The organism is Nonomuraea sp. NPDC051298 (genome assembly GCF_055586305.1).
On record NZ_JBVJIM010000001.1, the window covers coordinates 988,800 to 1,043,830 of the forward strand.

General features: G+C 71.4%; 58 protein-coding genes, 1 tRNA gene and 1 pseudogene (2 of these 60 cut by a window edge). 25 read left to right on the forward strand and 35 right to left on the reverse strand.

Annotated features, from left to right (window positions below; all coding sequences use genetic code 11):
- The 7 genes from ACZ6S0_RS04760 to ACZ6S0_RS04790 all read right to left on the reverse strand — a co-directional run.
- Positions 1-485: the 5' portion of a proton-conducting transporter transmembrane domain-containing protein gene (locus ACZ6S0_RS04760; RefSeq protein WP_465913219.1), read on the reverse strand. The gene continues 1,342 nt to the left of window position 1, outside the view; the window shows 485 of its 1,827 coding nt (coding positions 1-485); its start codon is at positions 483-485; its stop codon lies off the left edge, out of view.
- Positions 482-787, reverse strand: coding sequence for an NADH-quinone oxidoreductase subunit NuoK (nuoK, locus tag ACZ6S0_RS04765; RefSeq protein WP_344887318.1), 306 nt, complete (start codon positions 785-787; stop codon positions 482-484). Before nuoK ends, ACZ6S0_RS04760 begins: the two co-directional genes overlap by 4 nt.
- Positions 784-1,281: an NADH-quinone oxidoreductase subunit J gene (locus ACZ6S0_RS04770; RefSeq protein ID WP_344887320.1), complete on the reverse strand. Its 498-nt coding sequence runs from the start codon at positions 1,279-1,281 to the stop codon at positions 784-786. The genes nuoK and ACZ6S0_RS04770 overlap by 4 nt, the downstream gene beginning before the upstream one ends.
- Positions 1,278-2,261, reverse strand: a complete 984-nt coding sequence (locus ACZ6S0_RS04775) for an NADH-quinone oxidoreductase subunit H (protein WP_465913220.1) — start codon at positions 2,259-2,261, stop codon at positions 1,278-1,280. The genes ACZ6S0_RS04770 and ACZ6S0_RS04775 overlap by 4 nt, the downstream gene beginning before the upstream one ends.
- Complete coding sequence (locus tag ACZ6S0_RS04780) at positions 2,254-3,363, reverse strand: hypothetical protein (protein WP_465913221.1); 1,110 nt, start codon at positions 3,361-3,363, stop codon at positions 2,254-2,256. The genes ACZ6S0_RS04775 and ACZ6S0_RS04780 overlap by 8 nt, the downstream gene beginning before the upstream one ends.
- Positions 3,354-3,728 carry an NADH-quinone oxidoreductase subunit A gene (locus ACZ6S0_RS04785; RefSeq protein ID WP_465913222.1) on the reverse strand — a complete coding sequence of 125 codons (375 nt, stop codon included), beginning with the start codon at positions 3,726-3,728 and terminating at the stop codon, positions 3,354-3,356. The genes ACZ6S0_RS04780 and ACZ6S0_RS04785 overlap by 10 nt, the downstream gene beginning before the upstream one ends.
- Positions 3,729-3,930: 202 nt before the next feature.
- Positions 3,931-4,689, reverse strand: a complete 759-nt coding sequence (locus ACZ6S0_RS04790) for a hypothetical protein (RefSeq protein WP_465913223.1) — start codon at positions 4,687-4,689, stop codon at positions 3,931-3,933.
- A gap of 293 nt (positions 4,690-4,982) precedes the next feature.
- On the opposite strand from ACZ6S0_RS04790, the gene ACZ6S0_RS04795 reads away from it, so the two are divergent.
- A complete protein-coding gene (locus ACZ6S0_RS04795; RefSeq protein WP_465913224.1) occupies positions 4,983-5,195 on the forward strand; it encodes a hypothetical protein in 213 nt (70 codons plus the stop codon).
- Positions 5,196-5,355: 160 nt separating this feature from the next.
- Here the strand turns inward: ACZ6S0_RS04795 and ACZ6S0_RS04800 are convergent, their stop codons facing one another.
- Positions 5,356-5,877 carry a YybH family protein gene (locus ACZ6S0_RS04800; protein ID WP_465913225.1) on the reverse strand — a complete coding sequence of 174 codons (522 nt, stop codon included), beginning with the start codon at positions 5,875-5,877 and terminating at the stop codon, positions 5,356-5,358.
- Between the two features lie 183 nt (positions 5,878-6,060).
- Between ACZ6S0_RS04800 and ACZ6S0_RS04805 the strand changes: the two genes are divergently transcribed.
- Positions 6,061-6,222, forward strand: a complete 162-nt coding sequence (locus tag ACZ6S0_RS04805; protein WP_465913227.1) for a hypothetical protein — start codon at positions 6,061-6,063, stop codon at positions 6,220-6,222.
- 3 nt (positions 6,223-6,225) lie between these two features.
- On the opposite strand, the gene nirD is transcribed toward ACZ6S0_RS04805, so the two are convergent.
- The 6 genes from nirD to ACZ6S0_RS04835 all read right to left on the reverse strand — a co-directional run bounded on the left by nirD (position 6,226) and on the right by ACZ6S0_RS04835 (position 14,500).
- Entirely contained in the window at positions 6,226-6,657 is a 432-nt protein-coding gene (nirD, locus tag ACZ6S0_RS04810; protein WP_465913228.1) for a nitrite reductase small subunit NirD, read from the reverse strand.
- On the reverse strand, positions 6,654-9,083 hold the full coding sequence (gene nirB, locus ACZ6S0_RS04815; RefSeq protein WP_465913230.1) for a nitrite reductase large subunit NirB: 2,430 nt from the start codon (positions 9,081-9,083) through the stop codon (positions 6,654-6,656). The genes nirD and nirB overlap by 4 nt, the downstream gene beginning before the upstream one ends.
- Positions 9,080-10,474 (reverse strand): FAD-dependent oxidoreductase, encoded by a 1,395-nt coding sequence (locus ACZ6S0_RS04820; protein WP_465913232.1) that lies wholly within the window; start codon positions 10,472-10,474, stop codon positions 9,080-9,082. The genes nirB and ACZ6S0_RS04820 overlap by 4 nt, the downstream gene beginning before the upstream one ends.
- On the reverse strand, positions 10,471-12,498 hold the full coding sequence (locus ACZ6S0_RS04825; RefSeq protein ID WP_465913233.1) for a molybdopterin oxidoreductase family protein: 2,028 nt from the start codon (positions 12,496-12,498) through the stop codon (positions 10,471-10,473). The genes ACZ6S0_RS04820 and ACZ6S0_RS04825 overlap by 4 nt, the downstream gene beginning before the upstream one ends.
- The gene (locus ACZ6S0_RS04830) at positions 12,485-13,795 is read right to left on the reverse strand and encodes an MFS transporter (RefSeq protein WP_465913234.1); all 1,311 of its coding nucleotides are present in this window, start codon (positions 13,793-13,795) and stop codon (positions 12,485-12,487) included. Before ACZ6S0_RS04830 ends, ACZ6S0_RS04825 begins: the two co-directional genes overlap by 14 nt.
- A 228-nt stretch (positions 13,796-14,023) precedes the next feature.
- Positions 14,024-14,500 carry a GNAT family N-acetyltransferase gene (locus tag ACZ6S0_RS04835; RefSeq protein WP_465913235.1) on the reverse strand — a complete coding sequence of 159 codons (477 nt, stop codon included), beginning with the start codon at positions 14,498-14,500 and terminating at the stop codon, positions 14,024-14,026.
- A gap of 100 nt (positions 14,501-14,600) precedes the next feature.
- Here ACZ6S0_RS04835 and ACZ6S0_RS04840 point away from each other — a divergent pair, with 100 nt between their 5' ends.
- The 3 genes from ACZ6S0_RS04840 to ACZ6S0_RS04850 all read left to right on the forward strand — a co-directional run bounded on the left by ACZ6S0_RS04840 (position 14,601) and on the right by ACZ6S0_RS04850 (position 16,909).
- On the forward strand, positions 14,601-15,578 hold the full coding sequence (locus ACZ6S0_RS04840) for an aldo/keto reductase (RefSeq protein ID WP_465913238.1): 978 nt from the start codon (positions 14,601-14,603) through the stop codon (positions 15,576-15,578).
- Between the two features lie 322 nt (positions 15,579-15,900).
- Positions 15,901-16,194, forward strand: coding sequence for a hypothetical protein (locus ACZ6S0_RS04845; protein WP_465913240.1), 294 nt, complete (start codon positions 15,901-15,903; stop codon positions 16,192-16,194).
- A 157-nt stretch (positions 16,195-16,351) separates the two neighbouring features.
- The gene (locus tag ACZ6S0_RS04850; RefSeq protein WP_465913242.1) at positions 16,352-16,909 is read left to right on the forward strand and encodes a hypothetical protein; all 558 of its coding nucleotides are present in this window, start codon (positions 16,352-16,354) and stop codon (positions 16,907-16,909) included.
- Between the two features lie 63 nt (positions 16,910-16,972).
- On the opposite strand, the gene ACZ6S0_RS04855 is transcribed toward ACZ6S0_RS04850, so the two are convergent.
- On the reverse strand, positions 16,973-18,634 hold the full coding sequence (locus ACZ6S0_RS04855) for a TROVE domain-containing protein (RefSeq protein ID WP_465913244.1): 1,662 nt from the start codon (positions 18,632-18,634) through the stop codon (positions 16,973-16,975).
- Between the two features lie 861 nt (positions 18,635-19,495).
- Here ACZ6S0_RS04855 and ACZ6S0_RS04860 point away from each other — a divergent pair.
- The 3 genes from ACZ6S0_RS04860 to ACZ6S0_RS04870 all read left to right on the forward strand — a co-directional run bounded on the left by ACZ6S0_RS04860 (position 19,496) and on the right by ACZ6S0_RS04870 (position 21,959).
- Positions 19,496-20,086 (forward strand): DUF6461 domain-containing protein, encoded by a 591-nt coding sequence (locus ACZ6S0_RS04860; protein ID WP_465913246.1) that lies wholly within the window; start codon positions 19,496-19,498, stop codon positions 20,084-20,086.
- 147 nt (positions 20,087-20,233) lie between these two features.
- On the forward strand, positions 20,234-20,377 hold the full coding sequence (locus tag ACZ6S0_RS04865) for a hypothetical protein (RefSeq protein ID WP_465913248.1): 144 nt from the start codon (positions 20,234-20,236) through the stop codon (positions 20,375-20,377).
- Positions 20,378-20,831: 454 nt separating this feature from the next.
- Positions 20,832-21,959 carry an alpha/beta hydrolase family protein gene (locus tag ACZ6S0_RS04870; protein WP_465913249.1) on the forward strand — a complete coding sequence of 376 codons (1,128 nt, stop codon included), beginning with the start codon at positions 20,832-20,834 and terminating at the stop codon, positions 21,957-21,959.
- On the opposite strand, the gene ACZ6S0_RS04875 is transcribed toward ACZ6S0_RS04870, so the two are convergent.
- The 3 genes from ACZ6S0_RS04875 to ACZ6S0_RS04885 all read right to left on the reverse strand — a co-directional run bounded on the left by ACZ6S0_RS04875 (position 21,924) and on the right by ACZ6S0_RS04885 (position 24,307).
- Positions 21,924-22,640, reverse strand: coding sequence for a response regulator (locus tag ACZ6S0_RS04875; RefSeq protein ID WP_465913252.1), 717 nt, complete (start codon positions 22,638-22,640; stop codon positions 21,924-21,926). The genes ACZ6S0_RS04870 and ACZ6S0_RS04875 overlap by 36 nt on opposite strands.
- Complete coding sequence (locus tag ACZ6S0_RS04880) at positions 22,637-23,782, reverse strand: sensor histidine kinase (protein ID WP_465913253.1); 1,146 nt, start codon at positions 23,780-23,782, stop codon at positions 22,637-22,639. Before ACZ6S0_RS04880 ends, ACZ6S0_RS04875 begins: the two co-directional genes overlap by 4 nt.
- 153 nt (positions 23,783-23,935) lie before the next feature.
- Complete coding sequence (locus ACZ6S0_RS04885; protein WP_465913255.1) at positions 23,936-24,307, reverse strand: DUF5997 family protein; 372 nt, start codon at positions 24,305-24,307, stop codon at positions 23,936-23,938.
- Between the two features lie 55 nt (positions 24,308-24,362).
- Here ACZ6S0_RS04885 and ACZ6S0_RS04890 point away from each other — a divergent pair, with 55 nt between their 5' ends.
- Positions 24,363-25,094 (forward strand): LysR family substrate-binding domain-containing protein, encoded by a 732-nt coding sequence (locus tag ACZ6S0_RS04890; RefSeq protein WP_465913256.1) that lies wholly within the window; start codon positions 24,363-24,365, stop codon positions 25,092-25,094.
- A gap of 431 nt (positions 25,095-25,525) precedes the next feature.
- Here ACZ6S0_RS04890 and ACZ6S0_RS04895 read toward each other — a convergent pair whose 3' ends face one another.
- The 9 genes from ACZ6S0_RS04895 to ACZ6S0_RS04935 all read right to left on the reverse strand — a co-directional run bounded on the left by ACZ6S0_RS04895 (position 25,526) and on the right by ACZ6S0_RS04935 (position 30,268).
- Positions 25,526-26,167: a nucleotidyl transferase AbiEii/AbiGii toxin family protein gene (locus ACZ6S0_RS04895; protein WP_465913394.1), complete on the reverse strand. Its 642-nt coding sequence runs from the start codon at positions 26,165-26,167 to the stop codon at positions 25,526-25,528.
- Entirely contained in the window at positions 26,167-26,499 is a 333-nt protein-coding gene (locus ACZ6S0_RS04900) for a hypothetical protein (RefSeq protein WP_465913258.1), read from the reverse strand. Before ACZ6S0_RS04900 ends, ACZ6S0_RS04895 begins: the two co-directional genes overlap by 1 nt.
- A 350-nt stretch (positions 26,500-26,849) precedes the next feature.
- Positions 26,850-26,924: transfer RNA gene (locus ACZ6S0_RS04905), tRNA-Val, on the reverse strand.
- A 17-nt stretch (positions 26,925-26,941) separates the two neighbouring features.
- The gene (locus ACZ6S0_RS04910) at positions 26,942-27,883 is read right to left on the reverse strand and encodes an ROK family protein (RefSeq protein ID WP_465913260.1); all 942 of its coding nucleotides are present in this window, start codon (positions 27,881-27,883) and stop codon (positions 26,942-26,944) included.
- 388 nt (positions 27,884-28,271) lie between these two features.
- Complete coding sequence (locus ACZ6S0_RS04915; RefSeq protein ID WP_465913261.1) at positions 28,272-28,592, reverse strand: hypothetical protein; 321 nt, start codon at positions 28,590-28,592, stop codon at positions 28,272-28,274.
- A gap of 33 nt (positions 28,593-28,625) precedes the next feature.
- Positions 28,626-29,090: a peroxiredoxin gene (locus ACZ6S0_RS04920; RefSeq protein WP_465913263.1), complete on the reverse strand. Its 465-nt coding sequence runs from the start codon at positions 29,088-29,090 to the stop codon at positions 28,626-28,628.
- 28 nt (positions 29,091-29,118) lie between these two features.
- Positions 29,119-29,550: a DUF3052 domain-containing protein gene (locus tag ACZ6S0_RS04925; protein WP_465913265.1), complete on the reverse strand. Its 432-nt coding sequence runs from the start codon at positions 29,548-29,550 to the stop codon at positions 29,119-29,121.
- Positions 29,551-29,667: 117 nt separating this feature from the next.
- Positions 29,668-30,075, reverse strand: a complete 408-nt coding sequence (locus ACZ6S0_RS04930) for a YjbQ family protein (RefSeq protein ID WP_465913267.1) — start codon at positions 30,073-30,075, stop codon at positions 29,668-29,670.
- A gap of 10 nt (positions 30,076-30,085) precedes the next feature.
- Complete coding sequence (locus tag ACZ6S0_RS04935) at positions 30,086-30,268, reverse strand: DUF1918 domain-containing protein (protein ID WP_344887384.1); 183 nt, start codon at positions 30,266-30,268, stop codon at positions 30,086-30,088.
- Positions 30,269-30,904: 636 nt separating this feature from the next.
- Between ACZ6S0_RS04935 and aceE the strand changes: the two genes are divergently transcribed.
- From aceE to ACZ6S0_RS04950, 3 genes are all read left to right on the forward strand, one after another.
- A complete protein-coding gene (aceE, locus tag ACZ6S0_RS04940) occupies positions 30,905-33,652 on the forward strand; it encodes a pyruvate dehydrogenase (acetyl-transferring), homodimeric type (protein WP_465913270.1) in 2,748 nt (915 codons plus the stop codon).
- A gap of 185 nt (positions 33,653-33,837) precedes the next feature.
- On the forward strand, positions 33,838-35,349 hold the full coding sequence (locus ACZ6S0_RS04945; RefSeq protein WP_465913273.1) for an alpha/beta hydrolase: 1,512 nt from the start codon (positions 33,838-33,840) through the stop codon (positions 35,347-35,349).
- 9 nt (positions 35,350-35,358) lie between these two features.
- A complete protein-coding gene (locus tag ACZ6S0_RS04950) occupies positions 35,359-36,141 on the forward strand; it encodes a maleylpyruvate isomerase family mycothiol-dependent enzyme (RefSeq protein ID WP_465913275.1) in 783 nt (260 codons plus the stop codon).
- Between the two features lie 191 nt (positions 36,142-36,332).
- Here the strand turns inward: ACZ6S0_RS04950 and ACZ6S0_RS04955 are convergent, their stop codons facing one another.
- The 3 genes from ACZ6S0_RS04955 to ACZ6S0_RS04965 all read right to left on the reverse strand — a co-directional run bounded on the left by ACZ6S0_RS04955 (position 36,333) and on the right by ACZ6S0_RS04965 (position 38,810).
- A complete protein-coding gene (locus tag ACZ6S0_RS04955) occupies positions 36,333-36,689 on the reverse strand; it encodes a VOC family protein (RefSeq protein ID WP_465913276.1) in 357 nt (118 codons plus the stop codon).
- A gap of 88 nt (positions 36,690-36,777) precedes the next feature.
- Positions 36,778-37,506 carry a helix-turn-helix transcriptional regulator gene (locus ACZ6S0_RS04960; protein ID WP_465913278.1) on the reverse strand — a complete coding sequence of 243 codons (729 nt, stop codon included), beginning with the start codon at positions 37,504-37,506 and terminating at the stop codon, positions 36,778-36,780.
- Between the two features lie 281 nt (positions 37,507-37,787).
- Positions 37,788-38,810 carry a PHP domain-containing protein gene (locus ACZ6S0_RS04965; RefSeq protein ID WP_465913280.1) on the reverse strand — a complete coding sequence of 341 codons (1,023 nt, stop codon included), beginning with the start codon at positions 38,808-38,810 and terminating at the stop codon, positions 37,788-37,790.
- 102 nt (positions 38,811-38,912) lie between these two features.
- On the opposite strand from ACZ6S0_RS04965, the gene ACZ6S0_RS04970 reads away from it, so the two are divergent.
- The 9 genes and pseudogenes from ACZ6S0_RS04970 to ACZ6S0_RS05010 form a co-directional block, all read left to right on the forward strand.
- Positions 38,913-39,383, forward strand: a complete 471-nt coding sequence (locus ACZ6S0_RS04970) for a hypothetical protein (protein ID WP_465913282.1) — start codon at positions 38,913-38,915, stop codon at positions 39,381-39,383.
- 2 nt (positions 39,384-39,385) lie between these two features.
- Complete coding sequence (locus tag ACZ6S0_RS04975) at positions 39,386-40,531, forward strand: glutathionylspermidine synthase family protein (RefSeq protein WP_465913284.1); 1,146 nt, start codon at positions 39,386-39,388, stop codon at positions 40,529-40,531.
- Between the two features lie 41 nt (positions 40,532-40,572).
- On the forward strand, positions 40,573-41,004 hold the full coding sequence (locus ACZ6S0_RS04980) for a DUF350 domain-containing protein (protein ID WP_465913286.1): 432 nt from the start codon (positions 40,573-40,575) through the stop codon (positions 41,002-41,004).
- A gap of 143 nt (positions 41,005-41,147) precedes the next feature.
- Entirely contained in the window at positions 41,148-42,266 is a 1,119-nt protein-coding gene (locus ACZ6S0_RS04985) for a PucR family transcriptional regulator (RefSeq protein WP_465913396.1), read from the forward strand.
- A 108-nt stretch (positions 42,267-42,374) separates the two neighbouring features.
- Positions 42,375-43,271: an ACP S-malonyltransferase gene (locus ACZ6S0_RS04990; RefSeq protein WP_465913288.1), complete on the forward strand. Its 897-nt coding sequence runs from the start codon at positions 42,375-42,377 to the stop codon at positions 43,269-43,271.
- Complete coding sequence (locus ACZ6S0_RS04995) at positions 43,268-44,224, forward strand: beta-ketoacyl-ACP synthase III (protein WP_465913290.1); 957 nt, start codon at positions 43,268-43,270, stop codon at positions 44,222-44,224. The genes ACZ6S0_RS04990 and ACZ6S0_RS04995 overlap by 4 nt, the downstream gene beginning before the upstream one ends.
- 73 nt (positions 44,225-44,297) lie before the next feature.
- Positions 44,298-44,537 carry an acyl carrier protein gene (locus ACZ6S0_RS05000; RefSeq protein ID WP_465913291.1) on the forward strand — a complete coding sequence of 80 codons (240 nt, stop codon included), beginning with the start codon at positions 44,298-44,300 and terminating at the stop codon, positions 44,535-44,537.
- 41 nt (positions 44,538-44,578) lie between these two features.
- Positions 44,579-45,811 carry a beta-ketoacyl-ACP synthase II gene (gene fabF / locus ACZ6S0_RS05005; protein WP_465913293.1) on the forward strand — a complete coding sequence of 411 codons (1,233 nt, stop codon included), beginning with the start codon at positions 44,579-44,581 and terminating at the stop codon, positions 45,809-45,811.
- Positions 45,812-45,816: 5 nt separating this feature from the next.
- Positions 45,817-45,924 (forward strand): annotated as a pseudogene (locus ACZ6S0_RS05010) (carboxyl transferase domain-containing protein); the annotation flags it as partial.
- Positions 45,925-46,061: 137 nt separating this feature from the next.
- Here the strand turns inward: ACZ6S0_RS05010 and ACZ6S0_RS05015 are convergent.
- Positions 46,062-46,556 (reverse strand): DUF3145 domain-containing protein, encoded by a 495-nt coding sequence (locus tag ACZ6S0_RS05015; protein ID WP_465913295.1) that lies wholly within the window; start codon positions 46,554-46,556, stop codon positions 46,062-46,064.
- A gap of 176 nt (positions 46,557-46,732) precedes the next feature.
- Between ACZ6S0_RS05015 and ACZ6S0_RS05020 the strand changes: the two genes are divergently transcribed.
- The 4 genes from ACZ6S0_RS05020 (at position 46,733) to ACZ6S0_RS05035 (ending at position 51,552) form a co-directional block, all read left to right on the forward strand.
- Positions 46,733-47,746, forward strand: a complete 1,014-nt coding sequence (locus ACZ6S0_RS05020; protein WP_465913297.1) for a S8 family peptidase — start codon at positions 46,733-46,735, stop codon at positions 47,744-47,746.
- 73 nt (positions 47,747-47,819) lie between these two features.
- On the forward strand, positions 47,820-48,356 hold the full coding sequence (locus ACZ6S0_RS05025) for an RNA polymerase sigma factor (protein ID WP_465913299.1): 537 nt from the start codon (positions 47,820-47,822) through the stop codon (positions 48,354-48,356).
- Positions 48,353-48,799: a hypothetical protein gene (locus ACZ6S0_RS05030; protein ID WP_465913301.1), complete on the forward strand. Its 447-nt coding sequence runs from the start codon at positions 48,353-48,355 to the stop codon at positions 48,797-48,799. Before ACZ6S0_RS05025 ends, ACZ6S0_RS05030 begins: the two co-directional genes overlap by 4 nt.
- Positions 48,800-48,885: 86 nt before the next feature.
- A complete protein-coding gene (locus ACZ6S0_RS05035; protein WP_465913303.1) occupies positions 48,886-51,552 on the forward strand; it encodes a CHAT domain-containing protein in 2,667 nt (888 codons plus the stop codon).
- Here the strand turns inward: ACZ6S0_RS05035 and ACZ6S0_RS05040 are convergent.
- The 4 genes from ACZ6S0_RS05040 to ACZ6S0_RS05055 all read right to left on the reverse strand — a co-directional run.
- Entirely contained in the window at positions 51,486-52,307 is an 822-nt protein-coding gene (locus ACZ6S0_RS05040) for a sulfurtransferase (RefSeq protein WP_465913306.1), read from the reverse strand. The genes ACZ6S0_RS05035 and ACZ6S0_RS05040 overlap by 67 nt on opposite strands.
- A complete protein-coding gene (locus ACZ6S0_RS05045; RefSeq protein ID WP_465913308.1) occupies positions 52,304-53,413 on the reverse strand; it encodes an alkaline phosphatase family protein in 1,110 nt (369 codons plus the stop codon). Before ACZ6S0_RS05045 ends, ACZ6S0_RS05040 begins: the two co-directional genes overlap by 4 nt.
- A 277-nt stretch (positions 53,414-53,690) precedes the next feature.
- The gene (locus tag ACZ6S0_RS05050) at positions 53,691-54,281 is read right to left on the reverse strand and encodes a DUF5998 family protein (protein WP_344887289.1); all 591 of its coding nucleotides are present in this window, start codon (positions 54,279-54,281) and stop codon (positions 53,691-53,693) included.
- Between the two features lie 114 nt (positions 54,282-54,395).
- Positions 54,396-55,031, reverse strand: the final stretch of a protein-coding gene (locus ACZ6S0_RS05055; protein WP_465913311.1) for a bifunctional acetate--CoA ligase family protein/GNAT family N-acetyltransferase. 2,058 nt of this gene lie beyond the right edge of the window; the window shows 636 of its 2,694 coding nt (coding positions 2,059-2,694); its start codon lies beyond the right edge, outside the window — the gene reads right to left on this strand; it ends in the stop codon at positions 54,396-54,398.

The following is a 55,031-nucleotide window of genomic DNA, read 5'->3' on the forward strand; positions in this document are numbered from 1 at the left end:
GTGCGGGTGGTGAGGAAGGCGAGGGCCCCGGAGCGTACGCGGGCGGGGTCGCGCCACTGATAGCCGATGAGCGCGTACGACATCGCGCCCATGACCTCCCACCCCATCAGCAGCAGGACGAGATCCTGGGCCGTCACGGTCACCAGCATCGCGGCCACGAAGATCAACATGAGCCCGTGGAACCTGGCCCCGCGCGGCTCCCCCGCCGCGAACACCAGCACCGCCAGCCCGGCCGCCGCCACCGTGACCACCATGACGGCCGACAGCCCGTCCACGGCCAGCCCCGTACCCGTCCCGTCGGGCAAGCCTCCGGGGAAGAACAGCCGGGCGTGCGCGACGGGCCTGGTCACCGCCGCGTGCACGGCCAGCCCCAGGGTCAGCGCGGCGACCGCGATCGCCACGGGCGCGCCACCCCGGCGCAGGAGCAGCAGCAGGCCGCCCGCCCCGGCGGGCAGGGCGGGCAGCAGCCACAGCGAGGCGTTCACCCCTTGAGGTCTCCCGCCTCGTCGGTCAGGTCCACGTCCCTGGCGCGGAAGATCGCCGTGGTGACCGCGAAGCCCATGGCCATCTCCAGGGCCATGACGGTGACGGCGACCAGCACGAGGACCTGGCCGTCGGCGGTCTGGGGGGCGACGTGCCGCCAGAGGGCGCCACCTGCCGCGATCAGCCCGTTGATCATGAGTTCCAGGCCCATCATGAGCATGACGATGGACTGCTGGGACAGCGCGCCGTACAGGCCGACGGAGAACAGCGCGGCGGCCAGCAGCAGGAACGCCTGGAGCGTCATCGGTCGTACCGGCCCCGGTGGGTGGCGAGCACCACGGCGGAGATCATGGTCGCCAGGATCGCCACTCCGATGACGATCATCACGAGCATCTTCCCCTCCATGATCGCCAGGCCGAGCGCGTGCGTGGGGTCGGCGGGCGGGCGGCCCCGCGCCGGGGGCCACGGGGTCACGAACACCCCGGCCGCCAGCAGCACGAAGACGCCGCCCGCGATGAGGACCGCGGTCCGGTTGTCGTGCACCATCGTCATGGGCATGAGCCCGCCGGGGTTCATCATGTACATGATCATGAAGACGACCATGACCAGCATCTCCATGACCATCATGAGGATCACCAGCACGCCGACGTAGTGCAGGTCGATGAGCAGCAGCGTCCCGCCGACGGCCAGCAGCGAGACCAGCAGCGCGAACGTGGCCCGCGCCATCGAGTCGACCACGAAGACGGCCACGCCGCTCGCCACGGCCAGGACGGCGAGCGCCCAGAAGGCTCCGCTCACGGCAGCACCACGATTCCGACGACCAGCGTCTGGACGAGCGTGAGCGGGATGAGCACCACCCACGCGAACTGTGTGAACCGATCCATCCGTACGGCCGGAACCCGGTGCTTGACCAGCACCAACACGCCCAGGACCGCCACTGTCTTGATGGCCGTCCAGGCCCAGCCGGGCAGCAGCGGCCCCGCCCCGCCGCCCAGGAAGAGCGGCACCGCGGCGGCGGCCACGACGACGAGCAGCGCGTACCGTCCGGCGGTGAACACCAGCCGATCCGGCCCGGACAGCTCCCCCAGCACGCCACCGGCCACGTTCCGCCCGACCGGCTCTCCCATCGGGCCCCAGAACGCCATCGCCAGCGCGGAGACCAGATAGACCACGAACGCGACGGGCATCCAGACCGCGAACCACAGCCCGCGCTGCGCCGCCACCACGTCGCCGAACCGCAGCGACCCCGCGCCGAGCGCCACGGTGATCAGCGCGAACATGTGCGGCAGCTCGTAGCTCAGCCCCTGCACCAGGAACCGGTAGCCGCCGATCAGCGGGTTCACGGAGTTGACGCCCCAGCCGACGAGCCACAGGGCTCCCCAGACGCACACCTCCATGGCGTTGAACCAGACGATCCCGACGCCGGTGTCGAGCACGGGCCGCCCGCCCACGGGCAGCACGACCGCGGCGAGGAGGGCGGCCAGGGGCAGGGCGACGACACCGGCGCGGACGAGCAGGACGTCGGACGCGAGCGTACGCCGCCGTCCCTGCACGAGGAGCCGCGCCACCTCCCCTGCCGCCGCCCCGACGGCCGCCCCGACGGCCGCCGTGACGGCCGCCGTGACGGCCGCCGTGACCGCCCCCCGCACCCGGCCGCGCCCCGCCCGCCGCCCACGCCGCCCGTCTCGTCCCAGCCCCGCGTCCAGCCCCGCCGCCGCCCACGCGAGCAGGGCCATCGACACCGCCAGCGACACCGCCGTGCCCGCCGAGTCACCCATCGGTCGCCTGTCCTGCGGGCAGCCGTTCGAGGTCCGGGTCGAGGCTCGCCACGATCAACCGCGCCACCGCCAGCTCGGTTCCGGTCAGCAGCTCGGGCAGGAGCGACAGGGCGACGGCGGCCTCAGTACCCGGCGCGCCTTCGCCGCCCGCGGGTCCGCCGATGTCCGCCCACCTGTACGCCCGATCCAGCACGTCACCGCACATCCACCCCGGCGCTCCTGTCCCGTGCTCGACCGTCCCCAGCCCTCGGAGCATCCACCGCAGCACCCTCGACCCGCGCACCCGCCGCGCGAGCCGCTCGCAGTCAGCCGCCACCCCGCGCCCGCCATCCCCGGCGAGCAGCAGGTCCCGCAGCCGGCGGGCCTCCAGGGCCGCCCCTGGCCAGCCCGCCACGCCGAGCAGCCGCGTGAGGCCGTCCAGATGCCGCGCCGCCCACCGGCCCGCACCAGCACCCGCGCACGGGGTGGGAGAAAGGGCCGAGGGCCAGTGGGCCGCTCCGGTATCAGGCGAGCGGGCCGGGGGCCAGTGGGCCGCTCCCGTCTCAGGCGAGCGGGCCGGGGGCCAGAAGGCCGCTCCCGTCTCGCCTGCGGGCAACACCCGTACGGCGGCCTCCTGGATCACGTCCCCCTGCAGCACCGTCTCGACGACGAGACCGGCGGGCCAGTCGACCAGCACCGGCCCCAGCGGCACGTGCAGCCGGTCGAGCTTCAGCCCGTCCCGGTCCTGGCCGCGCCCCGCCATGGCCACCTCGCCGGACGCCGCGCGCCCGAACCCGCCGCCGCCCCCTTCCGCCAGCGTCTGGACAGCGTCGTCCAGGGCCAGGGCCACCTCCGCCGCGGACGCGCCCGGCGCGGCGGAGACCAGCGCCCGAGGCTCCGGCAGCTCGTCCCAGACCACCCGGACCGCCTCGGACAGCTCGTCCCCGGGGTTCCCGCACACGGCCAGCACCCCGGCCTGCGCGGGGGACAGCGCGAAGGCCCACCCCCGCGCGGCGACCTCGGCCTCGACGAGCAGCCGGGCCCGCGTCCCGTACGGGCAGGCGGCGACGAGCACTCGGGGCCGCAGGGCGGCACGGCGCAGCAGCCACCCCCTCATGCCCATCGGAACGCCCCTTCCCGCCACGCGTAGAGCACCCCCACCAGCAACAACCCGAGAAAGACGAACATCTCCACCACCGCCATGGCCCCCAGCTCGGCCACGACGAGCGCCCACGGGTACATGAAGATCATTTCCATGTCGAAGGCGAGGAAGACCAGCGTCACCGTGTACCACCGCACGTGGTAGCGCGACATCGCGTGCTCCCGTGGCCAGGCCCCCGACAGGAAGGGCCCGGTCTGCGCGACCGGACCGGGCGCGAGGAGGCGGGACACCGCGTACACCCCCGCGATCCCCACGGCGAGCAGCCCCACCAGTACCAGCACCGCGCCCACGAATCCGCACCGCCCGCCGTCATAGTCGAGAGTCACACAGTCGAGAATCACGCGGAGGAAAGCCGGGGTGGGCCCCGACGCGGGCCGCTCGGGAGAACGGCGTCGCGGGCCCACCCCGGCGGTCCGAGCCACCGCCTACCCCAGCGGTCCGAGCCACCGCCCACCCCGGCGGTCCTAGCCACTGCCGTGCAGGGAGATCACGATGACCTGGAGACCCCGGATCCGGAGATCACGGAGATCACGGAGATCCGGAGATCACGATCGTCTCCGCCGCGTCGTCCGCGGGCAGGTTCCGCTCCTCGTCTTTCCTGCGCCGTTCCTCCTCCTTCCCGCGCCGCGCCGCGGCCGTGAGCCGCACCGCCGCCAACGCCAGCAGCGCACCGCCGACGGCGGCGAGGAGCAACGCGTACGCGGGCACCCCGCCCGACTCCGACCGCGGTGGCGCGACCGGCGCCGAGACGGCCACGGGTGACGAGGACACCGCCGCCTGCCCGGCATCGGCAGGCGTCGCCTCGCCGGGCCCGAACCCGGGCGGCCGTACGGCGTCCCAGTGGGTGTCCGCGTCCGAGCGGCCCGCGGCCAGCAGATCCGGCGGCACAGGATTGATCCGCAGGGAGCCGGGGACGGTGAGCGTCCCGACCTCGTACGGCTCGAACGGCCCCTGGACGCCCTGCACCCTCCACACGCCCTCGGGCACCACCACGGACGCCACGTAGTGGGCCGCCTCGGGCAGCGCCGTCCCGTCGAACGTCACGCTCCTGCCGTCGGCCCGGGTGAGCCGGAGCCCCACGGGCCGCATCCGCCCTTCGAACGGATGGGTGCCGTGCTGCAGCACCCAGAAGCCCACCGCGTACGACCGCCCGGCCTCGAACCGGGACGGGTGCGGGTCCACGTACGTCATCGCCCACCCGCCGGCCGCGACGGCCGGGACCGCGGGTGCGACGCCACCGGTGACCAGAGCCAGCACCGAGGCCAGCACGATCAGGCCCTTCCTCATAGGACCACCTCCGGTGTTGGTACACCGTCCACCCGCCCGAGGTTCTCCACCCCGCGAACGCGCACCCCGAACGCCTCTCCCAACGCCGCCCCCGAACCCGCGCCCCGGCCCCGCCCCGGCCCTCGAAGTGCGAACTCCGAAGCGGAAAGTCCGGAATCGCGGCTCCGAATCGCAGCGAAGGGTGCGACATTTCCCGAAAGGGCGCGCACAATGGAGGGCCAGGGGCGAGAATTCGGCGAGGAGCGAGGAGGCTTACGCCGTTGTCCGCCGCCAGACACGAATATCTGACCGCAATGCTCGATGTGCTCGTTTACGAGAACATCCTGCTCGCCTGGCAGCGAATGCCGCTGGGCGATTACCTGATCGTCTCGCACGAGGGCGAGGAGATCAGGCTGACCTCCCAGCAGGCCGACCTGTGGACGCGGGGCGCCTTCGCGGTCTACCTCGCGCTGGTGGACCAGCGCCGCATCAGCCCCCGCATCCCCGGCGATTCCCCCCACAATTAATCCGCACCCTCGAAGGCCGATAATTCCGGATAACTTCAGCCCTAACCCTGCGGTATACGGCTAGTTACGCACCGGGTTTTCCTCCGGCGTTTCCCACTTCCTGGCGCCGTCCGGGCACACGTACCCGGACGACGCCAGAGCCCTCAGGACGCCCGGCCGGTCACGCCCGGTTGTTCATGAACTGCGAGATCTTCCAACTGCCGCCGTCCTTGGTGAGCAGGAACAGCTCGCGGAAGTTGTTGTCGCCCTGCTTGCTCGTGGAACGCACGACGGCGTCCTCGGTGCCGATCGGGCGCGACTCGTCGATGGTGTACGTGGCCGACTTCATGCCGTTGCCGCCCTGGAGCTGCTTCTGGAAGAGCGTCCGGATGGCCTGGGTGCCCTCGGCCGTGGGCTGGCCGTTCACGGCGGCCACCCCGTCGTCCGCGAACGAGCTGGCGACCTGGTCGGCGTTGCCCGCCTTGACGGCCTTGAAGAAGCCCTGGACCGCCGCCTCCGCCGCGCCCCCGGTCGGCGACGCCTCGCTCGTCTCGCCCGGACTCTCCCCCGGCCCCATGGAGTCCATGTCGGTGGGCGAGGACTTCATCGCCTGTGAGTTGTTCCCCGCGGAGCAGCCCGCGACGAGGAGGGCGGGAACGATCGCGGCCAGCAGGAGGGCCTTGTGCTGAAAAATCTTGCTCATGGCCGCTTTGATGCCCATGCCGGTCGACGGCGAATGCGCGGTTTAGGCACTCCGCACAACGCCTTTACCTGGTTCGGGTATTACTCACGGTAACGGTTAACGGGAACTGGCGAGACGGGTCAGAGCCGTGATCGTTGCCGTCCCGATACCAGCGGGCACGGGAGCGCCTATACCGTCCATCCAGTGCCGCGAATCCAGGCGAATCCCGAGCCACTCCCCCAGCGCGAGGACTCCGAGCGCTGCGACAACGTCGACTCCGGACGGCGTTGCGTGCTACCGGCGGCCCATCGCAGCCCGCACGTCTACCCACCGGCCGAGGTACACGCCGTGACGGCCGGAGCCTGACGCTCAGCCGCCCGCCGCCACCCGGCGCTCCGGCGCGACCTCCACGCGCCCCTCCGCCGTCACCCGCACCGGGTACACCGGCACCGACACGCCCTCCTCGTCCAGGCAGCGCCCGGTCACCAGGGAGAACACCTGTTTGTGCAGGGGCGAGGCGACCGTCGGCTCGCCCTTCCTGGTGCCGACGATGCCGCGCGAGAGCACGTACGCCCCGCTGAACGGGTCGAGGTTGCCCAGCGCGTACAGCTCGCCCTCGTGGGTACGGAAGACCGCCACCTGGACGCCCGCCACCAGCGCGCAGACGCCCCGCTCCGGCAGCAGCGCCTCGTAGGCGCAGACCGTCGCCCAGTCGGCACCCGTGGCCGAGTCGGTGGCCGTGCCCGAGTCAGTGGCCGTGGCCGTGGCCGAGTCGGTGGCCGTGGCCGGGGTGTGGCTCATCGGGCCATCACCGGCCTGATCTGGCCGCGCTCGCCGGCGAACACGATCGACGGGTCGGGCATGCCGGGCGCGTTGACGAAGCTGACGAACCTGCCCAGCTTCTCCGGATCCTCCAGGGTGGCCCGCCACTCGTCGGCGTACGTGGCGACGTGCCGCTCCATCTGCGCGTCGAGGTCGGCGCAGAGGCCGAGCGAGTCCTCCATGATCACCTCGCGAAGGTAGCCGAGCCCGCCGTCCAGGGACTCGATCCAGGCCGCGGTGCGTTGCAGCCGGTCGGCGGTGCGGATGTAGAACATCAGGAACCGGTCGATGGTCCTGATCAGCTCGCCGGTGGTCAGGTCGGTGGCCAGCAGGTCGGCGTGGCGGGGCCGGAAGCCGCCGTTGCCGCCGACGTACAGGTTCCAGCCCTGCTCGGTGGCGATGACGCCGAAGTCCTTCGACCGGGCCTCGGCGCACTCGCGGGCGCAGCCCGAGACGGCCGACTTGAGCTTGTGCGGCGAGCGCAGGCCGCGGTAGCGCAGCTCCAGCTCGATGGCCAGGCCCACCGAGTCCTGCACGCCGTAGCGGCACCAGGTCGAGCCCACGCACGACTTGACCGTGCGCAGCGCCTTGCCGTACGCGTGCCCCGACTCGAACCCGGCCGCCACCAGCCGTCGCCAGATCTCCGGGAGCTGCTCGACCCGGGCCCCGAACAGGTCGATGCGCTGCCCGCCGGTGATCTTGGTGTAGAGGCCGAAGTCGCGGGCCACCTCGCCGATCACGATCAGCTTGTCCGGCGTGATCTCGCCGCCCGGGATGCGCGGGACGACCGAGTACGTGCCGTTCTTCTGGATGTTGGCGAGGAAGTGGTCGTTGGTGTCCTGCAGGGCGGCCCGCTCGCCCTCCAGCACGTGCCCGTTGTGCAGCGAGGCCAGGATGGAGGCCACGACCGGCTTGCAGATGTCGCAGCCCCTGCCCTGCCCGTGCCGGGAGATCAGCTCGGAGAAGGTCGTGATGCCGCGCACCCGTACGATGTCGAACAGCTCGGCCCGCGAGTACGTGAAGTGCTCGCACAGCGCCTTGCCGACCTCGACGCCCGACCTCTCCAGCAGTTGCCTGAGCATGGGCACGCAGCTCCCGCACGTCGTGCCGGCCCGCGTGCACGCCTTGAGCCCGGGGACGTCGGTGACGCCCCGGTCGGCGATGGCCGAGCGGACGTCGCCCGCGCAGACGTTGTTGCACGAGCAGACCTGGGCCTCGTCCGGCAGGTCGAGACTCGCGCCCGCCCCGCTGAACAGCAGGTCCGACGGAGCGGCGGGCAGTTCCTTGCCCACGAACGGCCGCAGCGACGCGTACGGCGTGGCGTCGCCCACGCAGATGCCGCCGAGCAGCGTCCGCGCGTCGTCGCTGACGAACAGCTTCTTGTACACGCCGCCCACCGGGTCGAGGTAGGTGACGTCGAGCGCCCCCTCCATCGCCCCGAACTGCGCCACCTCGACCCCCAGTAGCTTGAGCCTGGTGGACAGGTCGGCGCCGTCGAAGGTGGCCGAGCCGCCCGTGATCCGGTCGGCGGCCACCTCGGCCATCGTGTTGCACGGCCCGACGAGCCCGTAGACCGTGCCTCCGGCCAGTGCGCACTCGCCGATGGCGTAGATCGAGGGGTCGGAGGTGAGCATCGAGGGGCCGACCACGACGCCGCCGCGCGGGCCCACCTCCAGCCCCGCCGACCTGGCCAGCTCGTCGCGCGGCCTGATGCCGGCCGAGAACACCACGACCTGCGCGCCGATCAGCGTCCCGTCGGGCCGGCGCAGCCCGGTGACCTCTCCCGCGGCGTCGGTGACGATCTCCCGTACGCCCGCCCCGGCGTGCACGCTCAGCCCGAGCCCCTCGATGTGCGACCTCAGCACCGAGCCGCCGCCCTCGTCCACCTGGCGGGGCATCAGCCAGGGGCTCATCTCGACGATGTGCGTCTTCAGCCCCAGCGACCGCAGCGCGTCGGCGGCCTCCAGGCCGAGCAGCCCGCCGCCGACCACGACGCCCTCCGCGGCGTCCTTGGCGGCGGTCCTGATCGCGTCCAGGTCCTCGATGGTGCGGTAGACGAAGGCGTGCTCGGCGCCGGGCACCGGCGGCACGAACGGGGCGGAGCCGGTGGCCAGCACGAGCACGTCGTACGGCTCGGCGCCGCCGTCGGCCAGCGTGACGAGCCGGGCCTCCCTGTCGATGCCGGTGACCCGGCTGCCCAGCCTCGTCACGACCCCGGCCGGCACGGCGTAGGTGAGGTCCTCGGCGCTCGCCCCCGACAGGTACGACGTGAGCGCCACCCGGTCGTACGCCGGACGCGGCTCCTCCCCGATCACGGTGACGGTGCCGTCGAAGCCCTTGCTCGCGAGGGTCTCGACGAGCCGGTGGGCCGCCGGGCCGTACCCGACGACGACGATCCTGTTCATACGGAGACTCCTTCTTGCTCGCACAGCCACCCGACGATGCCCTCCACGGCGTCGCGGCAGGTCCCGCAGCCGGTCGTGGCCCGGGTGGCGGCCACCACGGCGGCCACGTCCCGAGCGCCGGCCTCCCAGCACGCCCTGATCCGGCCCTTGGTCACGTTGTTGCACTGGCAGACCTTGGCCGCGTCGGGCATCAGCGTCGGGCTGTCGGTCACCGGCGCCGAGACCGTCCCGGGGAACAGCAGCCCCGCCCGGTCACCGGGGACCGGGGAGCCGCGGTCGAAGAGCTGGGTGAGCGTGCCGACGGCGTCGCTCTCGCCCAGCAGGATCGCGCCAACCAGCCGGCCGTCACGGATGACGAGCTTGCGGTAGGTGCCGCGGGCCCGGTGGCTGAAGCGCACCACCTCGGCGTGCTCCTCGCCGAGCTGCGTCTCACCCATCGCGGCCAGCTCCACGCTCTTGGCCTTGAGCCGGGTGACCAGCCGCGAGCCCCGGTAGAGCGCCTTGCCGCCGGTGATGACGTCGGCGGCCACGGCGGCCTGCTCCCAGGCGGGAGCCACGAGGCCGTAGACGGTGCCGTCGTGCTCGGCGCACTCCCCGATCGCGAAGATCGACGGGTCGTCCGTACGCAGTTCGTCGTCCACGACCACGCCCCGGCGCACCTCCAGGCCCGCCTCGGCGGCCAGCCCGGTCACCGGGCGCACCCCGCAGGCCAGCACCACGAGGTCGGCGGGGACCAGCTCGCCGCCGTCGAGCCGGACGCCGTCCGCCTCCACGCGGGAGGCGCTGACGCCGGTGCGGATCTCCACGCCGAGCCCGGCCAGCGTCTCGCCGAGCACCTGACCGGCCTCGGCGTCGAGTTGCCGCTCCATGAGGTGCCCGGCCAGGTGCAGCAGCGTGACGGGCAGGCCGCGCCCGGCCAGACCGCGGGCCGCCTCGATGCCCAGCAGCCCGCCGCCGACGACCACGGCCCGCCCGGCCCGTTCTGCGGCCTCGATGATGCGCTCGCAGTCGTCGAGCGTGCGGAACGGGATGGCCCGCTCCACCCCCGGGACCGGCGGCACCACGGCGTCGCTGCCGGTGGCCAGGACCAGCAGGTCGTACGGCTCGCGCCGCCCGTACTCGGTCACCACGTGCCGGGTCTCCCTGTCGACGTGGGCGACCGCGCTGCCGAAGACGGCGGTCACGCCGTGCGCGTCGTACCAGGCGGGGTCGAGCAGCCGTACCTGTTCGGGACGGGAGCTGCCGGCCAGCACGTTGGACAGCAGCACCCGGTTGTACGGCGCGCGCGCCTCCGCCCCGAAGACGGTGATCCTGATGTGCGGGTCGCGCGCGCGTACCTCGCTGACCAGCCGCGACCCGGCCATCCCGGTGCCCACGACGACGAGTCTCATGAGTCCCTCTCCACCCTGACCGCGCAGACCTTGAACTCCGGCATCCTCGACACCGGGTCGAGGGCCGGGTTGGTGAGCCGGTTGGCGCCCTCCCAGTGGAAGGGCATGAACACGGTGTCGCGCCTGATGGCATCGCTGATCCTGGCCACGGCCTTGCTCTCGCCCCGCCTGCTGCTCACCCTGACGACGTCCCCGGCGGCGATGCCGAGCTGTTCGGCCAGGTCGGGATGCAACTCGACGTACGGCTCCGGGGCGGCCCGCACGAGCGGCGCGATCCTGCGGGTCTGGGCGCCGCTCTGGTAGTGGGCCAGCACCCGGCCGGTGGTCAGGTGGACGGGGTAGTCCTCGTCGGTCTCCTCGGCGGGCGGCCGGTGCTCGACGGGCACGAACCTGGCCCGCCCGTCCGGGTGCGCGAACCGGTCGAGGAACGGGCGCGGCGTGCCGGGGTGTCCGGGCGCGGGGCAGGGCCAGAACACGCCGGTCTCGTTCGCGATGCGTTCGTAGGTGATGCCGGAGTAGTCGGCGGGGCCGCCCTGGCTGGCCCGGCGCAGCTCGTCGAAGACCCTGACCGGCTCGGTCTCGAAGCGGTGGCCGAGCCGCCCGGCCAGCCCGGCGATCACGTCGAGGTCGCTCCTGACGCCCGCGGGCGGCGCGTACGCCCGGCGGCGCAGCAGGACGCGGCCCTCCAGGTTCGTCATCGTGCCGTCCTCCTCGGCCCACTGGGTCACGGGGAAGACCACGTCGGCCAGCGCAGCCGTCTCGGACAGGACGAAGTCGCAGGCCACGAGCAGGTCGAGGCCCCCGATGCGCGAGGCCACGTGCTCGGCGGCCGGGGCGGACACCACCGGGTTGGAGCCGAACAGCAGCAGCGCCCGCGGCCCCTCCGGAGTGCCGAGCGCGTCGAGCAGCTCGTACGCCGACCGCCCGGGCCCGGGGATGTCCTCGGCCGCGATCCCCCAGACCCGCGCCAGGTGCTCGCGGGCCACCGGGTCGTCGATTCTGCGGTAGCCGGGGAGCTGGTCGGCCTTCTGCCCGTGCTCGCGCCCGCCCTGCCCGTTGCCCTGCCCGGTCACGCAGCCGTAGCCGGAGCCCAGGGTGCCGGGCAGGCCCAGCGCGAGCGCCAGGTTGACGAACGCGGTGACGGTGTCGGTGCCCTTGGCGTGCTGCTCGGCGCCGCGCCCGGTCAGCACGTACGCCCTGTCCGCCGCCGCCAGCGCCCTGACCGCCTGCCGCATCTGGTGCACGGGCACCCCGGTGATCCGCTCGACCCGCTCGGGCCACCAGGAGGACAGCGAGGTGCGTACCTCCTCGAACCCGGTGGTCCTGGCGGCCACGTACGCCTCGTCCACCAGCCCGTCGGCGACGGCCAGGTGCAGCAGCCCGAGCGCCAGCGCCAGGTCCGTGCCGGGGCTGGGCTGCAGGTGCAGCCAGGCCAGCTTCGCGGTCGGGGTGCGGCGCGGGTCGACGACGATCAGGCGCGGCCCGTCCAGGTGCCGCACGAACGGGGGCATGGTCTCAGCGACGTTCGCGCCGGCCAGCAGCACGACGTCGGCGCCGGCCAGGTCGGTGATGGGGAACGGCATGCCCCGGTCCAGGCCGAACGCCCTGATGGAGGCGGCGGCGGCCGACGACATGCAGAAGCGGCCGTTGTAGTCGATCTGGCTGGTGCCCAGCGCGACCCGGGCGAACTTGCCCAGCGAGTACGCCTTCTCGTTGGTCAGCCCGCCCCCGCCGAACACGGCCACGGCGTCGGGGCCGTACTCGGCGCGGATGGCGGACAGCCGGTGCGCCACGTGGTCCAGCGCGGCGTCCCACGCGACGGGCTCGCCGTACAGGAGGGGGGCGGTCAGGCGTTCGCCGCTGGTGAGCAGCTCACCGGCCGTCCAGCCCTTCTGGCACAGCGCCCCCGAGCCGTTGGCCGGGATGTCGGTCCGCGGGCTGATGGCCAGCTCGGGCCCGATCTCCATGCCGCACTGCAGGGCGCAGTACGGGCAGTGCGTCTTCGTCACCTCAGACCCGGGCATGGGCGAGGCTCGCCACGACCCGGACCCCGACCCTGCGGGTGTAGCACCACCAGGTCAGGGCGAAGCAGGACAGGTAGAACAGCCCGAAGGCCAGGAAGGCGGGGGCCGGGGTGCCGGCCGCGGCGAACGACATGCCGAACGCCCGGTTGATGAGGAACCCGCCGAGCGCTCCGACGGCCGAGATGATGCCGATGGCGGCGGCGGCCTGGCGCTTGCCGTACAGGAGGGCGTCCTCGCTCTCGCCGCGCTCGGCCACGGCCTTGGCCTGGAAGATGGCCGGGATCATGCGGTAGGTGGAGCCGTTGCCGATGCCGGCGGTCAGGAAGAGGAGCTGGAAGGCCAGGAAGAACGCCCAGAAGCCGCCCCCCTCGCCGGCCAGCCAGACCAGCAGCACCCCGCCGCCCATGGCCGCGAAGTTCCACAGCGTGACGGGCGCGCCGCCGAGCCTGTCGGCCAGCCAGCCGCCGACCGGCCTGATCAGCGACCCGACGAGCGGCCCGGCGAAGGCCACCGCGGCGTACGGCGCGTCGGGGAACAGGCTCTGGCTCAGCAGCGGGAACGCGGTGGAGTAGCCGATGAACGAGCCGAACGTGCCGATGTACAGGAACGACATGATCCACGTCTGCGCCCGCCCGGCCACCGCGAGCTGCTCGCGCGGGTCGGCCTTGGCGCTGGTCAGGTTGTCCATGAAGAGGAAGGCGCAGATCCCGGCCACGACGATGAACGGGATCCAGAACCACCCGGCGGCGGCCAGCCCGAGCGAGCCGATGACCAGCGGCATGACGAGCTGGACCGAGCTGACGCCGATGTTGCCGCCCGCCGCGTTCAGGCCGAGCGCGACGCCCTGCTTGTCGCGCGGGTAGAAGTAGGTGATGTTGGCCATGCTGGAGGCGAAGTTCCCGCCGCCGAGCCCGGCCAGCGCCGCGATCGCCAGGAAGAGCCAGTAGGGCGTGGCCGGGTTGTTCACCGCGACGCCGAGCGCCACGGCCGGGATGAGCAGCAGCAGGGCGCTGACCACGGTGAAGTTGCGCCCGCCGAACCTGGCCGGGCCGAAGGTGTAGGGCACCCGCAGCACCGAGCCGATCAGGTTCGGCAGGGCGACCAGCCAGAAGAGCTGGTCGGTGGTGAACTCGTACGACCCCATCCTGGTCGCCACGATGCTCCACAGGGTCCACACCGTGAAACCGAGGTGCTCGGCGGCGATCGAGAAGATCAGGTTGCGCCGTGCCACCCGCCTGCCTGAGCTCTCCCAGAAGGCGGGGTCATCGGGGTGCCACTCGGCGATCCAGCGCGCCATCGACCTCTCCTACGCTCGGCGTCCAGGATCCCCAAGGTAGGAAGCGCTCGTTACGCACGCTGACCGTGCGTGGCCGTGCGTTCGTTACGAGTGATTCACCGCGGTAACACGTCACGCACAAGCGTCACGCCGGAAACACGCTCGTAATGATCGGTTATCAGACACCGGGCAGGACCGGCGGCGGGTGTGCGGCGGCGCTGTCGCAGCCGCGCCGCTCGGCCCTGTCGCTCAGCCGCGCCGCTCGGCCAGGTCGCGCAGCGGCCCGTCGGTCAGCCGGTACCGGTACCAGTCGTCCTGGTTGACCGCGCCGAGCTTCTCGTAGAAGGCGATGCTCGGCTCGTTCCAGTCGAGGACCGCCCACTCCAGGCGCTGGTAGCCGCGCTCGGCGCAGATCTCGGCCAGCCTGCGCATGAGGGCCGCGCCGTGGCCGCCGCCGCGGTGCTGGGGGCGTACGTACAGGTCCTCCATGTAGATGCCGTGCACGCCGCGCCAGGTGGAGAAGGTCAGGAACCACAGCGTGAAACCCACCACCTCGCCGTCCTGCTCGGCGAGGTGCGCGAAGGCGGCGGGGTGTTCGCGGAAGAGCGTGTCGTGGAGCTGCTCCTCGGTCACGCGCACCTCGTGGGCGGCCTTCTCGTACGCGGCCAGCTCTTTGATCATGCTGACGATCGCGGGCACGTCAGCGGGTGTGGCGGGACGAATCATGGGATTCAGGGTACGTGCCCGCCGGAACCGCCCCAGGGCACGTTCCCCCGTCCGGGACACTGGTGGCTCCTATGCGTTCGAGAAAGGTTGGGCAGCACCCATGGAACAGCGCGTGTTGGGACGTACCGGACGCCAGGTCGGAGTGGTCGGCCTCGGGGCCTGGCAGCTCGGCGCCGACTGGGGCGAGGTGACCGAGGCCGAGGCCGCCGCCACCCTCCAGGCCGCGGTGGACGCGGGCGTCACGCTCATCGACACCGCCGACGTGTACGGCGACGGGCGCAGCGAGCAGATCGTCGGCCGTTTCGCCAAGGACCGCCCGGGGCTCACCGTGGCCACCAAGATGGGCCGCCGGATGGAGCAGATCCCCGCGAACTACGTCATGTCCAACTTCCGCGCCTGGAACGAGCGCTCCCGGCGGAACCTGGGCGTCGACACCGTCGACCTGGTCCAGCTCCACTGCCCGCCGACGCCCGTCTACTCGACGGACGCGGTGTTCGACGCGCTGGACACGCTGGTGTCGGAGAAGAAGATCGCCGCGTACGGGGTGAGCGTGGAGACGTGCGAGGAGGCGCTGACCGCGATCGCCCGGCCGGGCGTGGCCACGGTGCAGATCATCCTCAACGCGTTCCGGCTCAAGCCGCTCGAACGCGTCCTGCCGGCCGCCCGCGCCGCCGGGGTGGGCATCATCGCCCGGGTCCCGCTGGCCAGCGGGCTGCTGTCGGGCAGGTACGACGAGCACACGACGTTCGCGGCCGACGACCACCGGAGCTACAACCGGCAGGGGGAGGCGTTCGACGTCGGGGAGACGTTCTCGGGCGTGGACTTCGCCACCGGCCTGGCGGCGGTGCGCCGCCTGGGCCCGCTGGTGCCCTCGGGCGTCACGCTGGCCCAGTTCGCGCTGCGGTGGATCCTCGACCAGGAAGGGGTGTCGGTGGTGATCCCCGGCGCCAGGAACCCCGGCCAGGCCACGGCCAACGCGGGGGCCGCCGCCGTACCGCCGCTGGACGCCGCCGCCCTGGAGGCGGTTTACGGCGTCTACGACGAGCTGATCAGGCCACAGGTCCACGACCGCTGGTGACCGCGGCGCCGTAGCACCGCCCTCCGGCCTCCCCATCGGGAGGCCGGGGCCAGGACGTTTGGTGCTCCAGTTGGCCCCCGGCTGGAGCCCTGCCAGATTAATAGCCGACTGTCCGATTTGCATAGGTTTGCTGCGCAGGAACTTTCCGCCCGCCTTTTCCGCGGGTGAAGCCCGACGGCAGGTCTCACCCCAGGAGACCCACACGCCGAACACCCAGGATCGCCCCCTTCAAGACCCATCGCCACCCTTGTCATTGACTTTAAGTAGTCGTTCGATTACTAATCGTTGAGTCATGTTCGCGGCAGGAAGGACCACACACACCATGCGACGCGTTCTCACCGCCCTGACTCTGGCTTGCTGCGCCTTCGCCACGGCCGCCCCCGCCCAAGCAGCCGTCCCGGCCGGCAACGCCCCCTCCTGCGTGGTCGTCTGGCAGACCACGGGCACCGTCACCAAGACCGGCTACGCGCGCAACGACTGCTCCTCGACCCTGCGCCTGAAGATCATCTGGGCCCGCGGCACCGACGGCGAGTGCCGTACCGTCCGCCCCGGCGGGACCATCTGGTCCAAGGTCGCCCGAGGCGTCCGCACGTTCGACGGGGCCGACACCTGCTGATCCCCGGACGCCGGGCAACACAGCGGGCGCCCACGGCGTCCAGGAGGAGGGCGGACACCCGGCGGGAGATCCCGCCGGGTGTCCGGGCGAGCAAGGCCATATCTCCCTATCTGGGATTTTCGCGGAAAAGCACACCATTCACGCTATTGTCACGATCATGGTACGGAGTGCCCTCGGGGCCCTGCTGGTCGCCATGACCGCCACGGCGTGCTCGTCGTCCGTGACGACGGCGATCTATCCCGTACGGCCCGTGGACCCCGCCGAGACGGTCATCGCCGACCCGGCCGGTGGCGGGCCGGACGTGTGCGCGCTCATCTCCGCCGAACGAATGGGCGACGTCTACGGCGCCTCCGGCGTCACGGCGAAAGACGCCACGATCCCCGGCCACGGCAACCAACTGGGAGCATGCCGCTACGCCGTGAACCACTTCACGTTGACGCTGGCGGTGCACCTCTCTGACCCCACGAGCGACGCCTCCGACATGGTCGCGGCCGCCACCTACGGCAAGGGAGAGACCGTCGAAGGGTTGGGCGACGCGGCCGCCGTGGCCGTGTTCGACGACGGCGACCCCGAACTCGCCGCCCTCTCCGGCACCGGCCACCTGGCCGCCGTCGAGGACGAGCTTCTGCTGCTGATAACCGGCCCGCACGAGGCCGTCGACCGATTCGAGGAAGTCGCCCGGGAGATCTGGCCCCGCCTGCCCTCGATCTACTAATTTCCGCACGCTCAGGACGCGCCGAAGTACACTCCCGACCGAGGCGCGCCTTCCCGGCTCGCGTCAGCGCACGAACCCGTTCACGATGAGCGGCAGCGACGCGTCCAGCCCGACGACGTCGAGCACGCCGTCGTCCCGCGTGTCACCGATCGAGTACCCGGCGGCGGTCATCGCGGCCACGACGACGCGGACGTTCGGGTTGACCGTCCGGCGGTAGGACTCCAGCGCCTGCGTCGGATGGGACCGCCCTGCCCACGTCTCGTTGTCGGTGAGGACCACGATCCCGTCCACCTCCATCCGCCGTTCACGCGCCCACGTGAACGGCAGCGACAGATCGGTGCCCCCGCCGGACGGCCGCCACGCCGCGATCTCGCGCAGGTTGGTACGCGGGGTCACCTTCGACGCGTGCACATGAGTGTCGACCTCGATGACGTGCGCGCCGCCCCGCTCGATACGGGCGAGCATGACGGCCATGGCGTTGCCGACCTCGTACGGCGACCCGATCGGCGAGCCACCGACCCGGACACCGCCGCCCCACGTCATCGACCCGGACGAGTCCACGGCGACCAGCAGCCGCCTCCCCGACGGTTCGACCGTGCCGAACGACAGCTCGTACGTCTCCTCCAGCGCGTCCAGGATGGCCGGGACCGGACGCCAGGTCTGGCGGTCGGCGCGCGGGTTGGGCTGGGCCTGTCCGGAGGCGTAGACGCGCAGGGCGAGCCACGCGTCCATGGGGTGGATGCGGGCCCTCAGCAGCGCGTCCCGGTCGGTGAGCCGTGCCGCGGCGCGGCGCGTGGCCTCGCCCGACGGCTCCAACGTGCCGAGCCGGGTCATCCTGGCGAGGTTGCGGAGGAGCGCGGTCATGCCGATCGTGCCGACCAGCGCGTCCCAGACCGCGGGCTCCCTGAGCATCGCGTCGGGCAGGAACTCCCACGGCACCCGCTGATCGGACACCACCCGAACGGCCTCGTCGACGCTCGTCACGGCCTTGGCCGTCAGGAAACGATCCACCGCGGGCAGCGCCTCGCGAGCCTGCTCGTCGGTGACGTTTCCGGCGATCCACCCGAACAGCGTCCTGCGCTGCTCGTCGTCGGCGGCGGGGTGAGCGATGCGCAGCGCGTCGCGCAGGTCGAAGCTCTCGCCCTGCGGGGTCCTGCGCTGCCGTGCCTTGCACGCCCTGAACGCCACCTCGTCCGCGGTGCCCGTCAGGAACCAGGAGCCGAGCGCGGTGCGCAACGACCGTCCAGCCGTGGGCGCGATGCCGCGGGCGGTCGGCTTGCCGCCCAGGTTCTTGTAGTAGCCGAAGAACTGGGCCAGATGGTCCGTCGTCCGCGCCACCTTCGCCAGCGCCACCTTGGCCGCCTGCCGGGTGTCGGCGTCGCCCTTCGCGTAGCAGGCGGCCAGCGCGAACAGCGCGGGACGCTGCTTCGGAGCCCGCGGCGGCCGAGCCGTCGAGATGCCGGTGAGCAGGGCGACGACGCGCGGCCCGTCGGCGGCGATCGCCTGGAACAGGACGTCCGCGTTGTCGGCGGTGAGCTTGTCCGCGCCGACGTAGTAGGTGCCGCCCGTGATGCCGAGGAGGAGGAAGTCCTCCAGCTTGGTCCACAGGTCCTTGTCGAAGACGTAGCCGCCGGCGGCGTTGCGCACCTGGTCGCCACGGCCGGGGATCGGCCGCGTCTGCGGGGTGGCGAGCGTCGAGACGTTCGCGAGGGGGTCACGTGCCATTGTCTGCTCCTTCCGTTCGACCCGCCGCCCAAGGGCGGATATGAGAAGGGGAGAGCGGATGTGTGGGCGTGCACCGGTGTCTACGGTGCTCCACCGCTGAGCTACGCGAGGCCGTTGATCCTCGCGGCAGGGATTCGAACCCTGCGACACCCGGCTCCCAAGGCGATAACCGATGAACTTCGACCCGCTCTCCCCTGGCGCTCGTCAGCCCTGCCGGCGGCACGGATGTGCCGTACCAACCGGATGCCCAGCCAACCGGGCACGGCCCCCCGAAGTGGGGCCGAAAGGAATCGAACCTCTGATAACCGATATGGATTCGACCCGTGCCACCGGCAAGGATGACGAGCGGTCAGGTCTGGAACCGGAACGGATATGGGAGACCCACCGGCGTTTTGGCGCTCTACCATCTGAGCTACACGAACCCGCAGTCCGTGACGGGACTCGAACCCGCGACCACCCGATTATGAGTCGATAACCGATGAGATTCGACCCGCGCCGGCACCAGACCTGACCAGCCCGCACCACCAAGAAAGACACGAACGCGAGGAAACGGGCACCGGAGTAATCCAGAAAGAGGACCGCCGCCCATTTTCGCCCCGCACCTCTCCAGGTCCTGCGAACTGCCCCCAACGGTAGCGAACAACATGATGCGTCACACCTGAATATCCATCGCCCGAAAACCCGTCAAATGGCCACAAACGACATTTGACACACTCGCTCGGACGCCCTCGGCGCGGACATCATCCCCACGGCACGACCCCGCCCACATCCCGCAGCCGGAGCACCGACGCCGAGGACAGCCCGAAGCCCCAGAACACACCGTCGGCGGGCACTGTCGGTGGGCTCTGCCATGATCGCCGCATGATCACACCCCCCGGCGACTACGCCTGGTTCACCAATTCCGGCCTCGCGGAGGCCTACAGCTTCATCTTCGTCCGCGGGCTCACACCAGAGCAGCTCATAGCCCGGATGGGCGGCCGAGTGGAAGACTTCTCCAGGATGACGTTCGACGAGTCGATCGGCACCGGCACCCACTACGGCTACGAGACCGAGTTCGTCGCGGTCATGGCCGTCGACGACTGGGCGTTCGTCGCGCAGTCCAACAGTTCGCTCGGCGCGGACGACGAGTTCGTCGTTCCGCTGTCGGCGGGCACCCGCCTGGTCTCCCTCTACCGCCTCGACATCAAGGGCCTTGAGGAGTTTCGCTGGATCGAGGACGGGGAGATCCGGTTCGCCTTCTGGGCCCAGGAGGGCTACTCCGAAGAGGTGCCCGACGAACTCGTGGAGACCATGGCGCAGATCGAGCGCGACTATCGGGACAAGTACCAGCTCTACCGAGGGCCGGGGCTGGTCCTGATCGAGCACCTCACCGGAATCAAGCTCACGCCCCAACTCCTGGAGGGGTCCGCTGTCCTGTCCGGAGTCATCACCAAGCCGCCGACAGCGACGTAAGCGTGACCATTGGGGCCAGGCGGTTTCAGGGGCCTTGCCGTCCATGGCCCGCCCGAATGCTTCCCGTTCGCAGCGGCGCTGTCAGCAGCCGTGGGTGGAACGACGGCAGACGGGCAGACAGCGGTTCCTGCGGCGGCTCCACCTATCGTGACTGCATGGACCGCACCAGGGCTCCACCAGGCGCGTACCCACGCGAGCTGGGACGATCCTGAAACAACGCTGGAGGACCACCTGGTGAGCCTGGCCGCCTTCCAGAACGTCTACCCGATCACCACGCAAGCCCCTGGATGACCAAAGCACCCCGTCATCCCCGCAGCAACTGAAACCTGCCCCGACATCCGCGCGCGAGCCACTACGCGAACCAGGATCGAGGCGGCTTCCGTCGTCACCCGGACAGTCACCCAGCAGGTGAGTCGGCGACGTGCCCACGATCGGTCCGGCAGAACGCCCGCACACTCTTCGGCAGATTGCCCATGAAGCTGCTCTGGCCTGCGACAATCTGTCCGACTGCGATGAAGGCCAACGCGTTCCCACGCCGCGCACAGTCATGGCGGGTGGGAGGCCCTGGCCGACACGCGGGTGGTCGTCGTCAACGGTGCCAGGCAGGTCGGCAAGAGCACACCTGCCTCGTTCGCGAATGTCATCCCCCAAAACGGTCTTCGTCGAGCTCTACCCTCCTGGGTTGAGCCGGAGGTCCTACCCACGCCCGAGGCGGCGGCCGTACGCGACCGGCATCGTCGACAGGGTGAAACGTGCACTCATCAGCAGCGCCCTGGCCCTCACGCTGGCCGGATGCGGCTCCACCCCGCCACAGCGCCTGACGGTCCCGAAGCCGACGGGCCCCCATCCGGTGGGGACCGTCTCGGTCCACCTGGTCGACCAGTCCCGCCCGGATCCCTGGAACGGCCGCTCCGGCAGGAAACGGGAGGTGATGGTCAGCCTGTGGTACCCGGCCCGGGACGCGCAGGCCCACCCGGTCGCCCCTTGGATGCCGAAGGCCGCGGCGGAGCGGTACCTGAAGATGAACGACCTGGAGCCGGGCTCGCTGCTGCTGGACAGGACCGACGGCCACGAGGGCGCGCCCGTCGACGCGGGCCGGGGCAGACTGCCGGTCGTCCTGTACTCGCCGGGTGCCGACTCCTCGCGCGCGTACGGGACCGGCGTCGTCGAGGAGCTGGCCAGCCAGGGGTACGCGGTGGTCACCATAGATCACCCGTACGACGCGGCGGTGGTGGAGTTCCCCGGCGGCCGAGTGGAGACGGGCGTCGAGCTGACCGACTTCGCCAAGGCGGTCGACGTCCGGGTGGCCGACGTGCGCTTCGTCCTGGACAGTCTGCCCTCCCTGGAGGAGAAGCTGCCCGGCCGTAACGGGAAGCCGCTCTTCGACCTCGCGCGGATCGGCATGTTCGGGCACTCGCTCGGCGGCGCGGCCACCTCCGCCGCCATGTACGCCGACCCGCGGATCAAGGCCGGGCTCGGCCTGGACGGCGCTGTCTTCGGCAAGGTCGCGCAGTCCGGCCTCGACCGGCCCTACATGGTGGTCGACACCGACGGGAAGGGCGGCATGGCGACCAATCCGACGCTGCGCACCTTCTGGGACGGCCTGCGCGGCTGGCGACTCAACGTGACGCTCAAGGGGGCGGCGCACAACTCCTTCGGCGACGACGTCCTGCTCATCCCCATGTCGGCCGAGCCGCTGGGGCTGGGGAAGGCGCAGCTCGAGGAACTCGTCGGCACGATCCCGGCCGAGCGGGCGCTGGCCTTCCAGCGCGCCTACCCACTGGCCTTCTTCGAGCAGAACCTGCGCGGCCGTCCGCAGGCGTTGCTGCAGGGCCCGTCACCCGCCTTCCCCGAGGTCTCCTACCGCCGCTGATGACCCCTGCCCGCCGGCCGTGACCACACCGCCCTCGTAGGCGGCGATGACGAGCTGCGCCCGGTCGTGCGCGGCGAGCTTGGCCAGCAGGCTGCGGACATGGGTCTTGACCGTCGCCGGCCCGATGCCGAGCCGCTCGGCGATCTGCGGGTTGGTCAACCCTCGAGCCACCAGCGAGAGCACCTCCCGCTCCCGGCCGGACAACTGGGTCAGCCCCGCCGCCAGCCGGGCCGGGACTCCGGTGGGCTCGCGCCGAGCGAACTCCCCGATCAGCCGCGTGGTGACCGACGGGGCCAGCAGCGCCTGGCCCTCCCCCACAATGCGCAGCGCCTCCAGCAGGTCGCCCGGCCGGGTGTCCTTCAGCAGGAATCCGCTGGCTCCGGCCCGCAACGCCCCGTAGACGTACTCGTCGAGATCGAACGTGGTCAGCATCACCACCCGCGTCTCGGCGGTCACCGGGTCGGCCCGGATCAGCTCGGTGGCCCTGATCCCGTCGAGGCCGGGCATGCGGACGTCCATGAGCACCAGGTCGGGCCGGAGACGGCGGGCCAGCTCCACCGCCTGCTCCCCAGTCCCGGCCTCGCCGACGGCCTCCAGGTCGGGGGCGGTGTCGATCAGCCTGCGCAGCCCCGCGCGCAGCAACGCCTGGTCCTCGGCGACCAGCACCGTGAACGTCCTCACCTCTCGTCCTCCCCGGAACCGCCTGGCAACGGCAGCCTTGCGCGAACGGCGAAGCCGCCTCCGGGCTCCGGTCCCGCCGAGAACGTTCCGCCGTACAGGGTCACCCGCTCTTCCAGCCCGGCCAGCCCGTGGCCCCCTTCACGCGGCGTACCCCCGCGACCGTCGTCGACGACCTCGACCACCAGCTCGCGCTCCGCACGGGTGACCGCCACCCGGCACCGGGCCGGGCCGGCGTGTTTGAGCACGTTGGTCAGCGACTCCTGCACGAGGCGATAGACGACGAGGGCAACCTCGTCGCCCAGCGCGAGGCCGGGCTCCACGTCGAGCTCCACCCGAACGTCGCCGGCCGGAATCGCCGCGACCAGCTCGCGCAGCGAGTCCAGCGTGTACGGCGGACCGTCCCGGTCCCCGGAGGCGTCGCGCAGCAGACCGAGAAGGCGACGCAGGTCCGCCAGCGCCTTCCGGCTGGTCTCCTCGATGACCGACAGGGCCTCGCCCGCCTCCTCGGGGTGCGTGGCGGCGACGTGGTTGGCGATGCCGGCCCGCATGGAGATCAGGCCCATGCTGTGGGCGACGACGTCGTGCACGTCACGAGCCATGCGCAGCCGTTCCGCCGTTACCGCGGCCTGCGCCGACCGTGCGACGGCCTGTGCGGCGTACGCGCGCTGCTCCCGTACGGCGAGCCCGATCGTCCATGCCAGACCGAGCACCAGCCAGGCGAATCCGCACGCCGACACCGCCTCCGCCCACGAGGGCGAGTCGATCGCGGCACCGACGGCGGTCACCGCCAACGCGGCCACCAGCGCCACCACCGCCGTCCGGCGCGCTTCCAGGAGCGCCACCGCGTGCAGCGCGACCGCCAGGGGCACGAACGCCTCCCCGTACCCCGCGAAAGGCGCGAACACCGCCGCCACCAGAACCACCGCGCAGACCAGGGCCGGCCACCGACGCCGTCCTGCCAGCGGCAGGCAGGACAGCGCAATCACCGGCACGGCCGCGTCCAGCGACACGCCGGCGGACCGCGGCACCAGCACCGCCGCCACCGAGAACCCGGCAGCCAGTGCGACGCCCGCGAACACGTCGACGGCGACCCAGTGTCCCGGTCGCAGCCTGTGCGCGATCAAGGGACGCCGTTCGGCCATGCGCCCACCTTAGAAGGGCCGGACCAGCAGCCGCCCCGAACAGCGCTCGGGGGTATGGATCACGAAGCTGGAATTCGCCTGCTCGGCGCTGTCGCCGAGCCCCAGCGGAGGACAACCCCATGCGCCGGCGGCTCGGCGCTCGATCTCAACTGTCTAACGTTCCTTGAGGCGGAGTGCCTCTTTACGAGTCTCGGCCTGGATGGACCGCTCGCGCTCCAGCCACTCCGGGTTCTCCGCTTTCAGCGCGTCGATCTCAGCGGTGGTGAGCGGTGTGCTGATCCCGCCTCTGGTCAGGCCGGACGTGGAGACCCTGAGCTTCGCGGCGACGACCTGCTTGGGGTGCGGGCCGTTGCGGCGCAGGTCGACGAGCCAGGCGGGTGGAGCCGACTGCAACTGGTTCAGCTCGTCCCTGGAGATGACACCCGCCTGGAACTCGGCGGGAGTGGCCGAGAGGAGGATACCCAGCTTCTTGGCCGCGGTCGCGGGCTTCATCGTCTGGATGGTCTTCGGTTTGGGCGGGGTCATGGCGCCAAGAGTAGTCCGTCGCGACGGGTTCCCCTGACATCGGTACCCTGAGGAAGTGACTGATGGGGAGACCGGAAGGACGTTCCGGCTGGCGTACGTGCCCGGGGTGACACCCGCGAAATGGGTCAACATCTGGACCGAGCGGATCCCCGACGTCCCGGTTACCCTGGTCGCGGTCCCCGCCGCCGAGGTGGTGGGGCTCCTGCGGGACGGCGGCGCCGACGCCGGAATCGTCAGGCTGCCCATCGACCGGGACGGACTCAGCGTGATTCCTCTCTACGTCGAGACCACGGTGGTCGTGATGCCCAAGGACCACGCGGCGGCCGCCGTCGACGAGGTGGCCATGGCCGACCTGACCGACGACGCCGTCTTCCATCCCCTGGACGACACCATCGAGTGGACGGTCCGCCCCGGGCTGCCCGCGTTCACCCGCCCGGCCACAACGGCGGACGCGGTCGAGCTGGTGGCAAGCGGCGCCGGGCTTCTCCTGGTTCCGCAGTCGCTGGCACGCCTCCACCACCGCAGGGATCTCACCTATCGGCCCGTGCCGGACGCGCCGCAGTCTCAGGCCGCGCTGGCCTGGCCCACGGATGCGACCACCGACCTGGTGGAAGACTTCATCGGCATCGTCCGCGGCCGGACAGTGAACAGTTCGCGGGGCCGTACCCCCGCCGCCTCCCCTGCGGAGAAACCGGCGCAGCGGCAGGCACGAAAACCCGCACAGAACGGCTCCAGCCGCCGGACCGTGCCGACCGGCCGTAGAAGGAAGGGCAACCGGCCTCGGTGACCCGGTTCGCACCCGGCACCAAATGCGACCGCCCCGGCCTCCGCCGACGAAGCTCGCCCACCACCTCAACGCGCGACATCACCCAGCACGACCGTGTGATCTCAACGGCCGGGGAAGGCCGGGGTTGAGCGCCAAGGCGAACGCCACGCCTTCACCAAAGATCCAGCGACGACCGATTCCGTCAAGGCGAGCGCTCTGCCAGACACACCATGATCGCCCGCTAATAGCACAAGCCCCGTTCTCACTGGTGGGAACGGGGCTCCTTTTCGCAGGTGGGCGGTACTGGGTTCGAACCAGTGACCCCTCGCTTGTAAGGCAATCCGGGGAGAGTCCGGATCAGCGGCGACACAGACCGTGACCTGCGCGAACAGCCCACAGCCGTCCGCCCCGATCCAGGGTGATTGTCACTCAGATAGACACCCAGAAGACGATCAATCAGAGGCCGGGGAAAGCGTGCGTCGCCACTCGTTCAGGCGCTTGCGCATCGCCTCGATATGTTCTGAGGTCACACCGTAGGCGAGGAAGTCTCGGTCAGGTATCCGCTCGAGAATCGACAGCGCTTCGGCGAACATGGGCCTGTCAAACCCGGGATTGTGTTCTTCGGCGACGGACAGGAGTTGATCGGGGGTGTAGCGGCTACTGCTCAAGATTGCGTCGATGTCCAGGAAATCTCGGGGAGCCCACCGGTTGAACAGAGCGTCCATCTTGCCAGCCACGGCATCATCAGGGTGCAGCACTGGACCGATCTCCAGCATGACAGGTGAGCGTGCTTGCCAGAACACCCCCAGATCCACCTTGCAGCTGTGCCCGGTGGCATCACTGACTTCCATCTGCACCAGATCAGCCGTACGCAGCCGTACCTCAACCTGGAAGCCCTCTCTGCAGTAGGCGTCAACGACCACTTGCTCAACCTGCTCCGGAGTCCCGCGCCGTGGCGCGAACAGATCAATGTCCTCTGAGGGGCGAGCACCCATGCCATGTAGCTGCACCGCGTGACCGCCACCGAGGACGAATCCATGACGGGCGGCCACCTCCAGCCCGATGCGCGCAAGCCGCTCCTGCAACCGATCCATCACGCGGCGGCGCGACGCAACTCGGGAAACCGCTCTTCCCACATTGCCCGGACCCGCCGAGCGGGCAGGAACTCGCGCCAATGGCGCCGTAGCACCTCACCGTTGAGCAGCGCACGGAAATGCTGCTGGCGCCCTTCCTCCAGCACGATCTTGTACAGGGCGCCGAGGTCGTACGGATCATCCAGGTCGAAGCTCCGACGACCGCTCCACGCCAGCTCATGCGGGAGAGTCACCACACCGTGCACCGGCCCACGCAACTCATCCAGCGACTCAGCAACCGCATACGGCCGGATATCCGCATAGCTGAAGGGAGCACCACGCTGACCGTCCATACTCACCAGTGTGCCCCACGCGACCAGCACGACCCGCCAGATCCCACGCTCCGATCGGCGTGAAACTGGTGGCGGGTCCATGCCTTTCTCCGTCGTGGTCGTTTCGGGACCGAGGGACGGCATGACCCGGCGGGTTCGCTTCGTACGGTGGGCGCGGTGTTCGGCGCGGCGGCACGAGCTGCTGCCGTCCGAGACCAGCCTCACTCCGGATGCCCGGGTGGCGGGCAGGCGTCGGGCCGACGGACCCGGCTGACGAGGACGGACCTCCGGGAGTACTTGCCCGCGTCGGGTAATGGCACGCTTATGGCACGAAAGCCCGGCAGCAAGAACGCTACCGGGCTTCTTTCTGCTGGTGGGCGGTACTGGGTTCGAACCAGTGACCCCTCGCTTGTAAGGCGAGTGCTCTACCGCTGAGCTAACCGCCCCTGATCGGCACTACACCTTACGACACCGAGGGCCCCGACCGCACATCCACGGCCCACCCGGGCCCCAGCTCAGGACGGCCTGCGGCGCGCCAGCCCAGCAGGGCGGCCCCGAGCATGCCCGCGTCCACCCCGAGTGCGGCCGGCACCAGCGGGGGCGCCTCGCGGAAGGCCAGGCGTTTGACCAGACGGGTACGCACCGGGTCGAACAGGGCCGGGCCCGCCTCGGCCAGGCCGCCGCCCAGGACGATGACCGACGGGTCCAGCAGCAACGTGTACGTCGCCAGGGCCAGCGACAGCGCCTCCACGGCCTCGTCCCAGACCTCTATGGCGATCGGGTCGTCCGAGGAGACCACCTGTTCCGCCTTGACGCCCTCCACGCCGGCCCGCTGGCTGTAGCGGCGTCCGACGGAGGCCGCCGACGCGTACGTCTCCAGGCAGCCGAACTGGCCGCACGCGCACTGTTCCCCGTCCGGGAAGACCGGGGTGTGGCCGATCTCGCCGGCCCAGCCCGCGGCGCCGCCGTACGGTTCGCCGCGGATGATCGAGGCGCCGGCGATGCCCGTGCCGATGGGGAGGAAGAGGAAGTCCGTGAGGCCGCGACCGGCGCCGAGGATGCTCTCGGCCAGTCCGCCCGTGCGTACGTCGTGGCCCAGCATCACCGGGATGTCCAGGGTGGTGAAGTTCGAGGCGGGGACGTCGCGCCAGCCCAGGTTGGCCGCGTACACGACGGAGTTCTCCGTCACCAGGCCCGGCACGGCCAGCCCGACGCCGGCCGGGATGCCGTCACCCGAGGCGGCGAGGTGGCTGATGAAGCCGGAGATGGCGGTGACGACCGCCTCAGGACCCTCCGCCCGGGGGGTGGGGCGCCGCTCGCTCAGCAGCACCGCGCCGGACTCGCTGACCAGGCCGCCCTTCATGGACGTGCCACCGACGTCGAGCGCGACGACGAACGAACTCATTGCGGACACGGAAGGAGACGATAGCGCAGCTCAGCAAATGTCTGGAAAGCCATCCGCTCCGGTCCAGGCCAGACAGGGTCCGCTTTTCAGTCATCGCCCGATTTCGGCACAGACAGGTCTGACTCCCGGACTGCACACTCCCCCGGCCTCCGAGTCACCTGGCCTGCGCGCTCACCCGGCCTGCGCATGACCCGGCTTCCCTGATCGCCCGAAGATCATCCGAAGGGCCCGGCCGAGCCCCGAGGGCCGGCGCACACCATCCCCGGACGCACGCCGTCCCAGGGCCGCGCCGACCTCAGCGCACCTCTCACAACGCCCCGTAGCCCCCGTGAGCCCTGCGGGCATGCGACTGGGTACGCAAATCCCGCCGAAGCCCCCCAGAGGCCGTCTAGGCCCGTCCGAGCACCCGGTTGAGTGCCGCCTCCACCTCCGCCGACAGCCCGGGCGGTGACGTGACCGGAGGAGAAGTGAGCCCGTCCGGGGCGGAGCGCGCCGACCGCACCGCCCCGCAGGCCCGGCACTCCACCTCGCCCAACCTGCAGATCAACGTCGTGGACCCGCAGGTCGAGCAGGAGTCGAGGTCGAGGTCGTGCAGCCGTTGACAGTCCGGGCAGATCAGCACCTGGGACTCGTTGCGCACCCCGCGCTGCCACGGGCTGGCGCCGCGCACCGGGTCCGTCTGCCTGGCCCCGCATCGGTAGCAGGGCATCCTTCCCTCCGAAAAGTCAAGAAGTCCCGAATGTCACGAAATATCGGCAAGTGCCTTGACGTAGTCGGCGACATCGCGTGCGGAGGAGGCCGGATTGACCACCGACCACCGGATCACACCCTCGCCGTCGATGATGAAGGTCCCCCGCCGTGCGAGGCCCTTGGCCTCATCGAACACACCGTACGCCCGCGCGACCTGTCCGTGTGGCCAGAAATCGGAGAGCAGCGCAAACGCATAACCCTCGCGATCCGCCCACGCACGGTGTGTGAACACGGAGTCGACGGAGACGGTCAGCAGCCGCGCGCCCTCGATCGGATGATCGCGCAGGGCGGACAGCTCACTGTGACAGATCCCGCTGAACGCCAGCGGGTAGAAGACCAGCACGACCTTCTCGCCCCGGAGCCGCCCCAGACTCACCGGGGTGCCGTGCTGGTCCTGCAGCTCGAAATCCGGAGCCAGGGCGCCGACCTCGGCAGGATGTGCGTTCACGGGCTCCATCCTGCCGCACGGCAGGCGCTCGGGCTTCCTAACGGCGGCTGCCCTTCGGCGGAACGAGCCTGGTGCCGGACCAGTCGGGTGCGGCTGAGATGCTGCTGGTCTGCGAGAGACCCGCGGTAGTGGAATCCTCCCCGATGTCGCTCGGCTCCACGTGGCCATCGCGCCCGGCCTTGGGAGTCAGCAGCCAGATCTGGCCGCCGTCGGCGAGTGCTCGCATGGCGTTGGTCAGAGCGTCGAAAAGGTCGCCGTCATCGTCGCGCCACCACAGCAGCACCACGTCGACGACGTCGTCACTATCCTCATCCAGCAGCTCGTTGCCGGTCAGGTCTTCGATGGAGTCGCGAAGTTCGTCGTCGACGTCCTCGTCCCAACCGATCTCCTGCACCACCTGACCCGGCTTGAGTCCGAGTCGTTCGGCCAGGCCGCGCTCGCCCTGCGCCTGACCCGCGGTCGCGCTCACGTTTATCCCTCCTGCTTGAGTGGCCCCGCTTATGCGGTTTATCGCTTCGGCACAGTCCACACGCTGTGACCCTCAGTCGTCAACGGTCGCCACGGGTACGGCGGTAGTCGAGCCGAATCAATCAGACAAAAACGACAGGCGAACCTGGCGTTGCGCGTTGTCGACGTTCAGGTCGACCAGGGCGACCGACTGCCACCTGCCCAGCGCCATCCGCCCGTCCAGCACGGGGATCGTGGCGTACGGCGGGATCACCGCCGGCATGACGTGTGACCTGCCGTGACCACGGGAGCCGTGCGCATGACGCCAGCGGTCGTCGGCCGGCAGCAGTTCGCCCAGCGCGGACAACAGGTCGTCGTCGCTGCCCGAGCCCAGCTCGAGCAGCGCCACGCCCGCCGTCGCGTGCGGCACGAAAACGTGCAGCAACCCGTCCCCGCCCTGGGCGCGAACGAAGTCAGTACATTGGGCCGTTATGTCGTGCACCGTCTCTCGTGAACCCGTGGCCACGGAGATGATTTCAGATCTCACGGGGAAAATCTTACTTATGCACGACGACGGCGTCGGGGCCGGGAAACACCAGTCCCGTGTGCCCGTCGTCGAACCGCACCACGTACGGGGGCCCTCCGTCCGAGCCCTGGACCTCAGTGATTACCCCGCTCCTGTCCCTTTCGCCAACGGCATTCCCGTGCACGAGGAGCCGGTCGCCAACCGTCGCATTCATACCTCCCACATTGGTACGCGGAAAGCCGGACGAAAAGAGCGATTCACAAGTTTTGCCCCACCTAGATGGAGAGGAGAAAACATGACCGGATCGTTACGCTGCGTGGGATGCGACGTTCCGGTCCGGAGACAGGACGACCACGGCCGTTACCTGATCGTCGCCACGACTTCGGGCTCACGATCAAGGACCACAGCGGGCACGCACGGCCAAGCGTACAGAGATCGCAAGAGCCCATCCCGGCGCACGGCCGCACGCTCCGACAAGGCCGAGCCAGGTGAAGGCCCCGGCAGGGCGCTCGAGGGTCACTCGGGGCAGCCTTGAGGGAGGGCGGCTAGACTCGCCCGCCGCGGGTGAGACCGCCCCCGGACGGGGAGGCTAAGGCTACAGAGGAGGCATCGGGGGTGACACAGGCATTCGAGCGAAATTTCGTTCGTTTTCCTGTCTTGTTAAATTGCTCCCGCGATGTAACCTTTGGTGGCGATTCGTCCTACCATCGGTGGTCTAGGCCATCGAAGGTGGCCCTGCCAGCAGGGACACGCTGGTTACTGGCTAGTAGAGATGCGATTTCTACGGCTAGCGACCAGGATGGAAGGCGACCCAGACCAGACATCAGACCATCTCGGAAGGCGAGACCCAGTGGCTTCCGGACGCCAGCGATTCTCGATCATCAGCGACGGCCTACCCAGCCAACTGCCTGATGTCGATCCCAGCGAGACCAACGAGTGGCTCGAGTCTCTCGACAACGTCGTCAAGACCGAAGGCCGCACCAGAGCCCGCTACCTCATGCTCCGCATGCTCGAGCGGGCCCGCGAGCACCAGGTCGGCGTGCCGGGCCTGCGCAGCACCGACTACATCAACACCATCCCGCCGGAGCGCGAGCCCTGGTTCCCGGGTGACGAGCACGTCGAGCGGCGCATCCGCGCCTACATCCGCTGGAACGCGGCCATCATGGTGTCGCGGGCCAACGCCCGCACCAACGTCGGCGGCCACATCGCCACCTACGCCTCGGCCGCCTCCCTCTACGAGGTGGGCTTCAACCACTTCTTCCGCGGCAAGGACCACGGCGAGTCGGGCGACCAGGTCTTCTTCCAGGGTCACGCGGCCCCGGGCATCTACGCCCGCGCCTTCCTCGAAGGGCGGCTCAACGAGGCCCAGCTCGACGCGTTCCGCCAGGAGCTGTCGCACGGCTTCCACGGTCTGCCCTCCTACCCGCACCCGCGGTTGATGCCCGATTTCTGGGAGTTCCCGACGGTCTCCATGGGTCTGGGCCCGATCGGCGCCATCTACCAGGCGCGGTTCAACCGCTATCTGCTCAACCGGCAGATCAAGGACACCAGCCGCAGCCACGTGTGGGCCTTCCTCGGCGACGGCGAGATGGACGAGCCCGAGTCGCTCGGCGCGATCGGCCTGGCCGCGCGCGAAGAGCTCGACAACCTCACGTTCGTGATCAACTGCAACCTGCAGCGCCTCGACGGCCCGGTACGCGGCAACGGCAAGATCATCCAGGAGCTGGAGTCGTACTTCCGCGGCGCCGGCTGGAACGTGATCAAGGTCGTGTGGGGTCGCGACTGGGACCCGCTGCTCGCGGCCGACGTCGACGGCGTGCTGGTCAACCAGATGAACACCACTCCCGACGGGCAGTTCCAGACCTACTCGGTCGAGTCGGGCGCCTACATCCGCGACAACTTCTTCGGCTCCGACCCGCGCCTGCGCAAGATGGCCGAGCACCTGACCGACGACGACATCCGCAAGCTGTCGCGCGGCGGCCACGACTACCGCAAGGTCTACGCGGCGTTCAAGTCGGCCCGCGAGCACGTCGGCCAGCCGACCGTGATCCTCGCCCAGACCATCAAGGGCTGGACCCTGGGCAAGGACTTCGAGGCGCGCAACGCCACCCACCAGATGAAGAAGCTCACGAAGGCCGAGCTGAAGGAGTTCCGCGACCGGCTCTACCTGCCGATCCCCGACTCCGCGCTGGAAGGCGACCTGCCGCCCTACTTCCACCCGGGCGAGAACGACCCCGAGATCGAGTACATGAAGGAGCGCCGCGCGGCGCTGGGCGGCGTGCTGCCCAAGCGCGTCGTCCGCGCCAAGCCGGTCAAGCTGCCCGGCGACGAGGTGTACGGCTCCTTCCGCAAGGGCTCGGGCAAGCAGCAGGTGGCCACCACGATGGCGTTCGTGCGGCTGCTGAAGGACCTCATGCGCGACAAGGAGATCGGCCACCGGTTCGTGCCGATCATCCCCGACGAGGCCCGCACGTTCGGTCTCGACGCCATGTTCCCGACGGCCAAGATCTACTCGCCCCACGGGCAGACGTACGAGGCCGTCGACAGGGAGCTGCTGCTGTCGTACAAGGAGGCCGTGCAGGGGCAGATCCTGCACGAGGGCATCAGCGAGTCGGGCTCGATGGCCTCGGCGATCGCGGCCGGCAGCGCCTACGCCACGCACGGCGAGCACATGATCCCGATCTACATCTTCTACTCGATGTTCGGGTGGCAGCGCACCGGCGACCAGATGTGGCAGATGGGCGACCAGATGGGCCGCGGCTTCCTGCTGGGCGCCACCGCGGGCCGCACCACGCTCAACGGCGAGGGCCTGCAGCACGAAGACGGCCACACCCCGCTCATCGCCTCGACGAACCCGGCCGCCGTCTCCTACGACCCGTCCTGGGCGTTCGAGGTGGCCTACATCGTCAAGGACGGCCTGCGCCGCATGTACGGCGACCAGCCGGAAGACGTCTTCTACTACCTGACCGTCTACAACGAGCCCTACCTGCAGCCGGCCCAGCCCGCGGACATCGACGTGCAGGGCCTGCTCAAGGGCCTGTACAAGTTCGCCGACGGCCCGCAGACGCAGGGCCCGAAGGCCAACATCCTGTCCTCCGGCGTGGCGGGCCCGTGGGCGATGGAGGCGCAGCGGCTGCTCGCGGAAGACTGGGGCGTCTCGGCCGACGTGTGGTCGGCGACGTCGTGGTCCGAGCTGCGCCGCGAGGCGCTGGCGTGCGACGAGCACAACCTGCTCAACCCCGAGGCCGAGCGCCGCGTGCCCTACGTGACCCAGGCGCTCTCGCGGGCGCAGGGGCCGTTCGTGGGCGTCAGCGACTACATGAAGGCCGTGCAGGACCAGATCGCGCAGTGGGTGCCGGGTGACTGGTCCTCGCTGGGCACCGACGGGTTCGGCCTGTCCGACACGCGTTCGGCGCTGCGCCGCCACTTCCACGTGGACGCGGCCTCGATCACGCTGGCCGTGCTGAGCAGCCTGGTCAAGCGCGGCGAGCTCGACGGTGAGGTGCTGCGCGAGGCCATCGCCCGCTACCACCTCAAGAACGGCGTCACCGAGGCGGGCGGCGCCGAGAGCAACGACACCCAGTCGATGGGGGTCTGAGTCATCCGGCACGGGCGCTCCCGCGAATTTCTTCGCGGGAGCGCCGTCATATTCGGCCGCCCACGCCGTTTGGCTGAGTGAGGCGGCACGTTCAGGAGGGGTACGTGCCGCCTCACCCACGTTTGGTGCAGGGTCACGTATTGTGGGCACTACTTCCCCCTGAAACATATGAGGGGAAGTTCGTCATGCGTCGCGTCATCGCCGCCACCCTGCTCCTGGCGGCCGCCGCCTGTTCCACGGCGCCCGCGCAGCCGGTCGCGCAGTCCGCTGCGGAATCCGCCGCCGATCCCGGCACGATCGCATGGGGGCCCTGCACCGACCTCAAGCGCCCCGGCGGCGAACCGCCCGCCCGCCAGGACCCCTCGGTACGCTGCGGCAAGCTCGCGGTCCCCCTCGACTACGCCAGGCCCGACGGGGAGAAGCTGGACCTGGCGCTGATCAAGATCCCGGCCAACGGCAAGGAGCAGCGGCTGGGCTCGATGGTGTTCAACTTCGGCGGCCCGGGAGCGTCCGGCGTCGACACCCTTGACCAGGCCGCCAAGGCGCTGACGACGCTGCGCGCCCGCTACGACCTGATCAGCTTCGACCCCCGCGGCGTCGAGCGCAGCGCGGGCGTGCGCTGCGGCGACGGCGCCGAGATGGACAAGTTCACCTCGCTCGACACGCTGCCGCCCGACGACCAGACGCACCAGGAGAACGCGGCGGCCAACAAGGAGTTCGCCGCGCTCTGCCAGCAGAACTCCGGCAAGATCCTGCCCTACGTCGGCACCGTGAACGCCGCCCGCGACATGGACCGCATCCGGACCGCCGTGGGCGACGCCAAGCTCAACTACGTCGGCATGTCGTACGGCACCCAGCTCGGCGGCGTCTACGCCACCCTGTTCCCCAAGAACGTGGGCCGCATGGTGCTCGACGCGCCGCTGGACCCGACGGTGTCGTTCGAGGAGCGGACGCTGGCCCAGACGCGCGGCTTCCAGCAGGCGTACGAGAGCTTCCTGCGCTCGTGCGTCAAGACGACGAGCTGCGACGTCGGCAAGGACCAGGCCGGCGCCGACGCGAACGTCGAGAAGCTGATGACCCAGCTCGCCGCCAAGCCGCTGCAGGTCAACGGGCGTCCGCTGACCCAGGGTCTGGCCTCCACCGGCGTGGCCGCCGCGCTCTACTCGGAGCTGACCTGGCCGTTCCTGGAGCAGGCGCTCGGCGAGGCGCTCAAGGGCCGCGGCGACGCGCTGATGTACCTCGCCGACTCCTACACCGGACGCGGCCAGGACGGCAGCTACTCCACCCAGATGACCAGCTTCCCCGCCATCACCTGCGTCGACTCCGCGGAACGCCCCGACGAGGCGGCGCTGCGGCGCACCGAGGCGGCCGCGCTGAAGATCTCGCCGCTGTTCGGCAGCGAGGGCTCCGGCGGCCTGTGCCGGGTCTGGCCCGCCAAGGGCAGCAACGAGGCCAGGCACGTGGACGCCACCGGGTCCGCGCCGATCATGGTGGTGGGCGGCAAGGGCGACCCTGCCACGCCGTACGAGTGGGCGCCCAAGCTGACGGCCCAGCTCAAGACCGCGACGCTGGTGACGTACGAGGGTGAGGGGCACGGGGCGTACCTGTCGGGCAGCAAGTGCATCCAGGGGCTGGTGGACGGCTACCTCATCGACGGCAAGATGCCGCAGAAGGGCACCACGTGCCCGGCGGCCTAGTCTTGCGGGGTGACTGACAACCACCTGACGGACGCCACCGTGCCGAACAGCGACATGACCGCCTACGACTCCCAGATCCGGAGTGAGGCCGCGCGCCTGGGGGCTCTGGCCGATGACCTGTCCATCCCGGTGCCGACGTGCCCGGGATGGACGCTCGCCGAGCTGATCACGCATGTCGGGCAGACCCACCGCTGGGCGGTGCACGTGCTGCGCAACCGGGTCCAGGAGCAGATCTGGTCGCGGCAGGTGCCCAGCGGGCTGGGCGAGGGCGAGCACGGCGATGCCGCCTGGCTGGCCGGCGGCGTGGCCGAGCTGCTGGAGACCCTGCGCGTCACCGACCCCGCGACGGAGGTGTGGACGTGGGGCCCCGACAAGCGGGCGACCTGGTGGCCGCGCCGGATGCTCTTCGAGCTGGTGATCCACCGGGCCGACGCCGAGCTGGCGCTCGGCGTCGGCCCGGAGATCCCGGCGGGTACCGCGATCGACGGGATCGAGGAGTTCCTGCACAACCTGCCGGACGCCGCGTGGGTCACCCGGACGCTGGCCGGGCTGGGCGCGGAGGGGGCCACGATCCACCTCCACGGGGACGACGCCGACGGCGAGTGGACGATCACGCAGGGCCCCGCCGGGAAGATCAGTTGGGCGCGCGGCCACGCCAAGGGCGACGCGGCGGTGCGCGGCCCGGTGGGCGACCTGCTCCTCCTGCTCTACGGCCGCCGATCGCCCGACGCGCTCACCGTGCACGGCGACCGCGGCCTCCTCGGCCGCTGGCTCTCCGCCGCCGCCTTCTGAGCCCTCGGAAGGGCCCCTGACGAACCGTCGTTCCTGACGCCTGGCACGCCAGAAGGGCCCTGGACGCGCCGCCGCTCGGCGATCGGCGGCGTGTCCAGGGCAGAGGTGACCCGCACCCGGCCTCGGGCCGGGGCCGCTCATCGGCCGGGATGTTCGCGGGGAAGGCGCAGCTCCCGGCCCCGAGCGGGTGGTCACCTGCGGTGGAAGACCCCGAAGACGCTGCCGGACGTGTCGCGCAGGTAGGCGAAGTCGGTGCCGGCGCCGTCGTCGATCACCTTCGTGATCACCTTGGCGCCGAGCGACTCGCTCTTGGCGCAGGTCTCCTCGACGTCGGCCACCTGCACGTGGAAGATCGCGTGGGCGGGGAACGCACCCTCGGTGTTGTAGAGCCCACCCGTGGGCCGCCCGTCGCCCGGGGGCGTGATCAACCGGTAGTCGATCGGGCCCTCGTCGCGGGTGAACGTCCAGCCGAACAACCCGCCGTAGAACCGCTGGGCGCCTTCGGGGTCGTCGGTCGCGACCTCGAACCAGGTCACCGTGTTGTCCATCGTCGTCTCCTCATTTCTCGAACAAGACAACGATGTATCGCTATGGCGACAACCCTATGTCGGTGTTTTCGAACGACTATCGGCGCGATCAGTCGAGCAGCGTGCCGTGCACGATCATCTCGGGCACGTCGGTGGCGAAGCCTTCGAGCGGCCGGTCGGGGCAGCGCTCGGCGGTGACGGTGGCGGCGGCGATGCGGTCGAGGCGGAAGACGCGTACGTCGTCGCGCAGCCGGCACCACGCCACGAGATACCAGAAGCCGCCCCGCCCGCCGAGGAACACCCCGGGCTCGACGTCGCGCGAGGTCAGCGCGCCCTTGGCGTCGGCGTAGTCGAGCCGGAGCACGCGGCGGCGCAGCAGCGCCTCCTCGATCGCCCGCGAGATGCCCTCGGCGCCCAGCGGCTGGATCTCCTCGCCCGGCTCGGCCGGCGGGTGGACGAGCTGCACGCGCCGGGCCAACTCTCTGGCCAGCTCGCCCTCGGAGCCCGGCATGGCCGCCACCACCTTGCGTAACGCGCTGCGCGCCTGCCTGCCGAACGGCTGGTCACCGGCCCTGCTGAGCGCCACCGCGATGGCCACGGCCTCGGCCGGGGTGAAGTTGAGCGGGGGCAGCGACATCTTCTTGTCGATCGCGTAGCCGCCCCTGCGGCCCGGCTCGGCGTAGATCGGCACGCCCGACTCCTGTAACGCGGTGATGTCGCGCTCGATCGTGCGCACGCTCACCTCGAACCGCAGGGCCAGCTCGCGGGCGGAGCGGCGGCGCGGCGCGATGGCGCGCAGGTCTTCGACGAGCGCGTAGAGCCGGTCGGTACGGTTCACAGCCGGAACGCTACGCGCCGCCACCGACAATCGCGGGCCGCCCGGTAGCCCCGGCACACCCACGTAACCGCGCGGCCACAGGGGTCTCACGCCCGCGCCACCGCCTCAGCGACGCCCCGACGTCCTGCGCGGGCAGGTCACGCCGGGCCCGGCTTTCCCGCCGGGCAAGGACGGCCGAACTTCCCTCCGCACGGCCAGATCTCCCTCCGCACGCCCGGATCTCCCTCGGACGGCCGAATCTCCCGCCGGACGCCACGGGTCGCGCGGGGTCGGGGCCGCGCTCAGGCCCGCGTCCAGGCGAGGAGCCGGTCGAGCGGCCAGGTGTTGACGATGCGTTCCGCCTCGATCCCGCACCGGGCGGCTCGTTCGCACCCGAACCGCTGCCAGTCGAGCTGCCCGGGCGCGTGCGCGTCGGAGTCGACGGAGAACACGCACCCCATCTCGTACGCCAGCCGCATCAGCCGCTTGGGCGGGTCCAGCCGGTCGGGCCTGGAGTTGATCTCGACGGCCACCCCGAACCGCCGGCACGCCTCGAAGACCAGCTCCGCCTCGAACTCCGACTCCGGCCGTCTGGCCCCGCGCGCGCCGCCCGCCCGCACGACCCGCCCCGTGCAGTGCGCGAGCACGTCCACCACGGGGCTGGCGACGGCGGTGACCATCCGGCGGGTCATGTCCTCCGCGCCCATGCGCAGCTTGGAGTGCACGGCGGCCACCACCACGTCCAGCCGTTCCAGCAGCTCGGTCTCCTGGTCGAGGGAGCCGTCGGGGTTCACGTCGACCTCGATCCCGGTCAGGATCCGGAACGGCGCCAACCGCTCGTTCAGCTTGGCCACCACCTCAAGCTGGCGCTCCAGCCGCTCGGCCGACAGGCCCTTGGCCACGGTCAGGCGCGGCGAGTGGTCGGTCAGCGCCCAGTACTCGTGCCCCAGCGCGAGGGCCGCCTCGGCCATCTCCTCGATCGGCGACCCCCCGTCGGACCAGTCGGAATGGCTGTGCAGGTCGCCTTTGAGCGCGGCACGCAGCGCGGCCGTCTCGGTGTCCAGCTCGACTCCGGCGGTGGCCCGCATCCGCCGCAAATACGTAGGAACACCGCCGGACATCGCTTCGTTGATCACCAGTGCGGTGACCTTGCCGATGCCGGGGAGGTCGCCGAGCCCGCCCGTGCGGGCCAGCCGTACCAGCTCGTCCCCGGGCAGGTCCGCCACGATCGCCGCGGCGCGGCGGAAGGCCCGCACCCGGTACGTGGGCTCCCCGGCGCGCTCCAGCAGAAAGGCGATCTCTCGAAGGGCATCAACCGGATCCATGCCTTGATTCCTACCCAAACCAATGACAACCGGCAGGCAGTACAGATTGAACGCGGACAAGACACACCGATAGGCTGACCGGCCAAGGAAAGCAGGAGCTCGATGGCACCACCGCCCCCACACGAAGAGCCGCCACGCAAGTCGTCGAAGGCAGTGCCCCTGGCCATCCTCGGCGTGCTGTCCCTGACGCTGGTCGGCGTCTGGGCGATCGCGGAGGCCAACGACGATGACGACGACGTCACGGCCGACTGCGTCATGCTGGTGGACGACGCGACCACCACGCCGACGCCGTACCCCGACGTCTCGCCCTCCCCGGGCATCAGCACGTCACCCCCTCCGGCCGGCTCCTACGTGGTCGTCGACGACTCGTACTGCGACGACGACGGCTCCTACCGCTACTACAGCAGCGGCCGTTCGCTCGGGGCGTACTCGTGGTACTACGGCGGCATCAGGAACGGCAACCGCGTCTCCGGCGGCACCACCCTGCGCCCCTCCGACGTGAACATCAGCACCCGCGCCGGCAAGGAGATCCAGCGCGGCGGCTTCGGCAACCGCTCCAGCAGCGGGAGCTGAGGGTGCGCCGCGAGCACCACCCCGCCAGAGACGGCTGGGACAAGACGATCGAGAGCCAGGGCCTGGCCTACCACCGCGCCGCCCACCCGGAAGGGCTGAGCAGGCCCTACTGGGACGAGTCCGTCCACTACGTCTTCTCGATGGACGAGGTCGAGTCGCTGGAGGCGCAGGTCGAGGAGCTGCACGGCATGTGCCTGCGCACCGTCGAGCACGTCGTCTCCACCGGGCGCTTCGCCGACTTCGCCCTCCCCGAATGGACGTGGGAGGAGGTGGCCCGCTCGTGGGAACGCCGCGACCCGCACGTGTACGCCCGCTTCGACCTGCGCTACGACGGCACCGGCCCGGCCAAGCTGCTGGAGTACAACGCCGACACGCCGACCTCCCTGGTGGAGTCCTCGGTCGTGCAGTGGTTCTGGCTGCAGGACGTCTTCCCGGCCGACGACCAGTGGAACTCCGTGCACGAGCGGCTCGTCGAGCGCTGGCGCGGGCTGAAGCTGCCGCCCGGCCCGACGCACTTCGCGTTCACCAGCATGGACGAGACCGGCGAGGAGGCCATGACGGTGGCCTACCTGCAGGAGACCGCTGAGCAGGCCGGCCTGCCGACCATGGCCATCGCCGTGGAGGACATCGGCTGGGACCCGCTCAACCGCCGCTTCGCCGACCTCGACGGCCAGATGATCCGCTCGGTGTTCAAGCTCTACCCCTGGGAGTGGATGCTCGCCGACGACTTCGGACGGCACGCCGTACGCCACTCGACCTGGATCGAGCCCCTGTGGAAGACGCTGCTGTCGAACAAGGCGCTGCTGGCGCTCCTGTGGGAGCTGTACCCGGGCCACCCCAACCTGCTGCCCGCCCACCTCGGCGACCCCCGCGACCTGACCTCGTACATCGCCAAGCCGTTGCTGGGCAGGGAGGGCGCCTCGATGCGCATCGTCACCCCCGAGGGCACCCAGGAGACGACCGGAGGGTACGGCCGGGAGGGCTACGTGTTCCAGGGCTTCGAGGCCCTGCCCGAGTTCGAGGGGCAGCGCCCGGTGCTGGGCGCCTGGGTGGTCGCCGACGAACCCGCCGGGCTGGGCATCAGGGAGACCACCGGCCTGATCACCGATGACACCTCCTCCTTCGTCCCGCACCGCATCGCCGACTGACGCACCCACCCTCTGCACGCCTTTCGTGATTGGAACCTGACGTGACGCTTCTCGAAACCCTCGCCCGCGGCGCCGGCGCCATCGCCGCCTACGCCGCCGTCGGCGTGATCCTGCTGATCATCGGCTTCTACGTGATCGACTGGGCCACGCCGGGCAAGCTGAGCGAGGTCATCCGCACCCAGCGCAACCCGAACGCCACGCTGCTGGCCACCTCCGCCCTGGGCGCCGTCGGCCTGATCGTGGCCTCCTCCATCTGGGCCTCCGGCGGCCGGCTGGCCGAGGGGCTGGCGGGCACGGCGGTGTTCGGCCTGGTCGGCATCGTGGTGCAGACGGTGGCGATGCTGGTGTTCGACCGGATCGTCGGCATCTCCGTACGCGACCTGGTCAAGGAGAAGGAGCTGCAGCCGGGCGCGCGGCTGCTGGCGGTCACCCACCTGGCGATCGGCCTGATCACCGCCGTGGCCGTCATCTAGCGGCCGTCGTCCAGCGGCCGTGATCCGGCGGCCCGGCCAGGCGCGGCGCGTACCGCCGTTCCGGTCATCGGGACGGACCTGGCACTCTAGGAGGCGTGACAGACCGGACCCGGGAGGACACCACACGTAGGCTCGAGCGGGCCATGGGCGCGCTCGGCACCGCGGCGATGGCCCGCATGGACGACCAGTTGCCGTGGTTCCGCGCGCTCAGCGCCGAAGACCGCTCGTGGGTGGGGCTGGTGGCCCAGGCCGGCATCGCCGCGTTCGTCGAGTGGTTCCAGCACGCGAGCAAAGACCGGCCCACGCCCAGCATCGAGTTCTTCGGCACGGCCCCGCGCGAGCTGAAGCGTTCGATCTCGCTCCAGCAGACGGTCGACATCGTCAGGGTCGTGGTCGAGGTGGTCGAGGCGCAGACCCACGAGCTGGCCTCCCCAGGCGGCGAGGACCAGCTCCAGCAGGCCATGCTCCACTACACGCGCGACGTGGCCTTCGCCGCCGCCCACGTCTACGCCCGCGAGGCCGAGGCCAGGGGCTCGTGGGACGCCCGCCTGGAGGCCCTGATCGTCGACGCCCTCGTCCGCGGCGAGGTCGACGACGGCCTGCACTCCTGGGCCGCCGCGCTCGGCTGGACCTCCTCCCCCGTGGTCGTCATCGCCGGCCACGCCCCCGACGACGACCCGCGCGCGGTCATCGACAGCCTGCGCGAGAAGGGCCGCCGCATCGGCATGGACCTGCTGGCCGGGGTGCAGGCCGACCGGCTGATCGTGATCGTGGGCGGGGCCGGAAGCGCCGACGAGGCGGCCAGGCAGGTCGTGGCCCGCTTCGGCGTCGGGCCCATCGTGATCGGCCCCGAAGTGCCCGACCTGCACGCCGCCGCCAGGTCCGCCGGGGCGGCGCTGGCCGGGCTGAAGGCGGCCTGCGGCTGGCCCGACGCGCCCAGGCCGGTGCACGCGGAAGACCTGCTGGCCGAGCGGGCGCTCGACGGCGACGCCGACGCCCGCGGGCAGCTCATCGAGAACGTCTACCTGCCGCTCGCGGGCACCCCGCTGCTCGACACGCTGGCGACGTACCTGGAGCAGGGCACCTCGCTGGAGGCGACGGCGCGGCTGCTGTTCGTGCACCCCAACACCGTGCGCTACCGGCTCAAGAAGATCACCGAGCTGACCGGCTACCAGCCCACCGAGGGCAGGTCCGCGTTCACCCTCCAGGTGGGCCTCATTCTCGGCCGGCTCTCGGAGAGCGCGGTAGCCTGGGGGCCTTAACGTAACGGCGTCGAAATCCACATTGTAGGCTTCCTACAAATCACCCCGGACAAAGTTCGTGCGGATCTCCATCCGCGTGTCGAAGTTCTACAGGGCAAGGTGGATTTTGTGCTAGTACTCGTCGCCCCGGGCCAAGGTGCCCAATCACCGGGCTTCCTGACTCCCTGGCTTGAGCTGCCCGGTCTGGCCGACAGACTCGGCGCGTGGTCGGAGGTCGTCGGGCTCGACCTGATCGCCTACGGCACCACCGCCGGCGCCGACGAGATCCGCGACACCGCCGTCGCCCAGCCGCTGCTCGTCGCCGCCGCGCTGGCCTCCGCCGAGGCGCTCGGCGTGACCCCCGGCCTGCTGGCCGGGCACAGCGTGGGCGAGTTCGCCGCGGCCGCGCTCGCCGGGGTGCTCACCCCCGAGCAGGCGCTCGGCCTCGTCCGCGACCGGGCCGGGGCCATGGCCAAGGCCGCCGCCGTCACCGCGACCGGCATGACCGCCGTGCTCGGCGGGGTCGAGGAAGAGGTGCTGGCGGCCCTCGACAAGCACGGCCTGACCCCCGCCAACGTCAACGGCGCCGGGCAGATCGTGGCCGGCGGCACGCTGGAGCAACTCGCGGCGTTCAAGGAAGACCCGCCCGCCCGCGCCCGGCTCATCGCGCTGTCCGTCGCGGGCGCCTTCCACACCCACCACATGGCCCCGGCGGTCGACAGCCTGCGCGAGGCCGCCCGGCACGTCGTCCCCTCCGACCCGGCGATCCCGCTGCTGTCCAACTCCGACGGGCAGGCGGTCGCCACCGGCGCCGAGTTCCTCCAGAGACTGGTCGACCAGGTCAGCAGCCCCGTCAGATGGGGTTCCTGCATGGAGACCATGGCCGGGCTCGGCGTCACCGAGATGATCGAGCTGCTGCCCGGCGGCACGCTGACCGGCCTGGCCAAGCGGGCCCTGCGCGGCGTGCGGACCGTGGCACTGAAGACACCCGACGACCTCGACGCGGCCAGGGAGCTGATCAAGTGAGGATCCCCGACATCGCCCCGGGCGGCAGGGTGCTGGCCCTCGGCCACTACCAGCCGGCCAACATCGTCACCAACGACGACCTGGCCAAGACCATGGAGACCAACGACGAGTGGATCCAGTCCCGCGTCGGCATCAAGGAGCGCCGGGTCGCTCCCGCCGGGGAGTCCCTCGAGGACATGGCGACCATCGCCGGCGGCAAGGCGCTGGCCGCCGGCGGCCTGTCCCCCGACGACGTCGACCTGGTGATCGTGGCCACCTGCACGCTGGAGACCCAGATCCCCAACGCCTCCGCGGTCGTGGCGCACCGGCTGGGCATCAAGTCCCCCGGCGCGTTCGACGTCAACGCGGCCTGCGCCGGGTTCTGCTATGCGCTGGCCACCGCCGACGCCGCCGTACGCGCGGGATCGGCCAGGAACGTGCTGGTCATCGGCGCGGAGAAGCTCTCGCAGTGGGTCGACTGGACCGACCGGTCCACCGCGGTGATCTTCGCCGACGGCGCCGGCGCCGCGGTGGTCGGCCCGTCCGAGACGCCCGGCATCGGCCCCGTGGTGTGGGGCAGCGCGGGCGACAAGGCCGACGCGATCCACATCAAGGACCGCGACGACTTCCTCCACCAGGAGGGCCAGACGGTCTTCCGGTGGGCCACCACCGCGCTGCACCCCGTGGCGCTGGAGGCGTGCGAGCGGGCGGGGGTCCACCCGTCCGAGCTGGCCGCGTTCGTGCCCCACCAGGCCAACCTGCGCATCATCGAGGGCATCGCCCGTAAGCTGGGTGCCGACCAGGCCGTCATCGCCCGCGACATCGTGCACGCGGGCAACACCTCGGCCGCGTCCATCCCGCTGGCGCTCTCGCGCATGCTGGAGCGGGGCGAGGTGCGCTCCGGCGGCCTGGCCCTGGTGCTCGGCTTCGGCGCGGGCCTCACGTACGCGGGCCAAGTGATCGAGATCCCCTAGGATCCGTCACGTCCCAAGCCTGTGCGGCACCGTCCGCACGGATTCCAGAGAAACCAGAAGGAGAACAAGCGATATGGCTGCCACCGAGCAGGACATCCTCGCCGGCCTCGGCAAGATCATCAACGAGATCACCGGCATCCCGGCCTCCGAGGTGACGCCCGAGAAGAACTTCGTCGACGACCTCGACATCGACTCCCTGTCCATGGTCGAGATCGCCGTGGCCGCCCAGGACGAGTTCGGCGTCGAGATTCCCGACGACCAGCTCAAGAACCTGAAGACGGTCAAGGACGTGCTCAACTTCATCCAGAACTGAAACGTCCGTCCACCACAACTGACTAGCAAGGAGCGCGAAACGTGAGTGCGAACCGGGTACGTGTCGTCGTCACCGGGCTCGGCGCGACGACGCCCGTCGGTGGAGACGTCACCTCGACCTGGACGGCGCTCCTCGCCGGTCAGTCGGGTGTCGAGACTCTCACCACCGACTGGATCGACACCGTCCCCGTGAGGTTCGCGGGGACGGCCGCCGTCGATCCCACCGAGGTGCTGCCGCGGCCCGAGTCCCGGCGGCTCGACCGCAGCGAGCAGTTCGCGCTGGTGGCCGCCAGGGAGGCCTGGCAGGACGCCGGCGCCCCCGAGGTGGCGCCCGAGCGGCTCGGCGTCGTGGTCTCCAGCGGCATCGGCGGCATCACGACCACGCTGAGCGCGTACGACACCTATCGCGAGCGCGGCTGGAACCGGCTGTCGCCCTTCACCGTGCCGATGCTCATGCCCAACGGCCCGGCCGCCTGGATCGGGCTCGACCTGGGCGCCCAGGCGGGCGTGCACGCCACGGTGTCGGCCTGCGCGTCCGGTGCCGAGGCCATCGGCCACGCGATGGACATGATCAGGGTCGGCCGCGCCGACGTGGTGGTCGCCGGCGGCACCGAGGCCGCCATCCACGGCCTCAACATCGCCGCCTTCGCCGCCGCACGGGCCATGTCCACGCGCAACGACGACCCGGCGGGCGCGTCGCGGCCGTGGGACCGCGGCCGCGACGGGTTCGTGCTCGGCGAGGGCGCGGGCATCATCGTGCTGGAGTCCGAGGAGCACGCCAGGGCGCGCGGCGCGCGCGTCTACGCCTACTGCTCGGGCGTCGGCTACTCCGCCGACGCGCACCACATCACCCAGCCCGAGCCCGAGGGCCGGGGCATCATCATGGCGATGACGCAGGCCCTGACCGACGCCGGGATCAGCGGGCTCGACGTCAAGCACGTCAACGCGCACGCCACCTCGACCCCCGCGGGCGACGTCGGCGAGGTGGTGGCGGTGGCCAAGGCCATCGGCACGCACCCGCTGGTGACCTCCACCAAGTCCATGACCGGGCACCTGCTCGGCGGGGCGGGCGGCATCGAGTCGGTCTTCACGATCAAGGCCCTGCAGGAGCGCATCGTCCCGCGCACCATCAACCTCGACGACCTCGACGACGGCATCGAGGTCGACCTCGTCCACGGCGCGAACCGCGCCCTGCCCGAGGGCGATCTCGCCGCGGTCAACAACTCGTTCGGATTCGGCGGGCACAACGTGTGCGTCGTGTTCCAGGGAGCTTAGACACACTGCGGGTCGGCGGCTGCCTCGACGCCACGTTCGCCGGGAAAGCCGTCCGCTTCGTACGTAGGTGTGACGCCTTCGGTGTTCCGTTGGTTGTCCTCGCGGACGTTCCCGCTATAGCCGCCGCTGCACGCGGCAGGGCCCGCACCTGACGTCAGGTGCGGGCCCTGCTGTCGTCCGCGGCCCCGGCCGGCCGGGGTGTCACTCCTCAGGAAAGCGGCCTGCGAACGGCCCGCTCAAAACGGCCTGCTCAAACGGCGGCGTGCAGCCACCTGACCGGTGCGCCGTCACCGGCGTACCTGAACGGCTCCAACTCCTCGTCCCATGGTCTGCCGAGCAGTTTGTCCAGCTCGTCCTCAAGCACGCACCGCCCCTGCGCGGCCAGCATCATCGCGGCGCGGAGCCGGTCCTCGGGGATCATGATGTCGCCGGCGACCCCGATGACCGACGTGAACGCGCCGAGCGTCGGCGTGTAGGCGTGCCGGGACCCGTCGACGCCCGGCGAGGCGTCCTCGGTGATCTCAAACCTGAGGCGCTGCCAGCCCATGAGGGAGGAGGCGATGGCCGCCGCTATGCCCGCGCGGCCCTCCCACTCCGCCTGCGCCCGCACGACGTTGGGCGCGGCGGGTTGCGGAGTCCACGTCAGGTCTACGGGTACGCCAAGGACACCCGCGACTGCCCATTCGATGTGAGGGCACAGCGCGGGCTGAGCCGAGTGGACGTAAAGGACGCCACGAGCAGACACCGGACCTCCCCTTCGGTACGAGGTGCGCCTTCCCCAACGGCCTCGCCCCAGGATGATCACAAGTGACTAGGGAGAGACTACCGTCGGTCGTCATCCGGCACCAGTGGGGGGCCATACCAAGTTGGTGCGGGAGTGGCGGGTGACAGTGCCCTCCCACGCGGGAAGGAAACCCGCTCATGAACATCCAATCAGTCGGTGAGGCGCTCATCCGCCCAGGTCAGGTGCTGACCGACCGCGCCGCGCTGAGCGCCGCGTCCCGCTGGACGCAGGCGGTCTCGGAGGCGGACGGCGTCTGCGTCCTCCACCTGACGGACGGCGCCGATCCCCGCGAGGTCACCGCCGAGCTGCGCGACCAGGGCATCCGGGCGTCGCCCAACCACGTGCTGCGCGGCCAGCCCCTGTTCTTCGGCGGTCCCGCCTCCCGGCCGTTCCCCGCTCCCCCCGTCCCCTTCAAACCCGGCCGGGCCCGCTCCGACGTGGTCGTGGGCCTGCTCGACACCGGCGTGGCCGACCATCCCTGGTGGTCGGACGCCGACTGGTACGACCGCCTCGGCCCCGAGGACGCCGACGCCACCGAGGGCGCGCAGGCGGGGCACGGCACGTTCATCGCCGGTCTGCTGACGCGCCGCGCACCGGGCGTGTCGCTGCGCGTGCGCCGGGTGCTCGACGGCGACGGGCTCGGCGACGAGGCCGGCGTCGTACGCGCCCTGCACCGCATGCGCGAACGGCCCCCGCAGGTGCTCAACCTGTCGTTCGGCTGCCACACCTTCGACGACCGCCCGCCGCCCCTGCTGTCGGACGCCATCGCCGCCCTGCCCGACACGGTGACGGTGGCCTGCGCCGGGAACACCGCCTCCGACCGCCCCTTCTGGCCCGCCGCGCTGCCCGGGGTGGTCGGCGTGGCGGCCGTGGACGCCTGCGAGCCGCGCAGGGCCCCCTACTCCGGCTACGGCACCTGGGTCGACGCGTGCGCCCCCGGCGACTGGCTGACCAGCAGTTATCTGGACACCGGAGACTTCGGCGGCTACGCGGCCTGGAGCGGCACGTCGTTCGCCACCGCGCTGGTGGCCGGCGCCGTCGCCGACGCGGCCAGACACGAGCCCGCGACGGAGTGGATCAGGCGGCTGCTCGACTCCGAGGAGGCCCCGCAAATTACCGATCTGGGGGTTCTCTTCTCGGCGAGTCTGTAGAGTTTACGCTCAGTCCCCGGTCAATCACGGGGAGGCAGAACCGCCTCCCCGTACCGGGTGAAAGGAGGCGCGGATGCGTGATCACCGTGATCCGGCGCAGCTACTCGCAGCCGCGGCCGACGACGACGGGTCGGCCTGGGACGAGCTCGAATCGAGGTTCGGGCCGCGCATGTGGGCGGTCGCCCGCGCGTGCGGCCTGAGCCCCGCCGACGCCGCTGACGCCGTTCAGGGAGCCTGGCTGCGCCTGCTGCAGCACGTCCACGACCTCAGGGACCCGGCGCGGGTGGGAGGCTGGCTGGCCACCACCGTGCGCAGGGAGGCCCTGCTGATCCAGCGGAAGGCGGTCTCGGCGATCTCCCCTTCCGAGGTGGTCGGCGACCCCGACCCACTGTCGGCCGTACTCGAGGCCGACGGCCGGCGCCTGCTCTGGGAGCAGGTGGCCACCCTGCCAGAGCCCTGCCGCACCCTGCTCCTGCTGGTCGCGAACGATCTCAGCAACCAGCAGGTGGCCTCCCGGCTGGAGCTGCCCCCGGGCAGCGTCGGCCCGACCAAATCCCGTTGCCTGGAGAAACTGCGCACCCTGCTCTCACTACAGGAGACAGCGCAATGATCAACGACGAATACTTCCTGGCAGCCCTCCGGCTGGCCTCCGGGAACGACCCGATCCCCCAGCACGTGTCCGCCGCCGCACGTGACGCCTACCGGCTTCGGGTCCCGCAGGCGGTGACCGCCGTGCACGCCGAGTCCTCCACGATCCGCAGCGTGCGCGACGACGACAACTCGCACCTGGTGCGCTTCGTCGCCGACGGCCTCACCTTCGACCTGGAGGTGACGGAAGGCGACGGGCTCATCGACATCGCCGGGCACATCTCCCCCTACCCAGGAGAGGGCACGCTCGTCGACGTGCGATCCCCCCACATGACGCTCACCAGACGCATCGCCCAGACCGGCCACTTCGTCGCCACCGGCCTGCCGCCCGGCTGGCTCAGCGTGGTGTGTCACCGGCCCGGCCACCCGCCCATACAGACCACCTGGGTACGCATCCGCCCCTGATCGTTCCTGCCCCGTCCCTGATCCGCCAATGACCTCGCCGGGAGAGCTGCGCCCTGCTCCCGGCCGTCCCCCGACCGAGGCCGGCCATGAGCGCAACACCGGACGGACACGTCCCACGCGACGGCATCCATCCGCTCGTCAAGGCGGCCGAGGCCGCCCTGACGCGATCCCTGATCGACCCCGGCCACGCCATGCGCGCGGCCCGCGCCGTCCTCGCCCACGCCCGGCGCACCGGCCAGACCGAGGCCGAGGTCGTGGCGCTCAGGTCGATCGCGCTGGCCGCCCGCGAGCTGGGCGACCTCGAGGCCGCCGAGCACCACCTGCGCGAGGCCATCGCCACCTCGGCCGCCCCGCCTGAGCGGATCGCCCAGGCGCGGCTCTCCCTCGTCACCGTGCGCACCGAGCGCGGCCACCCCCTGCCCGCCCTGCGCGTGGCCGCCCTGGCCTGGGCCTACCTATCCCCGCTCGACCGCGCCAAGCTCGACACCCAGCGCGCGGTCGCCCTGGCCCACCTCGGTCGCCACCAGGAGGCCCTCGCCTCGTGCGACCGCGCGCTACGCGCCCTCGTGGCCGCGCCCGGCACGATCGACGACCGCAGGTTCCTGGCCGGCGGGCTGCTCAACCGCGGCCTCATCCACTCCTACCGCGGCGACTGGAACGCCGCCATGCGCGACCTCACCGCCTGCCTGAGTCTCTCCCGGCAGGCCGGGCTGCGGCACCTGATCCGCCTGTCCGTCGCCAACCTGCCCTTCCTCGCCGTACGCAGGGGCGACGTCGCGGGGGCGTTCCAGCACTACGCCGAGGCCGAGGACACCCTGTACGGCTTCCCAGAACGGCTGGCCACGATGCGGGCCGACTTCGCCGGGGCCCTGCTGGCCGTCCACCTGCCCGGCGAGGCCAGGGCGATGCTGAACCTGGCCGTACCCGATCTGGAGGCGTCGGGCGCGCACACCGCGCTGGCCGAGGCCCGGCTCAAGTTGGCCCAGGTGGAGCTGCTGACCGGCGACCCGCACCGGGCCGGGCAGGTGGCCGAGGTGGCGACGGCGGAGCTGGCGGCGCAGGAGCGTACGACGTGGCTGCCGCTGGCCAGGGAGGTCACCCTGCGCTCGCGGCTGGCCCTCGAACCCGTCACCCCGGAGCTGGTCGCCGAGCTGATCGCGTGCTCGGACGAGCTGGAGTACGGGCACGTCCACCGCGCCGACGCGGCGGCGCTGCGGCTGGTGGCGGCCGAGGCGGCGCTGTCCGTGGACGACCGCCCGACCGCCCTGGCCCAGCTCGCCCGGCTGACCGAACGCACCGAACGCACCGAACGCACCGAACGCACCGAACGCACCGAACGGACGACGCCGCCCGGCACCCACGTGACCGCGCCCGGCACCTCACCCGGCACCTCGCCCGACACCTCGCGCGACGCGGAACGCCACGCCAGGCGGCTCGCGCAGGCGACACGGATCCCGGCGCCGGTTCGCCGGCACGCGCTGGCCCTCCAGGCCGAGCTGCGGAACGACCTCCCGGCCGCCTTCCGCGCGGTGCGCGACGGGCTGGCCGAGGTGAGCGAGCGGGTGGAGACGTTCGATGACCCCTCGCTGCGCGCGCACGCGGCCAGGGCGGGGGCGCGGCTGGCGGCGTACGGGCTGGAGCTGGCGGTGCGTGACGGGTGCGCGCGGCAGGTGTTCGAGTGGGCGGAGCGGTGGCGGGCGGTGGCCGCTCCCGCGCACGGGGGCGCCCTGGTGGAGCCCGACCGGGTCGGGGCCGAGCTGGGGCGGGGCGCGCTGGTGGAGTACGTGGCCGACGGTGACGCGCTGCTGGCCGTGCTGGTGGCCAGGGAGCGGCTGTCGCTGCGGCGGCTGGGCGGCGTGCGGCAGGTGCGGGAGGGGATCGTACGCCTGCGGTACGCGCTGCGCCATCCGAGCCGCCGCCACGACGTCGAGACGGCCGCCGACGAGCTGGAAGAGCTGGTGCTGGGCCCGCTGCGCGCCGACCTCGGCGACCGGCCCCTGGTGGTCGTGCCGGTGAGCACGCTGCACACGCTGCCCTGGGGCGCGCTTCCGTGCCTGCGCGAACGGCCGGTCAGCGTGGCGGCCGGCGCGGCGGCCTGGATGCGGGCCCGCAGGTCCCGGCGCTCCCGTACGGCCGGGCCGCCCTCCGTGGCGGCGGCGGCCGGTCCGGCGCTGGCGCACGCGCACGCCGAAGTGGCGCACGTGCTGGCCTGCCATCCGGGCGGGCGGCAGGTTCCCGGGCGCATCGTGCCGGTGCTGGAGGCGCTGGCCGAGGTGGACGTCGTTCACCTGGCGGCCCACGGGGTGTTCCACGCGCGCAGCCCGCTGGTGTCGGGCATCACGCTGGAGGACGGCTCGCTCATGGCCTACGACCTGCTGGACGTCGCCCGTTCGGCGGGGCTGGTGGTGCTGTCGGCGTGCAACTCGGGGATGTCGCGGACGCCGATGGAGGGGGCGCCGCTGGGGTTGCCGGGGACGTTCCTGGCCAAGGGGTCGTCCTGCGTGATCGCGGGGATGGTGCCGGTGCGGGACGAGGCGGCCAGGGCGGTGATGAGCGCGTTCCACGAGCTGGTGGCCGCCGGGGAGCCGCCGGACGCGGCGCTGGCGTGCGCGGCGGCCAAGACGGGCGAGAACGGCTTCGCCTGCTTCGGGGCAGGCGACCAGCCGCTCTACCAGGGGCGCCGTGCCTACGAGGGGCCGGTGGCGACGGGGCGGGACGGGTCGGACACCCAGTCGGACCAGGAGCCCGCGTAAAGTGCCGCCGGCAGGCCGGCCACCTCCAGCGCCAGCACCTCGTGGGCGGCCGTCACCCCGGAGCCGCAGTAGACCCCGGCCTCGACCCCCTCGCCCACGCCCAGCCCGGCGAAGCGGGCCCGCAGCTCCCGCGGGTCGAGGAACCTGCCGTCGGGCCCGACGTTGCCGGTCGTGGGCGCGCTGACCGCCCCGGGAACGTGCCCGGCCACCGGGTCGACCGGCTCCACCTCGCCCCGGTAACGCTCGCCCGCTCGGGCGTCGAGCAGCACGCCCCGGCCGGGCAGGGCCGCCGCCTCGTCGGCCGTCAGCACCGGCAGGCCGCCGGGACGCGCGGTGAAGTCGCCCTCCACCGGCTCGGGAACCTCCTTGGTGATCGGCAGCCCGGCCGCGATCCAGGCGGGCAGGCCGCCGTCGAGCACGCGTACGTCGTCGTGTCCGAAGTAGCGCAGCGTCCACCAGGCCCTGGCGGCGACGGTGCCGGCGGCGTCGTCGTAGACCACCACCGGACGCCCGCCGCGGACGCCCAGCCGCCGCATCGCGTCCTGGAACGCCGCCGCGCCCGGCAGCGGGTGCCGCCCGCCCTGACCGGGAGGGGCCGCGAGGTCGGTGTCGAGGTCGCAGTAGACGGCCCCGCCGATGTGGCCCTCACGGTACGACTCCAGCCCGGGCGGCCCGCCGAGTCGCCAGCGCACGTCGAGCACCGTCGCGCCGTCGAGCGCGGCAAGATCGGCGGGAGTGATGAGCGGGCTGGTCACGGGCGTACCTCCAGGAGCGGGACGTGCTGTTCGGCCGGCGTCAGCGAGCCGTGGTAGCCGGTGAAGAGGGCCTCGAGCGGATGCCTGCTGGGAGCGGTGATGGCCAGGCCGCCGCGGGGCACGGCCACGACGTCGCCGATGCGTTCGAGCCACGCGTCGCGTACGCGGGGGCCGAACCAGCCCGACTCGACCGCCTCCTGCCTGGACACCACCCACGCCTTGCCGCCGAGGGTCTCGCGCCACGCCTCCAGCACCTGTTTCCCCGCGCCGGGGCGGGTGTAGACGTGCCTGGCCCTGGCCTCGCCGCCGAGCAGCGCCACGCCCTCGGTCAGCTCGGGGACGGTCTCCGCGTCGATCTTCTCGGTGGCGTTGACCATGCCGTGGTCGGCGGTGACGTAGAGGGCCGAGCCGGGCGGCAGGCCCTCGGCCAGGCGCGCCGCCATGTCGTCGACGACGGCGAGCTGACGCAGCCACTCCTCGCTGCCCCAGCCCGTCATGTGCCCGGCGGCGTCGAGGTCGCCGTAGTAGACGGTGACGTGGGCCCGCCGCTCGCGCAGGGCCTCGTGGACGCGGGCGACCCGCTCATCGACGGTGTCGGCGGGAACGTAGCGTACGCCGCGGTAGACGGCCCTGGTCAGGCCGGTGCCCTCGAACTCGGCGGGGGCGACGTAGACGGACTCGACGCCGGCGACGGCGGCGCGCTCGTAGACGGTGGGGGCCGGCTGCCATTCGTCGGGGTCGATCGTGCGGCCGCCGGGGAGGGTCCAGCGCAGGCAGTTGAACAGGTGGCCGGTGCCGGGCACGGCCAGCATGAGGCCCACCATGCCGTGCTCGCCCGGCGTCAGGCCGGTGCCCAGGGAGCACAGGCTGGTGACGGTGGTGGCGGGGAAACCGGCGGTGATCGTCCTGCTCTGGAGCGCGGACAGGAAGGGGGCGGTCTCGGGGTGGGCGCTGAGCAGCTCGGCGCCGAGGCCGTCGACCAGGAAGAGGCAGACTCGGTCGGCCGGCTCGAGCGCCAGCGCGTTGGGCTCGCGCAGGCCCAGCGCGGCCAGCAGTGAGCCCGGCAGATCGGCGAGCGACCCGCCGCCGTAACCCGGCACCAGCATGCCCTCAGTGTAACCTCTCGTGATCTCCCGTACCCGGCTCGCGGGCTCGACGCGCCCCGCCGTCCTGACGGCCGGGGCCTTCAGGCGCGGGCGGGCCGAGCCCGTGCGAGAACGGGTGATGTGGGGGACCGATGGGTTTCCTGGGGCGCTACCGGGCGGAAGGGGCGCGAAGGGAGCGCAGGTGCCGGGCGGGTGAGCGGCGGGAGAGGGGCGCGGTGAAGTGGCCGTCGCGCCGGGAGGAGGGCCGCGCCACGGGAGGGAGGGGGCGGGCGGGGCGTCAGGCCACGGCGCGGGCGGTGGCCTCCGAGAGTGCCTTGGCGAAGGACAGGACGTGGGTGACCGCCTCGGGCCCGTCGGCGGCCTCGCTGACCCGCAGTGACAGGTCGTCGGCCGTGATCGCGCCCGTGTAGCCGTGGTCGGCCTCGCAGTTTTCGTCGCCGCAGGTGGCCGGCTCGAGGTCGACATGGGAGATGGCGCCCCAGCCGATGGTGAGCGTCGCCTCCGTGGGAGGGACGCCGGGGACGTAGGAGGCGGGGTCGGGCACCACGCGGGTGACGGCGACCGACTGGACGCGGCTCAGGCGCACCGCCTCGGTGGTGGTGGAGGCGTGGGACGCCGAGACGCCCTCGACCGCCGGGTGCTCGTCGGTGTGGCAGACCAGCAGCCGCGTCGCCGACAGCACGAGCACGGTGACGTGCCTGCGCACCTCCATCGCGGGATCGAAGGTCGCCTCGTGATGGACCACGAACGCGGTCACGGCCTCCTTGCCCAGCGCGGATTCGACCGCATCGGTGACGAGGTCGGGGTAGTAGCCGCTGCGCTCGATCGCTTCACGCAGGCCCGCGGCTGAGACTCGGGTTTCCCTCATGGCTCCATCCTGCCAGGGACGGGCTGCGCACTCATCCGCCGCACATAACGCTCTATAACGTCTTACGCAGGGCAACAGCGGGTAATTTTTGCCACTTTCTTCGCTCAGGGCGAATCACGACAGCCGCCGGGGACCGCCGTCGAGGCGCGGGCCCGCCGGGGTGCGCAGGGTGGCGCAGGCGCCCAGGATCATCACGCCGGACTCGCCCACGAGCACCGGGTCGAGGTCGAGGCGGGCCACCTCCGGCAGGTCGTTGGCCAGGCGGCCGACGCGTACGAGGAGGTCTTCCAGGGCGTGCACGGCCACCGGCGGGTAGCCGTACTGGCCGAACAGCAGGGGCGCGGCGCGTACGGACCGCACCAGGTCGGCGGCGTCCTCCCCGGTCAGCGGCGCCGGGCGGAAGCCCTGGTCGAGCAGGAGGCGCGCGGTCACCTCGCCCAGCCCGAACGTCACGACCGGCCCGAACGCCGGATCCTCGACCACGCCCACGACCGTCGGCACGGCGGGCTGCGGCGCCATCCGCTGCACGGCCAGCTCCACCCCCGCGCCCGGCCCGAGCAGCTCGGCGTACGCGTGCCGGACCATCTCGGGCCCGGTGAGCCCCAGGCGTACGGTACCGGCCCGGCGCGCGGCCCCGGGGTCGGCCACCTTGACCACCACGGGCCAGCCGAGCCGTCCTGCGGCGGCCACCGCGTCGTCGGGCGAGCGTACGGTCTCGGCGGGCCAGACGGTCACCCCGTAGCAGGACAG

Bases quoted from the DNA above. Each gene is read 5' to 3' on its own strand.
- nuoK (WP_344887318.1), bottom strand. From the start codon at position 787: ATGACGCTCCAGGCGTTCCTGCTGCTGGCCGCCGCGCTGTTCTCCGTC.
- ACZ6S0_RS04775 (WP_465913220.1), bottom strand. From the start codon at position 2,261: ATGGGTGACTCGGCGGGCACGGCGGTGTCGCTGGCGGTGTCGATGGCC.
- ACZ6S0_RS04780 (WP_465913221.1), bottom strand. From the start codon at position 3,363: ATGGGCATGAGGGGGTGGCTGCTGCGCCGTGCCGCCCTGCGGCCCCGA.
- ACZ6S0_RS04790 (WP_465913223.1), bottom strand. From the start codon at position 4,689: ATGAGGAAGGGCCTGATCGTGCTGGCCTCGGTGCTGGCTCTGGTCACC.
- ACZ6S0_RS04795 (WP_465913224.1), top strand. From the start codon at position 4,983: ATGCTCGATGTGCTCGTTTACGAGAACATCCTGCTCGCCTGGCAGCGA.
- ACZ6S0_RS04800 (WP_465913225.1), bottom strand. From the start codon at position 5,877: ATGAGCAAGATTTTTCAGCACAAGGCCCTCCTGCTGGCCGCGATCGTT.
- nirD (WP_465913228.1), bottom strand. From the start codon at position 6,657: ATGAGCCACACCCCGGCCACGGCCACCGACTCGGCCACGGCCACGGCC.
- nirB (WP_465913230.1), bottom strand. From the start codon at position 9,083: ATGAACAGGATCGTCGTCGTCGGGTACGGCCCGGCGGCCCACCGGCTC.
- ACZ6S0_RS04820 (WP_465913232.1), bottom strand. From the start codon at position 10,474: ATGAGACTCGTCGTCGTGGGCACCGGGATGGCCGGGTCGCGGCTGGTC.
- ACZ6S0_RS04825 (WP_465913233.1), bottom strand. From the start codon at position 12,498: ATGCCCGGGTCTGAGGTGACGAAGACGCACTGCCCGTACTGCGCCCTG.
- ACZ6S0_RS04830 (WP_465913234.1), bottom strand. From the start codon at position 13,795: ATGGCGCGCTGGATCGCCGAGTGGCACCCCGATGACCCCGCCTTCTGG.
- ACZ6S0_RS04835 (WP_465913235.1), bottom strand. From the start codon at position 14,500: ATGATTCGTCCCGCCACACCCGCTGACGTGCCCGCGATCGTCAGCATG.
- ACZ6S0_RS04840 (WP_465913238.1), top strand. From the start codon at position 14,601: ATGGAACAGCGCGTGTTGGGACGTACCGGACGCCAGGTCGGAGTGGTC.
- ACZ6S0_RS04845 (WP_465913240.1), top strand. From the start codon at position 15,901: ATGCGACGCGTTCTCACCGCCCTGACTCTGGCTTGCTGCGCCTTCGCC.
- ACZ6S0_RS04850 (WP_465913242.1), top strand. From the start codon at position 16,352: ATGGTACGGAGTGCCCTCGGGGCCCTGCTGGTCGCCATGACCGCCACG.
- ACZ6S0_RS04855 (WP_465913244.1), bottom strand. From the start codon at position 18,634: ATGGCACGTGACCCCCTCGCGAACGTCTCGACGCTCGCCACCCCGCAG.
- ACZ6S0_RS04860 (WP_465913246.1), top strand. From the start codon at position 19,496: ATGATCACACCCCCCGGCGACTACGCCTGGTTCACCAATTCCGGCCTC.
- ACZ6S0_RS04880 (WP_465913253.1), bottom strand. From the start codon at position 23,782: ATGGCCGAACGGCGTCCCTTGATCGCGCACAGGCTGCGACCGGGACAC.
- ACZ6S0_RS04885 (WP_465913255.1), bottom strand. From the start codon at position 24,307: ATGACCCCGCCCAAACCGAAGACCATCCAGACGATGAAGCCCGCGACC.
- ACZ6S0_RS04895 (WP_465913394.1), bottom strand. From the start codon at position 26,167: ATGGATCGGTTGCAGGAGCGGCTTGCGCGCATCGGGCTGGAGGTGGCC.
- ACZ6S0_RS04900 (WP_465913258.1), bottom strand. From the start codon at position 26,499: ATGGACGGTCAGCGTGGTGCTCCCTTCAGCTATGCGGATATCCGGCCG.
- ACZ6S0_RS04910 (WP_465913260.1), bottom strand. From the start codon at position 27,883: ATGAGTTCGTTCGTCGTCGCGCTCGACGTCGGTGGCACGTCCATGAAG.
- ACZ6S0_RS04915 (WP_465913261.1), bottom strand. From the start codon at position 28,592: ATGCCCTGCTACCGATGCGGGGCCAGGCAGACGGACCCGGTGCGCGGC.
- ACZ6S0_RS04920 (WP_465913263.1), bottom strand. From the start codon at position 29,090: ATGGAGCCCGTGAACGCACATCCTGCCGAGGTCGGCGCCCTGGCTCCG.
- ACZ6S0_RS04935 (WP_344887384.1), bottom strand. From the start codon at position 30,268: ATGAATGCGACGGTTGGCGACCGGCTCCTCGTGCACGGGAATGCCGTT.
- ACZ6S0_RS04945 (WP_465913273.1), top strand. From the start codon at position 33,838: ATGCGTCGCGTCATCGCCGCCACCCTGCTCCTGGCGGCCGCCGCCTGT.
- ACZ6S0_RS04955 (WP_465913276.1), bottom strand. From the start codon at position 36,689: ATGGACAACACGGTGACCTGGTTCGAGGTCGCGACCGACGACCCCGAA.
- ACZ6S0_RS04965 (WP_465913280.1), bottom strand. From the start codon at position 38,810: ATGGATCCGGTTGATGCCCTTCGAGAGATCGCCTTTCTGCTGGAGCGC.
- ACZ6S0_RS04970 (WP_465913282.1), top strand. From the start codon at position 38,913: ATGGCACCACCGCCCCCACACGAAGAGCCGCCACGCAAGTCGTCGAAG.
- ACZ6S0_RS04985 (WP_465913396.1), top strand. From the start codon at position 41,148: ATGGGCGCGCTCGGCACCGCGGCGATGGCCCGCATGGACGACCAGTTG.
- ACZ6S0_RS05000 (WP_465913291.1), top strand. From the start codon at position 44,298: ATGGCTGCCACCGAGCAGGACATCCTCGCCGGCCTCGGCAAGATCATC.
- ACZ6S0_RS05020 (WP_465913297.1), top strand. From the start codon at position 46,733: ATGAACATCCAATCAGTCGGTGAGGCGCTCATCCGCCCAGGTCAGGTG.
- ACZ6S0_RS05025 (WP_465913299.1), top strand. From the start codon at position 47,820: ATGCGTGATCACCGTGATCCGGCGCAGCTACTCGCAGCCGCGGCCGAC.
- ACZ6S0_RS05030 (WP_465913301.1), top strand. From the start codon at position 48,353: ATGATCAACGACGAATACTTCCTGGCAGCCCTCCGGCTGGCCTCCGGG.
- ACZ6S0_RS05035 (WP_465913303.1), top strand. From the start codon at position 48,886: ATGAGCGCAACACCGGACGGACACGTCCCACGCGACGGCATCCATCCG.
- ACZ6S0_RS05045 (WP_465913308.1), bottom strand. From the start codon at position 53,413: ATGCTGGTGCCGGGTTACGGCGGCGGGTCGCTCGCCGATCTGCCGGGC.
- ACZ6S0_RS05050 (WP_344887289.1), bottom strand. From the start codon at position 54,281: ATGAGGGAAACCCGAGTCTCAGCCGCGGGCCTGCGTGAAGCGATCGAG.